We start from the raw sequence: 57,671 nt of genomic DNA, 5'->3' as shown, positions 1-57,671 counted from the left end.
CAACCGCGCCGACGCTCTTGCCGTCAGCAAGAGTGAAATGGCGGCGCTGACGACGCGCGAGGTGCAGATCCTCGACCTGCTTTGCAAGGGAACGCAAAACAAGATCATCGCCGACCGGCTTCACCTGTCCGAGAATACCGTGAAGGTGCACGTTCGCAACATCTACAAGAAGATGAATGTGCGCAACCGAACGGAGGCAGCGTCGCGCTTCTTTCACAAGGACGACGACGCGGCTATCTCCGGCTGGAGAAACTGAACATCTGGCGGGCCTGATGCCGCAAGGACGCCAGTTTCAAGCAGAGGTTATGCCTGAGGCTCAGGGCCTCAGGAAACAGCGGGACTTCTGACCAAATCCGCTCGGTGAGCAGATATAGGGAGACGAACCGGAATAGGAATGCCGCGGCGATATCGTCGGTGTGTCGTAAGTATCGGCAACAAGCGTGACGGCTGCGTTGCCTGTCTTGTCATAGCCGTAGGACGCCTTGGCTGGAGCAACCCGGCTCTTGATCGTTGCCGTATTAGCAGATGCGGTCTTGATCAGAACGGCATCTTCAACGACGGAGCACGAGGCCGTTGCGAAAGTGAACGTCGCAAGTGCGGCGGCAACAAGTGCAAAACGACAGCGGCGGGCCGCTTTGCTGTTATGGGAATAAGGCATTTCATTCATGATGTATGTCCCCTGAAATCGACTAGCTGTCGCATCTCGCCGGGTGGTTTTGCCCCGGTGGACCGAGCCTTACAAAACCAGAATAGTCCCGACTGGTTGAGCGAAGCTTGCGCTAATGCTCAATAAGAAAGGCATAATGGAGGCGTAGTTAAAAAGTATTAAATCGAGTGATTAATACGAGTAATTCGGGGTAATCAATTGTAATATTTCGATAAAATAAAGTTGACCTGTTTTATGACGCGCCTATCATAAAAGTTGAAATATACCGAATCCAAATATTAAAACCTCCAGAAGAAATAAAAACCGGAGGTGATATTCGAAATATCCTGCAATCTGGAGTTTGATCTAGTTCAAGTCGAATCAGCCGGGCTGGTTCCTCATTGGGAGGAGTGTGTAATGCGTAATTTCGTTCCCAACGACCATGACAACGGCGCTACAATCTATTCCGAGTGGCGGCCAGGCCAGCGCGTTCTGGTCAACGGCGGGGCTGGTTTCCTTGGCTCCCATCTTTGCGAACGTCTGTTGGCTTGCGGTCATGAGGTGATCTGTCTCGACGATCTTTCGACTGGACGGACCGTGAATGTTGAGCATTTGCAAGCCAACAAGCGGTTTTTGATGGTCGAGCATGATGTCCGCAAGCCCTATGACATCGACGTCTCGCTGATCTTCAACTTCGCGTCGCCGGCCTCGCCGCCGGACTACCAGCGTGATCCAGTCGGCACCCTGCTTACCAATGTGCTCGGCGCGGTCAACGTTCTCGAAGTCGCTCGCAGATGCGGTGCAACCGTGGTGCAATCCTCGACATCGGAAGTCTATGGCGACCCGCTCGTCAATCCGCAGCCGGAAAGCTATTTCGGCAACGTAAATACAATCGGGCCGCGAGCCTGCTACGATGAGGGCAAGCGCAGCGCCGAAACGCTTTTTTTCGATTATCACCGCTTTTATGGCGTCGATATCAAGGTTGGGCGCATCTTCAACACCTATGGGCCGCGCATGCGCCCCGATGACGGGCGGGTGGTTTCCAACTTCATCGTCCAGGCGCTGAAGGGTTCGGACATCACCATTTATGGCGACGGCAGCCAGACGCGCTCCTTCTGCTACGTCGATGATCTGATCGACGGGTTCCTGCGTTTTTCAGCCAAGCCGAAGGATTGCACCGGACCGATCAATCTCGGCAACCCGAGCGAAATTCCGGTGCGGCAGCTGGCCGATATCGTCATCCGCATGACGAATTCCCGCTCGCGCATCGTGCATCTGCCCGCTGCGATCGATGATCCGCAGCAGCGCCGTCCCGATATTTCGCGTGCCAAGGAAATGCTCAGATGGCAACCGCGCGTACCGCTCGAAACCGGTCTGGAGAAAACCATCGTCTATTTCGATGCGCTGCTCGCCGGCAAGAAGGTTGCGGAGGCCGTATGAGATGTCCCGTACAATCCTCGTCACGGGCGGGGCCGGATTCATAGGCAGCCACATCTGCAAGGCGCTGGCGCATTCCGGCTTCAAGCCCATTGCTTACGATAATCTCTCGACGGGTCACGCGGATTCAGTTCGCTGGGGTCCCTTCATTGAAGGCGACATTCTCGATCGTAGTCTCTTGAAGGCCACGCTCAAGGAGTTCTCGCCAGGCTTCGTCATCCATTGCGCCGCAAATGCCTATGTCGGCGAATCCGTCGAGGATCCGCGCAAATATTACCGCAACAATGTCGGCGGCAGTCTGGCGCTTCTGGATGCCTGTCTCGACCAGAATATCGGCGGGCTGGTATTTTCCTCCAGCTGCGCCACCTATGGCGTGCCGCCGCAATTACCGATCCGCGAGGAAACGGCGCAGATGCCGGTCAATCCCTACGGTCGTACGAAGCTGATTTTCGAAATGGCGCTCGATGATTACGCTGCCGCCTATGGCATGCGTTTCGTCGCTCTGCGCTACTTCAATGCGGCGGGTGCCGACCCGGATGGCGAACTTTACGAACGCCACGAGCCGGAAACCCATCTGATCCCCCGGGCACTGATGGCTGCCGCCTCACGGCTGCCGCAACTTGACGTCTTCGGCCAGGATTACGACACCAGCGACGGCACCTGTATCCGCGACTACATCCATGTCAGCGATCTGGCTGATGCCCATGTGGCCGCCGTCAACTATCTTGCCGATGGCGGCGAGACCCTGCGTGTCAATCTCGGCTCCGGCCACGGCACATCGGTCGGGGATATCATCCGCGCGATCCATCGCGTCACGGGACAGGAAGTGCCGGTGCATTTCGGCGCAAGGCGCGCCGGTGATCCGCCCGCCCTGTTCGCTGATATAGAAAGAGCGAGGGCGACCCTCGGCTTTGCGCCGAAGCGCTCCGATATAGACACCATCATCCGCACGGCTGGTCCCGGCTTCGGGCTGGAGGTGCTGTCATGAAAGCTCGCTCTACCCCTTCCGTACCATCATCGCGTCCCGTCGCGGGCCAATTGCCAATGCTGCCCGTCTTCACCGGCTGGAACCGCATGGCCTATCGTCTCGGCATTGGCGGTTGGCTGGTGACGCTTGCCTATTTCTGGATCTGGTGGCTGGACCGGGATCGGGTCATCGACTGGCCGTATTTTACGATCGTTACGGTAACACTCGCGTGGATCACGCTTTTGCCGTCCTATTTCATCTTCATCTTCCTGAACGCCAGGGTCATCGACCGGCGCTCTCCTCTGCCGCAAGGCAGGGTGGCGATGGTTGTAACCAAGGCGCCGTCGGAGCCTTTTACCGTAGTACAAAAGACGCTGCAGGCCATGCTGGAGCAGAAGGGCCTGGAATTTGACGTGTGGCTTGCGGATGAGGACCCGGATGCGCAAACGTTGAAATGGTGCGGCGCGCACGGCGTTTTCGTTTCGACCCGGAAGGGTGTCGTCGATTATCACCGCAAGACATGGCCTCGCCGCACCCGTTGCAAGGAAGGCAATCTCGCTTATTTCTACGATCATTACGGGTATGAGCGTTATGATTTCGTCGCGCAATTCGACGCCGATCACGTTCCGGAACCGGACTATCTGAGTGAAATCATCCGTCCTTTCGCCGATCCGGCGGTTGGATATGTCTCCGCACCAAGCATCTGCGATGCCAATGCAAAGGAGAGCTGGGCTGCGCGTGGCAGGCTTTATGCCGAGGCAAGCCTGCACGGCGCCCTGCAGCTGGGTTACAACAACAGCTGGGCGCCGCTTTGTATCGGCTCGCATTATGCCGTGCGCACCAAAGCCCTGCGTGAGGTGGGCGGTCTGGGACCCGAGCTTGCCGAGGACCATTCCACCACGCTTTTGATGAACGCGGGCGGCTGGCGCGGCGTCCACGCTGTCAACGCAATCGCGCATGGCGACGGGCCGGTGACTTTTACCGATCTCGTGGTGCAGGAATTCCAGTGGTCACGCAGTCTGATGACCATCCTCTTGCAATATTCGCGGCATTACGTGCCGAAGCTTCCCTTGCGGTTGAAATTCCAGTTCCTGTTTTCACAGCTCTGGTATCCCCTGTTTTCAGGCTTCATGGCACTGATGTTCGTGCTTCCCGCTTTTGCACTGTTGAGCGGCCAGGTACTCGTCAATGCCTCCTATCCAGTGTTTCTGGCGCATTTCCTGCCGATTTCACTCATCATGATCGTGTTCGCCTTTTTCTGGCGGGCCACGGGGGCCTTTCGCCCGCATGATGCGAAACTCTTCGGGTGGGAAGCCATCGTGTTTCTGTTCCTGCGCTGGCCCTGGTCGTTGATGGGTGTGCTTGCGGCGATACGCGATACGATCCGTGGTGATTTCGTCGACTTTCGCATTACACCCAAGGGCACGCAGGCGAAACCGCCGCTGCCGCTGCGCGTAATCGCGCCTTACATGGTTCTGGCGGCACTAAGCCTTCTCGCAATGGTTCTGGCGCCGCGTGAAAACGCTGCGGAAGGTTTCTTCGTCTTCGCCGCGATCAATGTGGCGATCTACGCGGGCCTTTCGATTTTTCTTCTCGTCCGACACACCATGGAAAACGGCTTGCCACGGCTGCCGGCATTGCGCGGTGGGGCGACGGTTGCCGCCTGTTCGTTACTGCTTGTGGCAGGTAGTGCCGCGGAACTCAGCTCCCATGCGATTGGTGGGCTGGAGGCCCTGTCGCACGGGCAACCCTATGTCAGCTTCACCGAAACGCGGTTCACCGTGGCCGGTGCTGGCGTGGAGGGAGCGAGATCGGTGCGTCTGAAACTGCGCATCGTACTGCCGGGAATGCCCGGAATTCGAAACATGCAGGCGGAGCCCATGGTGCCGCCACCGGTCATGACAACCGGAGAAATCATGCTGGCCGACAATAGGGTCGGACAATAGAAGGAGGAGGCTGTGATGAGAACAACAATAAGCAAATGCGGGTTCTCCGCTTTCGTACTCTGCCTTGCGGTGATCGCGCCAAGTGCCGTCCACGCCGCGGGCGGCACGAAGACGCCGAAACCGCTCCGGACCAGCGAAGTCGTAGATATGTATTACGACAAGACCTGGAAATGGGAGACTGGTGGCGGACGCTTCATCGCCGATGGCCGCAAGTTCATCGCCCTGACTGAAGAGAAAGGCAAGAAGGCCGTCGGTGAAGGCCGCTGGACCGTCGATGCCAAAGGTACGCTGTGCATGCGCGCTACCTGGAAAACCGATGCCGGAAACGGCAAGGCCGACACGTGTTTCGACCACGGTCGCATCGGTCAGGTGCTTTACCAGCGCAAGCAGGGCGGGCCCTGGTACGTCTTCCGGCATAATCCGCCACGGCCCGGAGATGAATTCCTGAAACTTGTCCGCAAGGACGACGTCACCCCGCAAATCGCCGCCTACGGCAAGGCGATGACTGCGACGAGGTAGGAGGAAAGTGTCATGCAAATAACAAGAAGAAGACTGCTCTTTGCAAGCGGGGCTGCTGTTGCTGCTTCAGCCAGCATGTACCCCATATTCAAACTGGATGCCCAGGGGGTCGCGCCCATGGGCTCCACGGGCATGAAGACGCTTGCCGACAAACGTCCGACATTGCACGCGGATGGTATACGCTTCGGCGCCTACGATCCGCACGGCGATTTCACCGGCCAGACCGGGGTGGCGACGGAACATCTGTTCCTGCCCTGGGAGGACGTGGATCTCGACAGCCTCGCGCTCGCAGACGCTTACGCTCTGGAGCGCAAGCGTAACGTGCTGATCACGGTCGAACCCTGGTCATGGGACGTCAACTGGCGGCTCACCTCCGACGAGTTGCGCCGCAAGGTGATGGGAGGCGACTACGACAAGAACATGCAGGCGATCGCCGCACGCATGTCCGCAATGAAGAGCCCGCTGATCCTGCGTTGGGGACAGGAAATGGAAGACACATCCGGCCGCTTCTCGTGGTCGGGCTGGAACCCGCAGGACTATATCACGGCCTACAAACGCATGGTGGACATGACCCGCAAGGCGGTCCCTGGCGTCAAGGTGATGTGGTCGCCGAAAGGTCTTGACGGTCTGCGCGCTTACTATCCTGGTGACAATTACGCGGACCTGGTCGGTCTCTCGGTCTTCGGTCTAGAGGACTATGACAAGATCGAATATGGCGGGCCGCAGAAGTTCACCGATCTCCTGCGCAAGGGCTATGGGCTTGTCGAAACCTTCAATAAACCGGTCTGGGTTGCTGAACTGGGTTATGAAGGCGGCGATTCCTACGTCCGTCCATGGATGAACGACGTGACGCTGAAACAGGCGGATTTTCCCAAGCTGGAAGAGGTCGTCTATTTCAACGACAAGGACGTGCATCCATGGCCGCACAATCTCGGCAAGCCCGACTGGCGCGTTGTGCGCCCGGCGCGGCTTAACTGAGGCTGGAGCGGGTAGAGCGGACGCCCGGCCCGCTCGCCCGCCCGGACTCTAATGGCTGGAGGCGAGTACGGCCTCAGCCTCATAGATGGCGCAGACGATGTGGTAGAAAGTGCTGGCCGGTGCCGGTTCGTCCAGCATCGGCTTGTCGGCCGGCCATTTGTCGAACCAAAGCCCTTTGACCGGTGTGTCGAGGAAAGGCTGCAGCGCGCCGATGGCCCTCAGGCCCGAGGCAAGATAACGCTGTCTTTCTTCACCAATGGTCACGCTGGCAAGGCGCAAGGCTGCCTTCAGCCATTCCGTCTGCGGCCAGAGCCGTGCCAGCCCGTCATGTACCGAAAAATCATCGTACAAGCTCATGATCGCGACCTTGCGGCGTGGGCAGATGCCATGCGCTTCGCCGATCTCGAACATGCGCTTGGCCTTGGCGATTGCCTCGCCATTGTTGCGCAGGCTGCCCCAGCGCACCAGAAGCCAGGCCCATTCGAACTGGTGACCGGGCTCCATGATGCGGCCCTTCTCGCCTTCAAACGGCATCCAGTCATGGCCGAAGAATTCGCGTAGCCCGCCATTGGTGCCATCGATGAAGCGGGTGAGTGCAAGGCCGGCGATCTCGTCGGCCAGCGGGATCCATGGACCTTTGGGGTCCTGCACTTCCCAGGCAAGCATCGCCTCGAAAAGATGCATATGCGGATTGGAGCACAGCGGCGTGCGCGGCGGGTTCGCTTCCTCAAAGCCGGCGACGGGGTGTTTGTAGTCGCGATTGAGGACGGCGAGGATCTCGAGCGCCCGGGCACGCATCTCGTCCTTGCGGTCGGGAAGGGCTGCGGCCGTCTGTGCTGCGGCGAAAAGCGCGAAAGCCTGATTGTAGAGATCGAAGGACGGATCGATCAGCTTGCCGGTTTGGTCGGCGAGGTTGCCGTAAAGGCCGTTATCGAGGCGATAGACCTTTTCGAACCAGCTCAGCCCATGCAGCAACGCATCCTTCCACGGACCCTGCCAGCCGTTCTGGCCGGCGGCAGCGAAACAATAGGCCTGACGAGGCTGCACGCGGGCGCGGCGGTCATCAGAAAAAACCGGTTTCGCATCCTGGCCGAGGCGCTCGTAAAAACCGCCGTCCGGACGGGCGGAGCCAACCTCCCACCACAGCGGCAGTGCGTCCTCTTCAAGCCATTTCCGTAAGGTTCCGATCTCTTCGGCAAGCGCCTGCGAGATACTCGGAAATTGCACAGTCATGCGTCAACTCTCTGTTTTTACAGTTGAATGAAAAAAGTGATCAATAAAAATACGTCATTATAAACGCAAGTAGACCATGGGACATATTGCGCTGCAACCGTAAAAATATCGACTCACGCCGAGCGAACCCGCACCAGCGCGATTTGGTTCCGTCGTCTCGTCCGGCAAAGAAGGGATCCGAAACGATTCGGAGGCCACAAAGCATCAGAAATTACAATATAAATTTGATATTGCTTATTCGCCTGCCTCCAGTATTTCGTAACAATGGTCTGGTCATTAGTGATTCGGTCTCCTTTTAACCTGTTAGGGCTTGGGGAAATAAAGGGGCACGGGGCAGTGAAATTTTCTGCCTTTACTTCATTGCTATTCTCTATTGCAGTTCTTTCGGGCTGCAATACTCCCTCGGGCGTCAGGTCGTTCGGGGGCGCAAAGATGTTGTCTGCGTCCGAAGCACTGGTTTTCCCACCGCCCGGCGGTCCGGAAATCGTCACCGTGGTCAATCGCACCTACTCCAATGCCGTGGCACAGCAGGTCGTATTGCGCGCCGAAGCCGCTACGCCCGGACAGAACTACATCAAGGCCGAGTTCTTCGGTCCGCAGCAAGCCGGCGACACCGATCGCGATGCTTTGGCTTTCTCCGGCTTTAAGGCATCCTCCGTCGCGCGGGAAATCCGCTCGGAGTTTCCGGGTGAGAACATCGTCATGTCGGCGAACTATCTGCAGAACGGTTACGGCGCCTTTTCTTATGCGGCCGGCAAGGGCCGAGGCATCGATACCTGCCTTTATGGCTGGCAGGACATCCGCTCGCCCGAAAGCATGCGGCAGGATTTCCGCAACCTGGGGCGTATCAAGGTGCGACTGCGCCTCTGCCAGTCGGGGGCAAGCGTCGAGCAGCTTCTGACGGTCATGTATAATTACACGATCACCGGCACCTATGCCTCGCAAAGCTGGAACCCCTATGGCACGCCGCAGGCGGTGGATCAGAACCTTGGGCGGCCGGGCCATCCGGTCTATCCCATGAAGACCAATGAGGTGCCGATGCGGCCCGGCAGTGAAGTGACTGCGAGCATACCATTGCAACCCGTGCGCCGTGCTGCCGTACCCGTCACGCCTGTTCAGCCGACGGCGCAGCCGCTACCGCCGGTGGCGGCAGTCAGTATTCCGTCACCCGCATCCGTTGGCGCGCCCGCCCAGCCCGCAAGGCCTGCTGTAGTCGGCAGGCGCGCGGCCAGCGTGCAGGTGGAGAGCCAGCAGCCGACGCAGGTTCCGCAGGTGGCTATTCCGTCGCCCACATGTCTGTCCGGTTCGACAGCGCCTCCGGGATGCAGGTGATGGCTGGAGCAACAGCAGAAGAGGGCATTGTAAAAGATCCCGGTAAAAATTCCGGGCGGGGAAGAGAGCGGAAAGTTTCGGGATGAACAAGGCCATCACAATCATTGTCTGGTTTCTTGTGTCGCTTTGCGTTCTGGCCATCGTCACGATGCCGGTCAGCCTGCAGACGCACCTGGTCGCCACGGCGATCTCGCTTGTCCTTCTCGCAACAATAAAGAGTTTCAACGGGCAGGGAGCCTGGCGGCTCGTGGCGCTTGGTTTCGGCACGGCCATCGTGCTTCGCTATGTCTATTGGCGCACCACGAGCACGCTGCCGCCCGTCAACCAGCTCGAAAACTTCATTCCCGGCTTTCTGCTTTATCTCGCGGAAATGTACAGCGTCGTGATGCTGGGTCTCAGCCTCGTCATCGTGTCGATGCCGCTGCCTTCCCGAAAGACTCGGCCTGGCTCGCCCGATTACCGGCCGACGGTCGATGTTTTCGTGCCGAGTTACAACGAGGACGCGGAGCTTCTCGCCAATACGCTGGCGGCGGCCAAGAACATGGATTACCCGGCCGACAAGTTCACCGTCTGGCTGTTGGACGATGGCGGCTCGGTGCAGAAGCGCAATGCCAGCAATATCGTCGAGGCGCAGGCGGCACAGCGCCGCCATGAGGAGTTGAAGAAGCTTTGCGAGGACCTCGACGTGCGTTATCTGACGCGCGAGCGCAACGTCCACGCCAAGGCCGGAAATCTCAATAACGGCCTCGCCCATTCCACCGGCGAACTGGTGACGGTGTTTGACGCCGACCATGCGCCCGCGCGCGATTTCCTTCTGGAAACGGTGGGCTATTTCGAGGAAGATCCCCGGCTCTTCCTGGTGCAGACGCCGCACTTCTTCGTCAATCCCGATCCGATCGAGCGCAATCTGCGCACCTTCGAGACGATGCCGAGCGAAAACGAGATGTTTTACGGCATCATCCAGCGCGGTCTCGACAAGTGGAACGGTGCGTTCTTCTGTGGTTCCGCCGCCGTGCTGCGGCGCGAGGCACTGCTGGATACAGAAGGGTTCAGCGGCGTCAGCATCACCGAGGACTGCGAAACGGCGCTCGCGCTGCATTCGCGCGGCTGGAACAGCGTCTATGTCGACAAGCCCCTGATCGCCGGGCTGCAACCGGCCACCTTCGCAAGCTTCATCGGCCAGCGTAGCCGCTGGGCGCAGGGCATGATGCAGATCCTGATCTTTCGCCAGCCTCTGTTCCGCCGTGGTCTCTCCTTCACGCAGCGTCTTTGCTACATGTCGTCGACGCTGTTCTGGCTTTTCCCGTTCCCGCGCACGATCTTCCTGTTTGCGCCGTTGTTCTACCTGTTCTTCGATCTTCAGATTTTCGTGGCTTCCGGCGGCGAGTTTTTGGCTTATACGGCCGCGTATATGCTCGTGAACCTGATGATGCAGAACTATCTCTATGGCAGCTTCCGCTGGCCGTGGATTTCTGAACTCTACGAATATGTGCAGACGGTCCACCTTCTGCCAGCCGTCGTGTCGGTGATCTTCAATCCCGGCAAGCCGACCTTTAAGGTGACGGCGAAGGACGAATCCATCGCCGAGGCGCGGCTTTCGGAAATCAGCCGCCCGTTCTTCGTCATTTTCGCACTTTTGCTGGTTGCGATGGCCTTTGCCATTTGGCGCATCTATGCAGAGCCATACAAGGCGGACGTCACACTCGTCGTCGGCGGGTGGAACCTGCTCAACCTCATTTTCGCGGGATGTGCGCTTGGCGTCGTCTCCGAGCGCGGCGAAAAATCGGCGTCGCGGCGCATCACCGTCAAGCGGCGCTGCGAGGTCAAGCTTGAGGGTAGCGACGCATGGGTACCGGCCTCCATCGACAACGTGTCGGTGCATGGCCTGCTGATCAATCTTTTCGACAGCACCACCGCTATCGAAAAGAACACGACAGCGATCATTAGGGTGAAGCCTCATAGCGAGGGCGTGCCGGAAACCATGGCCATCAATGTGGTCCGCACGGTCCGGAGCGACGGTTTCATTTCCATAGGCTGCACATTCTCGCCGCAGCGCGCCATCGATCATCGCCTGATCGCCGACCTGATCTTCGCCAATTCCGAGCAATGGAGCGAGTTCCAGCGCGTGCGCCGCAAGAACCCCGGCCTCATCAGAGGCACGGCGATCTTTCTGGCGATATCTCTGTTCCAGACGCAGCGCGGCCTGTTCTATCTGGCCAAGGCGCTCCGGCCCGCCTCCAAAACCGTCAAACCTGCCGGAGTTGTAAAATGACCGGCGGTAAAACGATCAGGAGTTCACTGACAGCACTGATGTTGGGTGTCGTCGCAACCGGTGCGATGGCGCAGTCCTCACCTTTCGACATGTCGCCGGAGAAGCCTGCACAGACAGCCCCGGCACCTGTGCTGCCGCCGACACTTCCCCCAGCTGTACCGCGCCAGCCGCAGCCAGCCCAGCAATCGACCCAGCCTGCAGTGGGCCAGCCTCCTGTGGTAATGCAGCCCGCACCTGCGCCGCAACCGCCGCTGCGGCCGCTGACGCCACCCGTATCCATGCCGCCGCAGGGTCAGGCGAGACCCGCACCCGTTCAGGCATCGTCACCCGCGGCGGATAGCCGTCGCCGGTACATCTTGCCTTACGAAAAGCTCAGCCTTTCCGGCGAAATGGATCGGCGGCAGTGGAGCATTTATCTAACGCCCGAGCAGGTGAATGCCGCCGTTTCGCTGAATATCGGTTATCAGAACGCCATCGTGGTCGCGCCGGAAGACTCGAATTTCCAGGTCAGCCTCAACAATGTTCCGCTGGATACGGCGCGCATTGAGGCGCCCGACGGTGAGGGCAATGTTTCCTTGAAAATTCCACCCGGTGTCCTGCAGGTGGGCGCGAATGTCGTGACGCTTGGCGTGCAGCAGCGCCACAGAACCGATTGCACGATCCAGTCCACTTATGATCTGTGGACCGATGTTAATCCGGCGAACACCTATATCGGCTTTAACGCCGATGTCGCGGGCAACTTCACCAATATCGACGATATCCAGGCAACCGGTCCGGACGCCAAGGCGGCAACGTCGATCGAGATCGTTGCACCTGCGCTCGGCAATCCGGCATTTGCAGATTCGCTGCTGCGCCTTTCTCAGGCTCTGGCACTCCGAACCCAGATGCCGAACCAGACGATCCGTTTCGTGGCAGCACCCTCCGCCGAACGCAAGGCGGGAACGCTGGTAGTTCTTGTCGGCACCGCACGCGAGATTGCCGGCTTCACCGGCGCGGTGCCGCCCGAGGCGTCGGCGGGTGCTTTTGCCGGCTTCGATACAACTGAACCGGGTGGCCTCTCGCCGCTCTTCGTCAGCGGTCCCACCCCGCAGGCGGTACAGGCGGCGATTGAGACGCTGTTTTCCTCGATCTCGCGTACGCCCGGTGCCCAGAGAACGACCTTTTCCACCCGCAGCTGGCATGCGCCGGATGTACCGCTCGTCATGTCGGACCGTCGCATCGCGCTTTCCGAGCTTGGGCTTGAGAGCAGCGAATTTGGTGGACGGCGTTTCCGCAACGAATTCTACGTCGGCATGCCCGCCGACTTTTATGCATCGGCCTATGGCGAGGCGGCCATGCTGCTCGATGCCGCCTATTCCTCGCAGGTGCTGCCCGGTAGCCATATAGACATCTACGTCAATGACGAGATCGCCTCGACCGTGCCGATCTCCAACAATGGTGGCGGCATTTTCCGGCATCTGCCCATCAATGTGACGATGCGCCACTTCAAGCCTGGCCCGAACAAGATCACCATCGAGGCCGTGTTGATGACGGCGCAGGATCAGGTCTGCGCGCCGGGAGCGCCGGCCAGCACGACCCCGCGTTTTGCCCTGTTCGACACATCGGAAATCCATATTCCCGATTACGCGCAGATCGGTCGCAAGCCCGATCTCGCCGCGATGTCCGGTGCCGGGCAGCCCTACAGGTTTGCCGCAAATCCCGTCGCATTGTCGCTTGATCGTTTCGATACCGACACCATGTCGGCGGCGGCGACATTGGTCAGCCGGCTGGCAAGCGCCGCTGGATATCCGATCAATGTCGAGACCGTCGCATCGCCGCTGGTGATCGGGGACCGTGACGCCCTGTTCGTCGGGACGATTTCGCAATTCCCGCAATCGCTGATTAGCCAGTTCAATCTTGTCCCTTCCAGCCAGATATCCTGGAAAATGGGAACGGGCGTTCAGCCGCCTGCGCAGAACAGCGAAACCCTCTTTAATGACTGGCGAGAGCGGGTGGACGGCGGCATCTGGCAAGGCCAGGTTTCCTCCTTTGAGGAGTGGATGAAGCGGAATTTTGATCTGAGTTCCGATACGCTGCGTTTCCTGCCGGCGGCCGAGCAGCCCTATGCGCCGCCCGGCAATGTCTCCTTCATGCTGGTGCAGGGTCTAAGCCCTTCCGGCGAAGGGGTCTGGACGCTGGCTACCGCCCCGACGTCGGCGGAGCTTCGTGACGGCATGTCTTCGATGGTGCGTGAAAACCATTGGCGCGACGTCACCGGGCGGGTCGCAGCTTACGATGCCGGTGCAGAAAAGATCGAAACGGTCGAGGTGGGGCAGCCGTATTTCTACGTCACGCGGGCGTTTTCCCTCTCGAACTGGAGGTTGATCGCTGCTAATTGGCTGTCTTCCAATGTTCTTTCCTATTCGCTGGCATTCATCGGGTTCGTGTCGCTCCTGGGCTTTGCCACCTTCGCGATGCTGCGTATGATGGGGCGACACCGATGAGGCGTGGGATTTTTAGACTTGCCGGCATTTTCTGCGTGTCGCTGATGGCGTTGATCTCAAGCATCTCGATTGCCCGCGCCGCATCTGTCTCGCCTGAGGCCTGGTCGGCCTATAAAAGTGCGTTTCTCGATCCCGGCGGGCGCATCATCGATACCGGTAACGGCAATATCAGCCATAGCGAAGGCCAGGGTTACGGCATGTGGCTTGCCGTTCTTTCAGAGAACATTGCCGACTTCGAGCTGATATGGAGTTTTACCCGCACGGAACTCCTGGTGCGCGACGACGGTCTCTCAGCGTGGAAATGGGATCCGCGAACCAGACCGCATGTGACTGACATCAACAATGCCACGGATGGCGATATTCTGATTGCCTACGCGCTGGCGCTGGCTGCCGCGCAGTGGAACCGGCAGGACTATGCCGAGGCATCGGCGGCCATCGCATCGGCCGTCCTCAAGAAAACTGTCGTTCAGCGCGGCGGGCGAACGCTGCTTTTGCCCGCCGCCAGCGGCTTTGGCGAGGTTGACCGGGGCGACGGCCCGGTGGTCAATCCTTCCTATCTGATTTTCGAAGCATTTCCGGTCCTCAATCTCGTCGCACCATCGCCACTCTGGAAGGCGCTTGCCGACGACGGCGTGGCGCAGATCGGTACGTTTGCTTTCAGCGACAGGAAACTGCCCGCCGACTGGGTGTCGATGAAGACGAAACCGCAACCGGCATCGGCGTTTCCGCCCGAGTTTGGTTACAATGCAGTGCGGATTCCGCTTTATCTTGCAAGGGCGAAAATGGGCTCGCCGGAGCTGCTTGACCGCCTGAAAAACGGCATGACGCTGGAAAGCGGTGCTGCGGGAACCTTCGATCTCAAGAGCGGCGCGGTCAAGGACGTTCTGTCGGATCCCGGTTATCGCATCATTCCGGCGCTCGCGGCCTGCGCCGGCGGCGGCCCGGCTGTGCCTGCCGAACTGAAAGGCTTTCAGCCAACGCTTTATTATCCTTCTACATTGCATCTTCTGGCATTGTCGTTTCTGGCAAGGAATAACGGGGAGTGCCGATGAACAAACCGCTGTCTACCTCGGCTCTCATCCTGCTTCTGATTGCTCTCGCCGCCTTCCACTGGCGCGACACCATTCTCGGACGTGTATCGGACATTCATACTTCGGCGGTTGGCGACAACCGTGCGGCGCAGCGCGTTTCTCCAGCGGCAGCCAATCCGGCCCAGATCAACGCGTTCCTTAAAAATCGCGAGATGGCGCAGCTAACCCAACCCGTGACGCCAGCGGTAACGGTGCCGGCGACTGATCCGCAACCGCCGGTTACGCAGACACAGACGGGTGGACAGATATCGCAGCCCCAAATGGCGCAGGCGCCCGCACCCCGCCAGACCCAGCCGGCGTCATCAGACATGCCCGAGGTCGATCTCAGCGCGCTGCGCTATTTCGCGGCCAAGGGCGATACCCAGCGGCTTCAGGCCGAAATCGCGAGGCTGCGCACGCTTTATCCCAACTGGACACCGCCTGCCGATCCGCTCGCCATTCCCGTTAACGGCGATCCCCGGCTCGATGCCATGTGGCAGCTTTATAGCGACGGCCGTTACGCCGAGGTCAGAAAGGCGATCGCCGACCGCCAGCAGGCGGAACCCGGCTGGCAGCCTCCCGACAATCTGACCGGCATGCTTTCCCTCGCCGAGGCTCGCCAGCGGCTCGTCAACGCTTCCGATCTCAAGCAATATTCGACAGTGGTGGACGCGGCCGCCAGCAATCCCGGCCTGCTGACCTGTAGCGAGGTGGATGTCCTGTGGCGGGTTGCCGATGCGTTTGCCAATACCGACCGCATGGGACGGGCGCGCGACGCCTATCTCTACATTCTCAACAATTGCACGACGCCAAGCGACAGGCTCGCCACGGTGCAGAAGGCGTCCGCGCTTTTGCCGGCGGAGATGATCGGCGATTTGCTTGCCAAGGAAAAGCCCAACGCAGACGGTCAGCTGGAATTCGAACCGGTCAAGAACGATCTCGCCCGCCAGTTCGTGGCCAAGGCAGGGGAGAAGGAGGGAATTTCCGTTCCTTCCGCCTATCTGATGCGGCTTGAAAGGCTTGCCGAGACCGACAAGCTTGCAAGCGATGCCTTGTTGCTCGGCTGGTACAATATCCGCCAGAAGAACATGGCGGAGGCGGAAAAGTGGTTTCGCAAGGCGCGGGAAGAGGAAGACAGCGCGTCTGCATCACAGGGGTTGGCGCTGGCGCTGATCGACCGCAACGAGCCACGTGAAGCTGAGGACGTCATGTATAAGTGGCGCACCGCTTCGGACGACGGGCTTGCGACCTATCTTGCCGCGACAGCCAATCTTCTGGCGCTTGAGCCGCCTGTGGTCCTGCCGCCGGATGTGCTGCAGCGCATCGCCGCTGAAACAATAACTCGCAAGGATGCGGCGACCGCGCAGCAGTTCGGCTGGTATTCGCTTGCTTTCCGGCAGACGCCGCTCGCCTTGCAATGGTTCAGCACTGCGCTTGGCTGGAAAGCCGATGACGAACCGTCGGCCTATGGCATGGCAGTCAGCTATCACGATCTGCGCAATCTCGCCGGTCTGCGCAGCATACAGCAGCAATGGGCAAGCCGCTCGCAACGCATCGCTGATGTGGGAACGGCACGTATGGTGGACCAGTCCGCGCAGCAGATAGCGCCCGTCACCGCACCGCCTGTCGCCACAGCTTCCCAGACAACGGCACCCGCGCCCTATGCGCCGCAGCCTGAGACAGTGGTGGCTTATAGCCAGCCGTCTGTCCAGCAGCCGGCTCCGGAACCTTCGCGCAAGCAGGCGCGTCTGCCAGCGCAGACGCAGAGGACCGTAAGTGCCTCGTCACGTCCACGCTCCTGCGCGGTCTATCCCGATCCCCAGCGCCTGCCCGCACAGCAGGCGCTTGATCTCGGCTGGTGCCTGATGGAGACCAACCGGCCGGCGGAAGCCCTGAAGGCTTTCGAATCCGCCATTGCCGGCGGCCAGTCGACTGTTAAAAGCGATGCGGCCTATGGCCAGAGCCTTGCCTATCTGCGCATGGGGCTGACGGACCATGCCGCTGTCTCGGCGACGAAATCGCGCATGGACCGCCCGCGCGCGACTGAGTTGCAGGTTTCAATCCTGGCCGACAGGGCGGTTTCCGCCTTCCAGTCCAAACGTTATGCGGAAACGCTTCTCCTGCTTGATCAGCGTGCGCGGCTTGCCGATGAGCGCACCGATCTCATGGTATTGCGCGGTTATTCCTATCTTGCCATGAACCGCTACGCCGATGCTGCGCAGATTTTCGAAAGTCTGACGTCCATTGGCGATAAGGAGGGCATCAGGGGACTGGCAGCGGTCCGTGCCGCCCGGCCGAGCAGAGGGCCCCAGGGCGGCTGATGGCGTTGGGCGGCAATGGGCTGCCGTTGCTTACCCCGCGTCGGTGAGGTTGCGGATGATGCGCATGAAGATGCGTGCGCCGATATCGATCAGCCCATCCGGAAAGTCGTAGTCGGGATTGTGCAGGTTGGGATAGTCCTTGCCTGCACCCAAAAAGAACATGGCCGATGACGAGACGGCGCGGAACCTTCCGAAATCCTCGGAGGCTCGCATCGGCAAACCTTCCGACCCGTGGGAAATTTTCTCCGCAGTCAGCGCCCGCAGGATATGGTCGACGGCTTCCGGCGCATTTTCGCAATGCAGGAAAACATCGTCATAGGCGATATCGAGTGTCAGTTTCTGTTCTTCGGCCACCTTTTCTGCCAGCGCTTCCGCATCCGCGCAGAGTTTTTCCATTCGGTCGTCTGTCAGCGTCCGGAGCGTCGCCCAGATTTCCGCATCTGCCGGAGAAATGCCGAAGGCCGCTTCACCCATCACGGCATGGGTGATTGTCACCATCGAAAAATCGGGTTGCGGTGGAAAGCCGGAACCGAGATCGGTCAAAGCCGGCATCAACTCAGATATCGCCCGCATCGGCGAGACGCCATGCTCCGGTGAGGAGGCGTGCGCGGTCTTGCCGGAGAAGCGGATTTTGATGCCGCGTGATGCGCAGTTGACCGGCCCTTCCACCACGCTGACATGGCCGAATGGCAGGCCTGGAAGATTGTGAAGAGAAAAGGAATAATCCGGCTTCATCTCGCCAAAGCGCGGATCGGCGATGACGGCGCCCGCGCCCGCACCTGTCTCTTCCGCCGGTTGGTAGAGCAGTACGACGCTGCCGGTTTCCGGGCGCTTTCTGGAAAGTCCAAGTGCAAGCGCCGTCAGAATGGTGGAATGACCGTCATGGCCGCAAAGATGGCCCTTACCATCTGTGCCGGAGCGGTATTCGGCGTCGGTTTTTTCCTGAATGGGCAGAGCGTCGAGTTCCGAGCGGATGAGGACTACCGGACCGCTTTTGCCGCTGTCATAGACCGCTGCCACGCCATGACCACCCAGATCGGTGAACATCCGATCCGGTTTTGCCTGCTCGAGGAAATCGCGAATACGCCGCGCTGTTTCCTTCTCCTCGCCGGAAATTTCCGGATGGCGGTGCAGATCATGGCGCAGCTCGATGAGGTCAAGCATATCCTTGTTGGTCAGAAACATAAAAAACCCTTGCAAGTCGTCCGGCCGATTTTTTCTGCCGCAACTTACAGGTCATTACGTTCAATGCAAAACCTTTGGCGGACGCCAGCGCTTGCCCGTCGATTTTGGCCTGGCGCTCAGCGTGATGACATCGGCAGGCAGCGGAATCCTGGCCTTTCTCAGTTCCAGCCGGGCAAGGGCTGCGCGCGCCTTTTCGGCATATTCCAGATGCGTAGCGTCGTCAGAATGGTAATGCTGCAATCTGTCGAGGATTTCGGCGCCTTCCATCGTTCTTTCGGCCGCAATCAGCGCCACGGCGCATTTGTAGAGCGCCTCGCGGTGGAAGGGGGCGCGATTGGTCACCTGACGGAATGCTTCGGACGCCTCATGATATTGTCGTTGCGCCAACCGCGCTTCGCCTATGCGCATCCACAGCAGAACCGGGTCCTGACCGCTGCCGAGGAGACCGAGGAAAGCGATTTCCGCCTCACGGAATTCACCGCGGTCGAAGGTCAGATTGGCCAGCCCGAATTGTGCGCCAAGGTGATCGGGCGCGGCTGACAGCACCTGGGAAAAGGCGATGTTGGCGGCCGCCTTCTTGCCCGTCTTGTAAAGTTTGAGGCCCTCTTCGTAGACGAAGCGTATGCTGCGCGTGTGGAGCTTGCCGCCGAGATTGTCGCCCGAGCGGGTGCGGAACAGCGTGCAGCTGAGCTTGTGCTCCTCCGGGCCGAAGAAATATTTGTACGGCTCGTTGCCTCGCAGGAAATCATAAGTCTTGAAACCCTGTTCGATCGCCCTGCGGATGCAGTGTCCGTGCAGCACGAGGCCGGGTGAGGGGGTCTTCCAGTTCTCGTCACGACCGGTGATGTAGAACAATACCGACTTTTTCTGCCGGTCGATGATGTTGGCAAGCGCGCCGAGCGGCTGGTCGCCGAACCAGAGGACCGGCACTTCCAGATCGCCGCGTATATAGACATCCATCAGCATTTGCCGTGTTGCACCGATCAACAGTTCGGTGCGCTCCTTGCCCTTGTGGGGCGCCCAGCGGATGCGCCAGAAATCGAACAGGATGCCCATGTCCCGCTTGATTGTTTCTCTCGTTGCGAAGGTGATGCGGTATTCGTCACCGCCTTCCACCTTCCTCATGAAGCGCCGGAGCTTTTGCCGGGACTGGCTGCTCATATGGCTGTCGAGATAGGAGTCGAACGTGTCCGGCAGGGCCACGACCGGGCAGATGCAATTGTTGATGTTATAGGGGTTGGTCGGCATGTTGTCGCGAAACATGACGAGCGGCCCCTGAAGCGCGCGGATCATCGTGTCGCGCCGCTCCGGTGGGCCGGAAAGATAGTCGAGCTTGAGTTCGGTCCAGTTCTGCTGCCGAATATAGGAACAGAAACCGGCAACCGCGTTATTTTCATATTCCGGCAGGGTAATGAAGCCGGTGTAATCCGCCGCGGCATTGCCAGCCATGACGATGCTGTCGTGGAAGCGGCCGGTTCTCTTGTCCGGTTCGGTGACGATGCGCAGCGGAAAAAATGCCACATAGGGCGAGCCTTCGGGACGTTCCCTGAGCGCCAGGATGAACCAGCGCTTGCGGCGCGGCATGTAATCCCGCAGCCAGCCCCAGGACAGGAAGTGTCGGGAATGGGGATCGGCCATGAACACCGTTTCCCAGTTTTGCCGGATTGCCTCGAAGCCGGCGTCGGTGTCGATGATGTCGATACGCATTCGTCCCCCTCCCAATACGGATCACAGATTCGGGAGATTGCATTTTATGAGCAAATGGCCGGCTTCAAATATTCCCTTCGGGTGAAAGGCCTATATCAAATGGGATTAGCCCGTGACGCGGCAACCATTCGTGCACCGCGACAAAATAGCCCTTGTCAGCGGGTCGCAGCACTCTAACATGCGGGCTGAATGCGCGACCGGCTCAACGGTTCGCATGGCAAAGGAGTTCTTTCATGGCTGTTCCTTTTATGCTTTTGACTGGTGCGAGCCGCGGAATAGGGCATGCCACCGTCAAGCTGTTTCAGGAAAAAGGCTGGAGAATCCTGACCGTATCGCGACAACCCTTTTCGGAGGAATGCCGCTGGCCATCTGCGCGCGAAAGCCATATCCAGGCCGATCTGGAGGACCTGTCCCGCATCGACGATCTGGCCGACGAGGTGCGCTCGCGCCTGCCGGAAGGAAAGCTGGCCGCACTCGTCAACAATGCCGGAATCTCGCCGAAGGGCGAAGGCGGTAGCCGCCTTGGCGTTGCCGACACAACGGCGGAGATCTGGACGCGGGTGCTCAACGTCAATCTCGTCTCGACGGCGCTTCTTGCCCGTGCGCTTCTGCCGGAACTGGAGGCGGCAAAAGGCTGCATCGTCAACGTTACCTCCATTGTCGGCTCGCGGGTGCACCCTTTCGCGGGCGTCGCCTATGCCGCATCGAAGGCGGGACTTGCAGCTCTGACACGGGAGCTGGCGCATGAATTCGGCCCGCGCGGCGTGCGCGCCAATGCCATAGCGCCCGGCGAAATCAACACCGCCATACTTTCACCCGGAACCGCTGAACTCGTGGAAGCGCAGGTCCCGCTCGGGCGGCTAGGCACCACGGCGGAGGTGGCGCAGACCATCTACTTCCTCTGCTCGGAGCAGTCGAGCTACATCAACGGCGCAGAAATTCTCATCAATGGCGGCCAGCACGTCTGACGCTTCAGCCCATCCAACCGAAACGGAGCCTTTATCCCATGACCATTCTGCCGAATTCCGTCGAGGCACGCGATATCGCCTACCAGATGCATCCAAACGTCAATCTGCGTAAATTCGAAAAGACCGGTGGTCTGGTCATCGAAAGTGGTGAAGGCATCTATGTGACCGACAGCAGCGGCAAGCGTTATATCGAGGCGATGGCAGGGCTTTGGTCTGTGGCGCTTGGCTTCGGTGAACAGCGACTGGTGGACGCTGCGACGAAGCAGATGCAGAAGCTGCCCTATTACCACACCTTTTCCTACAAGACGCACGGCCCGTCGGTCGATCTTGCCGAGTTGCTGATCGAGCTTGCACCAGTGCCGATGTCGAAGGTCCATTTCACGTCTTCGGGATCGGAGGCGAACGATCTCGTTGCCAAGATGGTGTGGTATCGCTCCAATGCGCTGGGCAAAAAGGACAAGAAGAAGATCATTGGCCGCATCAAGGGTTATCATGGCGTGACGATTGCCTCGGCCTCGATCACCGGCCTGCCGCGCAACCATGAAAGCTTCGACCTGCCGCTGGACCGCATGCTGCATACGGCCTGCCCCTCCTATGTGCACTTCGGCAAGCAAGGTGAAAGCGAGGCGGATTTTACCGCGCGTATTCTGAAGGAACTCGAAGATCTGATCCTCAGCGAAGGCCCGGAAACCGTTGCCGCCTTCTGGGGCGAGCCGGTGATGGGTGCCGGCGGGGTTCTTCTGCCGCCTGAAGGTTATTGGGAAGGTGTGCAGGCGATCCTGAAGAAATACGACATTCTGCTTGTCGTGGACGAGGTCATCTGCGGGTTCGGCCGCACCGGCAAGATGTTCGCCTGCGAGACCTACGGCATCAAGCCGGATGTGCTTGTTGTTTCCAAGCAGATATCCTCATCCTACATGCCGCTGTCGGCGATCATCATGAATGACGGTTTCTACCAGCCGATCGCAGACGAATCCGACCGGATCGGCTCCTTCGGTCATGGTTATACCGCCTCCGGCCACCCGGTCGCGACGGCCGTCGGTCTCGAAAACCTGAAGATCATTCAGGAGCGCGATCTGGTCGGTAATGTCGCGAGGCTGGAAGGCAAGTTCCTCGATCATCTGAAAGCGCTTTCCGACCATCCGCTGGTACATTCCTCGCGCGGCGTCGGTCTTCTTGGCGCGCTGGAGATAAAGCCGTGGGAAGGTACGAAGCCGGGCGATGCGACGCTCGCCATTGCCGCCGGCATTGAGGATGAGGGCGTGATTACTCGTCCGATCGGCGAATCGATCTGCTTCTGCCCACCGCTAATCATCACGGCCGAGCAGCTTGATGAGCTGTTCGCTGGCGTTAAGCGGGGACTGGACAAGGTTGCGGCCGCACGTGCCTGATGACTTTGCGAATGTCCCGGCCGGTTCGTCCGGCCGGGCACCGCTGTGGGCTTGCCTTATCCCCGGTATGCCACAAGCACCGCGCCGCAGGCGATTAGCACCACACCCAGCCAGTTGGGCAGCGACAGCCGTTCCCCCAGAAACAGAACCGCGAAGACGGCGACGAACACGACACTGAGCTTGTCGATGGGGGCGACGCGGGCGGCATCGCCGATTTTCAGCGCCCGGAAGTAACATATCCAAGATGCGCCGGTCGCCAGCCCCGAAAGCACGAGAAAGGTCCAGGTACGCGCCGAAATGGTGGAGGGCTGCTGCCAGTTGCCGGTAACATAAACCATCAGGCCAGCGGCAGCGAGAATGACGATGGTGCGTATGAAGGTGGCGAAATCGGAATTGACGTTTTCGATGCCGATTTTCGCAAAAATCGCAGTCAATGCCGCAAAGGCCGCCGATAGCAGCGCCCAGAATTGCCAGGCCAGAAACAGGTTCTTCATAAGGGCCTACTCCGTTTTTCGCATTCGTTCTCGCTCGATCTGGCCTATAACATCCGCACGGCGATAAAAACCGTTTTCGACGGTTGGAAGGGCTTCAAACGATGAAAGGCCGGAGCATCGATCTGATGCGCCGGCCTTCATTCGAGAGCCTGCCCGGACGAACCGGGACAGGCTGGACCTTGGGAGGTCGTGTTATTCGGCGGGCTGAACCGCACCCGGAAGCGAATCCACATCGGCGATGCCGGTGAATTCTTCCTTGCCGCTGAGAACGCGGGCGAGCTGTTCCTGATCCAGTTCACCTTCCCAGCGGGCAACAACGATGGTGGCGACCGCATTGCCGACGAAGTTGGTGAGTGCGCGGCATTCCGACATGAAGCGGTCGATGCCGAGGATGAGCGCCATGCCGGCAACCGGAACCGACGGCACGACGGAGAGCGTTGCGGCCAACGTGATGAAGCCAGCGCCTGTGATGCCAGCAGCACCCTTGGAGGAGAGCATGGCCACGAGCAGCAGAAGGATCTGTTCGCCGAAGGAGAGGTGGATGCCGGTCGCCTGTGCGATGAAGAGGGCAGCCAGCGTCATGTAGATGTTTGTGCCGTCGAGGTTGAAGGAATAACCGGTGGGGATGACGAGACCGACGACGGAGCGCTTGCAGCCCGCCTTTTCCATCTTGCTCATCAGGCCCGGCAGGGCGGCTTCCGAAGACGAGGTGCCGAGAACCAGCAGCAGTTCTTCCTTGATGTAGCGGATAAGCGCGACGATCGAGAAGCCGTTATAGCGGCAGACAGCGCCGAGGACCACGAACACGAACAGTGCTGATGTGACGTAGAAGGTGCCGATCAGCATCGCGAGGTTGGTGACGGACGAGATGCCGTATTTGCCGATGGTGAATGCCATGGCGCCGAAGGCACCGATGGGGGCGGCCTTCATCAGTATCGCGACCAGCTTGAAGATCGGATACATCATGGCATGCATGAAATCGGTGACGGGCTTGCCCTTTTCGCCGACGATACCGAGCGCGATGCCGAACAGCACGGAGAAGAACAGCACCTGCAGGATATCACCGCTGGCAAATGCGCCGACGATGGTGGTCGGGATGATGTTCATCAGGAAGCCGGTGATGGTCTGCTCATGGGCCTTGTCGGCGTAGGTCGCGACGGCCTTGGCATCCAGCGTGGCCGGATCGATGTTCATGCCGGCGCCCGGCTGCACAGTGTTGGCGACGATGAGGCCGACAATGAGCGCGAGGGTGGAGAACACGAGGAAGTAGATCATGGCCTTGCCGGCCACGCGTCCAACCTTCTTCATATCGTTCATGCCGGCGATGCCGGTTGCGACAGTGAGGAAGATGACGGGAGCGATGATCATCTTGACGAGACGGATAAAGCCGTCGCCGAGCGGCTTCAGCTGTTCGCCAAAGGCCGGATAGAAATGGCCAAGTGCGATACCGGCGATAATGGCGACCAGAACCTGGAAATACAGGTGCTTGTAGAATGGCTGCTTGGCGTGGCCTGCCGCCACGGTTGTTGTATCGATCATGTTTTTTCCTCCTCGGCCTCACCCTGCCTTAATTGGCCTCCCGGGATCGCCGTGTCGTTGACGGCTTCGCGCCGATTGAGGAGTCATGTGCAATACGCATGCCAGACTTGCTTATTTGGTGTAACTGGCTGATTTACAAAGTACTTTTTATTGACGCCGTATCAGCTCGCCGGTGTATGTGCGGATATCCGGACAAAACCTCTTGCGGTCTGTGTGTAAATCCGCACAATTGCCGCATGACCCAAGAAGATCAGGCCTCTTATTCCCAGGCACGACGGCGCGCTCAATGGCTGGCGTTGGCGGGCTTGTGGCTGCTCGTCAGCCTGGGAGTTCTGTTGGTTGCCGATGACTTTGCGCGAAACCAGGCAATACGCACCGCCGCGTCCGAGGCCTCCACCGATGCCGAACTCAAGATCGCGCTTCTGAATGTTGCGCTGGAGCGGCCGCGCGCCATTCCGCTGGTTCTGTCCGGCGATCCCGACCTTGCGATTGCGCTGGATGGCGGTGGCGCGCCTGCCATTGACCGGCTGAACCGCAAGCTGGAGGGGCTGATCGAAGGTACGCAGTCCTCTGTCATCTACGTGACCGGACCGACCGGCTTGACAATTGCCTCGAGTAACTGGCGACAGGCCGACAGCTTCGTCGGCTCCAATTATGCCTTCCGCGAGTATTTTCAGGCGGCGATGAATACCGGCATGTCCGAACATTATGCGCTTGGCAATGTCAGCCGCCGGCCGGGCCTTTATATCTCGCGCCGCATCGATGCCGCAGACGGTCGGCCGCTCGGCGTCGTCATCGCCAAGGTGGAGTTCAACCGTCTGGAGGCGGATTGGAACATCGGCGGCAAACCGGTCTATGTGGTTGACAGGAACGGCGTCGTGCTGATGACGAGCGTGCCGGATTGGCGCTTCAAGACCGTAGCGCCGATTGACGAGGCGCGACGCAAAGCCATTTCCGAAAGCCTGCAATTCGGTAACGAGGCGCTTACGACGCTGCCGTTCCGGATGGCGCGACTCTCGAGCGACGGCGTTCCGCTCGTCCGTGTCGATGACCCGGCAAGTGAGCGCGGCGATTATCTGCGGTTGGAAACGCCGGTGCCGACGACCTCATGGACACTGCATTATCTGCAGCCGGTGGCACCGGCGCTGAACGCCGCCATTCGCGAGGGCAGGGTGGTGGCGCTGGCAACGCTGATGCCGCTTATGGCGCTTTCGGCTCTGTGGCTGTGGCGCAGGCACAAGGCGCTGAGGGAAAAGGAAGAGGAGCAGCGCGCCCGCACCGAGCTGGAAATGAAGGTGCAGGAGCGCACCCGTGACCTGACGAGGACCCGCGACCATCTTCAGGCGGAAATTGCCCTGCACGAAAAGACGACAGGTGAATTGCGCAACGTGCAGCACGAGCTGGTGCAGGCCAACCGTCTCTCCATTCTAGGGCAGGTGGCGGCGGGCGTTGCCCACGAAATCAACCAGCCGGTAGCGACGATTCGCGCCTTTGCCGACAATGCCCGCACCCTGCTGAAACGCGACCGCATGGCGGAGGCCAACGAAAATCTCGAAAACATCGCGGCATTGACCGATCGCATCGGCACGATTACCGGCGACCTGAAGATATTGGCGCGCAAGGGCCGCACCGCTGCCGAACCGGTCAGTCTCAAACTGGTCATCGAAGGCGCGGTGATGCTGTTGCGCAGTCGTTTTTCCGGACAGATGGATGCACTTGATATCGTGTTGCCGGATCAGGACCTGAAGGTGCTTGGCAGCCGCATCCGGCTCGAGCAAATTCTCATCAACCTTCTGCAAAACGCACTGGAAGCCACTGAAGCGATTGATGCGGCGCGTGTCGAGGTGCGGGTGCGCGAGGAAGGGGACATGGTCTTGCTTTCGGTCAGCGACAATGGGACCGGCATTCCCGAAGCGATCCGCGCCCAACTTTTTTCGCCCTTTAATACATCCAAGGAAAGCGGCCTAGGCCTTGGTCTCGTCATCTCCAACGATATCGCCTCCGACTATGGCGGGCGGATTGAGGTAACGAGCAGCGAGGCAGGCACGTCTTTTTCCGTATATCTGAAGCGAGCATGACATGATGGCAGGTGGAACCATATTTCTGGTGGATGACGACTCCCAGCTGCGCAAGGCGATGGTGCAGACGTTGGAACTCGACGGATTGCCCGTCACCTCCTTTTCCCGCGCCGAACAGGCACTTGCAGCGCTCAACGAGGATTTCGACGGCGTCGTCATCACCGATGTTCGCATGCCCGGCATGACCGGGCTTGAGTTCTTCGACCATGTCCGCAGGATTGATGCCGATCTGCCGGTTATCCTCATCACTGGCCACGGTGATGTGCCGATGGCGGTCGATGCCCTTCACAACGGCGCCTATGATTTCATCGCCAAACCATTCCCCGCCGAACGCATGGTTGAAAGCGCCCGCCGCGCGCTGGAAAAGCGCCGCCTCGTGCTGGAAAACCGCGCGCTTCGCCGGGCGAGTGCTCAAGCCGAGGACGATTTGCCGCTGATTGGCCAGACGCCCGCCATGGAACGCCTGCGCACCACGCTCCGGCACATTGCTGATACGGATGTAGACGTGCTGGTGGCAGGTGAGACGGGCAGCGGCAAGGAAGTGGTGGCAACGGCGCTGCATCGCTGGAGCAAGAAGCGATCCAGGGGCAATTTTGTGGCGCTGAATTGTGGTGCGCTGCCGGAAACGGTGATCGAAAGCGAGCTTTTCGGCCATGAGCCGGGTGCTTTCACCGGTGCGCAGAAAAAACGCGTTGGTCGCATCGAACATTCAAGCGGCGGCACGCTGTTTCTCGACGAGATCGAAAGCATGCCGCTTGCCGTACAGGTGAAGATGTTGCGCGTTCTGGAAATGCGCGAGGTCTCGCCACTCGGTTCAAATGAGGAGCGACCGGTCGATATTCGCGTGGTGGCGGCGGCGAAGGTGGATCTCGGCGACCCGGCCGAGCGTGGCACGTTTCGCGAGGACCTATATTACCGGCTGAATGTGGTGACGCTGTCGATACCGCCGCTGCGCGAACGCAAGGCGGATATTCCGCTGCTGTTTTCGCACTTCGTCACCAAGGCCGCCAACCGATTCAACATGCCGGTGCCGCAGATCAGCGCCGGCGTTTCCCGCCGCCTTAACGACTACGACTGGCCGGGCAATGTGCGCGAACTCGGGCATTTCGCTGAAAGGGTAGTATTGGGGCTGGAGATGGATGCGGCCACCACGACTGTTTCGCAATCGAGCATTCCGGCTTCCGGCACCCTGCCGGAGCGAATGGATGAAATAGAAGCGCAGATCATTCGCGAAACGCTTGTGCAATCTAATGGCGACGTGGCCGAAACCATTGCGACACTCGGCATTGCCCGCAAGACCTTTTACGACAAGCTGCAACGTCACGGCATCAACCGGGCGGATTATGTGAAAAGCGGCGCTGCTTGAGGTGCCGCAGGATCTGGGGCGACACTTAATGAAAAGCCGCGGACGTTTCCGTCCGCGGCCTGATTATTAACAGCGATAACTGCGCAGACGTTGTCCCAGATCAACCCGCTACGCAGAAATGACGCTGGCCGTCATTGCCGACATAAGTGCCGGAGCGGCCGTTGAAGCTGCGATAACGCTGCGAGCAATAATCGTACCAGGCGTTCGTCCACGGCTCGATGGTGCGGTAGGTACGGCGTTGCTGGTAGTAGCCGGAATTATTGTCATAGACCGGTTGGGCACGGTAAACCGGTGCCGGACGATAGACCGGAGCGGGTCGATAAACGGGCTGCGGCTGTGGCTGATAATAGCGGTAGTCCGGCTCTTCGTACACATAGCTCGGTTCATAGCGACGCGGCGGGTCGATATAGACGCGCTCGTCGTCTACCGGTGCCGGGCGGGAAAGGGCTGAGCCAACGGCGACACCGGCGGCAAGGCCAAGCACGCCACCCAGAATAGCGGCATCGCGACGGTCGCGGCGGCCCCAGTCATCGGCGGATGCGCTGTTGAAGGGCACGATGGTGGCGGCGGCGGCGGCGATAGCCAGAACGGTTTTAGCTGCAAAGGACGACATGATCTTCTTCCATCCGGATGGCAGGGCGCTGCCAGTTGCAAATTCGATGGTTAAAGAAATATAGCGCGCCTGCTGAACGGGCGCTGAATGAATTGTGGCGGCTGGCGACAGCTCGCAATTCCTGTTTGCGCAAGCCGCGCTTCGCGCTAGAACTCAAGTTCAAACAGGACAATTCCATGAGCCTTGCCCATATAACCGTCAATTCCGATTCATCCCACGAAGACCGTGCCCAGGCTATTCGAGATACGCTGCGCGACGCCATTGTCGACCGACGGCTTGCCCCGGGAACGAAGCTGTCGGAATCGGAAGTGGGAACGCTGTTCGATGTCAGCCGCACGGTGGTGCGGGCGGCTCTTCAGATGCTGGCTTACGAAGGACTGGTCAAGGCCGAGCGCAACCGCGGCGCTTTTGTCTCCAATCCCACACCGGACGAAGCGCGGCAGGTCTTTGCGTCGCGCCGGCTGATCGAGCCCGGCGTTCTGGACGCCGCAATCGAAAAGATCACGCCTGCGGCGGTGAAGCAGCTGAGAGAGCATCTGGTTCAGGAAAGCCGCCACCAGCATGAGCGCGGCCCGCACGCCAGGCGCGCGGAAATCAAGGCATCAGGCGATTTCCACCTGATGCTGGCCTCGCTTGCCGGCAATGCCATCCTCGAAAAATTCATGGACGAACTGGTCGCCCGCTCGTCGCTGGTTATCGCGCTCTACGGGCGCTCGGGCGTTTCAAGCTGCGGCCACAACGATCATGCCGACCTGCTCGATGCACTGGAGGCGAAGGATGCGGCAAAGGCCCGTGCCTTGATGCTGCAGCACCTCGATCACATCGAGGCCGATCTCGACCTTCGCATGAAGGAAGGATTGGCGCTGAAGGATGCACTGGCACTTTGAGCGGCCACCATCCCCGCCCTTAAGACGGGGATAAGCGCCATGTCGCACTTCAGGCTGCGTAACGGCTGAGTGCCAGATCGTGCGTGTCTATCTCGGGCTTGTTCCCGCTGATGAGATCGGCAAGCACACGGGCCGAGCCGCAGGACATGGTCCAGCCAAGCGTACCGTGGCCGGTGTTGAGATAAAGATTGCTGTAGCGGGTGGCGCCGATGACAGGCGTACCATCCGGCGTCATCGGGCGCAGGCCGCACCAGAATTTCGCCTTGCTCTGGTCACCTGCGCCGCCGAACAGGTCTTCCACCGAATGGGCCAGAGTTTCCTGTCTTGCTGCGGGCAGATCCTTGCTGAAACCGGCGATTTCCGCCATGCCACCGGCGCGGATCCGCGAGCCGAGCCGGGTGATCGCCACCTTGAACGTTTCGTCCATCACGGTCGAAACGGGCGCGCGTTCCTCCTTCACGATCGGAACCGTGATGGAGTAGCCCTTGACCGGGTAAACCGGCAGGGTAAGGCCGAGCTGGCGGACGAATTGCGGGGAATAGCTGCCCAGCGCGGCGACGAAAATATCGGCTTCCACCAGCCCCTTGGTGGTCTCCACGGCCTTGATACGGCCTGCCTCGACGATGGGGCGCATGATGCCGGTATCGTAGATGAAGGTGACACCCGCCTCTTCAGCCATGCGCGCAAGTTCGGTGGTGAACATGAAGCAGTCGCCGGTTTCATCACCGGGCAGGCGCAGGCCGCCGACGATCTTTTCCCTGGAAGGAGAAAGGCCAGGCTCGATGGCGGCGCAGCCTTCGCGGTCGAGAATTTCGAAAGGCACGCCACCTGCCGTCAGCACGTCCACATCCTTGCCGATGGCATCGAACTGCTTCTGGGTGCGGAAAACCTCCAGAGTGCCCTGCATGCGCTGGTCGTATTCTATCCCGGTTTCGTCGCGCAGCGCCATCAGGCAATCGCGGCTATATTCGGCAATGCGCACCATGCGGCTCTTGTTGATGGCATAACGCGCCGATGTGCAATTGCGCAGCATCTGGCTCATCCAGCGCCACGCCGCCGGATCGGCGGTCGGGCGGATGATGAGCGGGGCATGTTTCATGAACAGCCATTTCATGGCCTTCATCGGAATGCCGGGCGCGGCCCATGGCGAGGAATAGCCGGGGGAAACCTCGCCGGCATTGGCAAAGCTGGTTTCAAGTGCTGCGGCCGGCTGGCGGTCGATCACCGTCACCTTGTGTCCGGCTTTGGCCAGATACCAGGCGGAGGTCACGCCGACGACGCCGGCTCCGAGGATAGTGACGTTCATGATCGTCTCACTTATGGCTCACAGATGTTGAAGCGACGGCCGGGGTTTCGCCCGGCTGAATATAATTGCGGCGGTAACGGCGTCCGAGGCCGGTCAGGATTTCATAGGCGATCGTGCCCGCGTCCTCGGCAATGTCTTCCAGCGTCTGGTCAGGCCCGATCATCTGCACGAAGCTGCCTTGCGTCAATGTTCCCAAGGGCAGGGCGGATATGTCGAGAATGATGCTGTCCATTGAAACGCGACCAGCAATGGGCAGGCGAACGCCATTGTACCATGCCGCACCGCGATTGCTGAGCGATCGCGGCAGGCCATCGGCATAACCAGCAGCGATCGTCGCAAGCCGCGTCGGCCTGGCCGCTTCGAATGAGCCGCCATAACCGACCAGCGATCCGGCGGGAACGTCGCGGGTCTGAATAACGGCGACATCAAGCCGGACAACCGGTTTCATCGGGTTGGGACGGGTAACGGAGGGCGCGCCGCCATAAAGCGCGATGCCGGGGCGTAGCAGGGAGTTGTGATAGTCGTTGCCCAGAAAGATGCCGCCGGAATTGGAAAAACAGACGGATACATCAGGAAAAGCGACAGCGGCTTTTCGCATCACAGAGAGTTGGGCGGCATTGGAGAGGTGATCCGGCTCGTCGGCGCAGGCGAGGTGGCTCATCACGAAGGCGATGTCGATACCATCAAGCAGTTGCGGCCGGGAGGCGAGGACTTCAAGCTCCTCGGGAGAGAGGCCGAGACGGCACATGCCGGTGTCGATCTGCACTGCGGCGGGTAATGTCTTGCCAAGATTTTTGGCGTGGGCCGCCCATTGGGCGATCTGCTCGAGCGAATTCAGAACCGGTGTGACGGCCATGGCTGCGCAGGAGGTTTCGTTACCGGGCTGAAGCCCGTTGAGGACGAAAATCCGCGCTTCCGCTGAAAGACGCAGCCGGAGCGCCAGCGCTTCATCGATATGGGCGACGAAGAAATTCCGGCAGCCCGCGTCAAACAGCCCCTGCGAGACGATATCCGCGCCGAGGCCGTATGCGTCAGCCTTGACGACCGCTGCCGTCTGCGATGTGGGTGCCATTGCCGCAAGCGCGAGATAATTATCGCGCAATGCGCCAAGATCGATGGTCAGATGGCCGCTTGCACCACCCGCTGCATGCTGGCGGCTGATCTGCATGTCCATGGTCGTTCACCCTCATTTTTATCATATGAGAGTATTGCAACGATTGTCGAATTTCTTGGCTATTGTTCGAATAAGATGCGATAAAAATGCAAACTACGCAACTTTCATTGTCATATTGGAATTTTTTATGTCGTCACTCGACGCGACCGACCGCCACATCATCCGCCTGCTCCGGCTCAATGCCCGCATCAGCAATGCGAAACTTGCTGCGGAAGTCGGCCTTTCGGCCTCTGCCTGCCTTCGCCGGGTCGATATTCTGGAACGGGAGGGTATCATCCGGGGCTATACGGCGCTGACCAGCGGCCTTGCCGGCGGCGAGGTGATCTCGGTCATCGTGCAGATCACGCTCGACCGCCAGACGGAGGATTTTCTCAACAGGTTTGAGAACGCGGTGCGGCGTTATCCAGAAATTCGCGAATGTTACCTGATGACGGGCGGGTCGGATTATTTCCTGCGATGTGAGGCGGAAAGTGCGGGCGATTTCGAGCGCATCCATAAGGAGATTCTGTCGAAGCTGCCGGGTGTTTCGCGGATTCATTCGAGTTTTGCGATCAGGAATGTGCTGGCGACGCCGAAGGCGCGGTGAGTAGTTTTTTCGAGAAGACAATTACGCAGCGGAATATGCGGTTGCCCCTCTGTCCGGTAGGACAGAGGGGGGTAAGCCCCTCACTCTGCATGTCGATGTCACCCCCACCACCGATAAAAATGATGCACCGGTCCCCGACCGTCCCCGACGGCAAGCCCCCGACCAGCGTCAAGCGCCCCATTCAGATAGTCCTTCGCAAGACCAACCGCCTCACGCAATTCACAACTCTTGGCCAAATGAGCCGTAATCGCTGCCGCCAGCGTGCATCCTGTCCCATGGTCGTTTTTCGTGTCCACTCGCATAGCGGAAAGCGCCTGCACGGTGCCGTCTGCAAACAGATAATCCGTACTCTGTGGCCCGTCGCCATGGCCGCCCTTGATGAGCACGGCTTTCGCGCCCACCTTCAGGATCATCTCGGCCTGACGGGTGATCTCCGCCTCGGTGTCTGCAATCGGCAACCCGGTGAGAAGCGCTGCTTCAGGCAGGTTCGGCGTGACGATGGTGGCGAACGGCAGCAGGTCGCGCCGCAATGTCTCGATCGCATCCGCATGCAACAGACGGTCGCCGGAGGTCGCAACCATCACGGGGTCGAGCACCACCGGCTGGGGCTGCTGCCGAAGCCTTGCAGCTATGGCCGCGATGGTTTCGATCCGCGATACCATGCCGATCTTCACCGCATTGACGGCAAGATCGGAAAAAACCGCATCCATCTGCGCGACGATGGTGGCGACGGAAATATCCTCCACTGCCGTCACACCTTTGGTGTTCTGCGCGGTGATGGCGGTGATGACGCTGGCGGCATAGGCGCCGAGTGCCGAGAAAGTCTTGATGTCGGCCTGAATGCCCGCGCCGCCGCCGCTGTCTGAGCCGGCGATGGTCAATGCGATTGCTGTCATGAATGTCTCGCTTTCAGCGCTGCATCGACTGCCGCGCGGAAGTCCCTGGTTGTGCTGGCAATATCGTTTGCGCGGAAGATTGCAGAAATGACGGCGACACCATCCGCACCGGCGGCGATGACGTTCGGCACCCGGGCAAGATCGATACCGGCGATGGCGCCCACCGGCATGCCCGGCCGCAATTCGCGGAGCAGAGTGCGGAGCGTCGTAAAGCCGTCAAGGCCGACAGGCTTGTCTGGATTGACCTTGGAAACGGTTTCGAACACGCCACCAATGCAGGCGTAATCGGCGGGCATGGAGGCCGCCCGCTCGGCATCGGCGCGGTTCTTGACGGTAAGGCCGATGATCGCCTTATCTCCAAGGATGCGTCTGGCGGTTTTGGCATCCATATCATCGGCGCCGAGATGCACCCCGTCCGCGCCAGAGGCGAGCGCCACATCCACCCGGTCGTTGATGACCAGCGGCACGCCCGTGCCGGCAATGGCTTCGCGAATAGCGAGGGCGTTTTCGATCATCTCCCGCGTGGAGGCGTGTTTGTCGCGATATTGCAGAATGGTCGCGCCGTTGAGTGCGGCCGCCAGAGCAAGCTCGCCCAAGGGCGCAACATCGCCGAGGCTCGCATCGACCAAAGCGTTGAGACGGTAATCAACCTTGTTCATGCTCAATCCTCGCATGGTTTATTATGTCTTCGCCGGAAATTTCTGAAAGCACATCCAGAAATGCCGGCTCGAATGTGCCGGGGCCTTTGGCGTTTTTCGCTGCCAGTTCGGCTGCGACACCCGTGATGGCGAGGGCGGCGGCGGCGGCCGTCAGTGCGTCTTTTTCCACCGCCATGAAGGCGGCGATGACGCCACCCGATAGGCAACCCGTGCCTGTCACCTTCGCCATCCACGGGTGACCGTTGACGATTCTGACGCTCCTTGTGGCGTCGCGCAGGTTATCGACAGGTCCGGTCTCTATCCTGATGGCGTTCGGAACAGCACCGATCAGGCTCATCTCAGCGCTGTTGCCGCGCACGATGGTGGGTCCAAGCGAGATCAGGTCACGCGCGAACGCCAGTCGCGATGGCGAATAGTCGCAATGCACGGGGTCCAGAATCCACGGCTTGCCAGCCGCGCGGGCGATCTCGACGGCAAATCGAATGACTTTTCGCCGGTCGGCGTCGAGCGTGCCGAGATTGATCGTCACCGCATCGGCTTTCGTGACGAAAGCACCGATTTCTTCGAGTGAGGTTGTCATCGAGGGTATGCCGCCGACAACGGTAATGCCGTCCGCGGTGAATTTCTGTACCACGGTGTTCATCAGGCAATGCACGCGCGGGCGCGTCTGCCTTACCCTTTCGAGGATCTCTGCGGCCTTCGCCGCAGTCGGAAAACTGTTTGCCATGGTCATTGCAACTCCACGGCAATGTCTTCCACCGCCGGCGCCTGCTTGATCAGTTGCATGTCTTGCATGAAGGTGCCGAAGCGTGTGTAGCGGGCGCGATCGAGTGCGGCTGGACGTTTGGCGAAACGCGGCAGCGTATCGAAAAACGCCTGTTTGTTCAGCGCGTCGTCAAGGTTCGGATAGGCCTTGATGAAAAGCTGCCAGGATTCTTGCGGGTGGTTGGTGATGAAAATCGCGGCCTGCTCAACGGCCGAGAGAAAACGCGGCAGGCGGCTGTCTTTCACGAGATCACGATGGGTGACGAAGATGAGCTCGTCATAGGCGGGCACGCCATGTTCCTCGGGGAAGAACGAGCGGCCTTCGTGGCCTTCAAGCTTCATCTGCGTCAGTTCGAAATTACGGAAACCGCCAAGCGTGGCATCGACCTTGCCGGCGATCAGGGATGGCGAGAGTGAGAAATTGACGTTGACCAGTTCAACATCGTCCTTTGTCAGTCCCTCCTTCTCCAGCATGCGCTTCAGCATCGCATCCTCGAAACCGGAAACCGAGAAGCCGACCTTCTTGCCTTTCAGGTCCTTCAGGCTCTTGATCGGCCCGTCGGCCAGAACGGTGACGGTGTTCAGCGGGGTTTCGACCAGCGTGCCGAAACGGACGAGCGGCAGCCCTGCATCGTGGTCGAGATAGAGGTTCGGCTGGTAGTGTACACCGATATCGGCCTGTTTTGCCGAGACAAGACGCGGCACGGCGGATGGGTCCGCAGGCGGAACCAGCTCAACGTCCAGCCCGGCATCTGCGAACAGGCCGCGTTCCTTGGCAATCACCATCGGTGCATGGTCCGGGTTCACGAACCATTCCAGCAACACGGTAAGCTTGTCGGCCGCCTGCGATTGCACAGGCGAAAGCACGCTTGCTGCCGCGACGACGAGGGAAAGAAGAGTTCGTTTCATGGTGCCGAAAGTCTCCGCAAATGTTTGAAAGGAATGAGATGGTCTGTTTCTTTGGCCCAGGGGGCGAGGTTGGCCGTTGCCCGGTCGACGACAAGCCGCAGCAGCACCGCCATGACGGCGAGAATGGTCATGGCGGCGAACATTGTGTCGGTCTGCATGCGGGCATTGGACTGGATCATGACAAAACCGAGCCCGGCGGAGGCGCCCACCCATTCGCCAATGACCGCGCCGAGCGGGGCGAGCGGAGCTGCGACCCTCAGCCCGGAAATGAGTGAGGGAAGCGCCAGCGGCACACGCAGCCGGGTGAGGATTTGCCAGTGGCTCGCCTCCGTCAGCGAGGCGGCATCGAGGATTGTCCGATCCGTGCGATTGAGGCCGTCGGTGAAGGCTGAAGCGACGGGGAAAAAGATGATGATCGCCGTCATGACAACTTTCGAGGCCATGCCGAAACCGAACCAGAGTACGAGAATGGGGGCCAGCACGAAGACCGGAAATGCCTGCAACACGAGAACCATGGGCCAGACGAGGCGGCCAAAACGCGGGACGGCGGCAATCGTAAAGGCAACGAGAATGCCGGCGGCAATGCCAGCCGCAAGCCCGACAGCCATTTCACCTGATGTCACCATGGCCTGTCCGAACAGGAAGGCTGGCTGGCGCAGGAGTGCTGCGGCAACATCGGCGGGCGAGGGCAGGATGTAGCGGGGCGGTGCAAACAGCCAGATGCCCAGCTGCCAGACAATCAGAATAAGGACGACGCCCTTCAGCGCATGGGAGGCACGCATCGGCCGGGGCTCAGACGCAGCCGTACCGTATACGAAGGGAAGGATGTTTCATCATCATCGTTCGGTCTCCAGCTGTGGCGATCACGGAGATCCGGGCAAAGCGGAGAAGAGAAAGGGCAGTACCGCAAACGCGCTACAGTTTCCGTTCCTACGCCGGCATGACCCGGATCAGGTTCAAGGGTCCGGCTCATCGCCATCTCAGCACCGTCTGGTGCTCCCCTCGGAAGAGACTGTTTTGCTAGGAGGGTTTTGAAGTAATGTCAACGTTGAAAGTTAACGAGAATATTGGCGCATTTGCCGCGAACATATTAGTTGTTGATTATATTAAGTTTATCAAAAATTAGTTATTTATTGAAACCGCTTTTCAATTCCGCTGTATTAGCTTCAGCTCCCAGATTGGTTGGGGGCGAACTTGAAAAACTTCTGGCGAGAGAAATCTGGAAATTTTGGCATTCTGACCGCGCTGCTCATGGTGCCTCTGTGCGGGGCTGCCGGTGTGGCGCTCGATATTACGCGCGGCATGTCGGTCAAAGCCGATCTGCAGCAGGCGGCGGATTCCGCGGCTCTGGCGGCAGTCGCCGATATGTCCGCAAGTGTTCAGGCGGCAAAGAAGATGTCGGGGGACGGTGTCATTCCCGTCGGCAATGAAGAAGCCCGGGCATTCTTCGATGGCAATCAGCGCGGCGACGCGGACTACACCATTACCTCTGTCGATGTTTCGGTGATCAAGCACGGCAATGTGGTCGAGTCGTCCGTCAGCTTCAAGGCGTCGGTCAGCACGACCCTCTCAGGGCTTCTGGGGAAGGATTTCGTTTCGGTTGGCGGCACGGCCACGGCCAAATACGAAACGGAAACCTTCAGCGATTTCTATCTTCTGCTTGATAATACGCCCTCCATGGGAGTGGGCGCGACACCCACGGATGTTGCCACCCTGGTTGCGAACACTGGCGATAAATGCGCTTTTGCCTGTCACATCGTGAAGGACGGCGTGGCAGACCCGAACAGCTATTACTTCAAGGCCAAGAAACTCGGGGTTACAACGCGTATCGACGTGGTTGCCAAGGCAACCGCCAGCCTGATGGACACGGCAAAGTCCACGCGCAAAAGCAGCAATCAATATCGCATGGCCGTCTATACCTTTGGGGAACGGGCGGAAGATACCAAGCTGCTTGAGGTCGTTTCGCTAACCTCGGATCTCGACGCAGCAAAGAAAAAAGCTGGTGAAATCAACCTGATGTCAATCCCCTATCAGGGATACAACAACGACCAGCAAACAGATTTCGACCGGGCACTGATCCAGATTGGAGATAAGGTCGGCAGTTCGGGCACGGGCGCAAGCTCGGCAAATCCGGATAAGGTTATTTTCTTTGTTTCAGACGGGGTGGGCGACAGTTACAAGCCGTCCTCCTGTACGAAAAAACTGACAGGAGGCCGCTGTCAGGAGCCGATCGACATCAAAGACTGTACGAAACTGAAGGAAAAGGGTTTTCGTATCGCGGTGCTTTATACCACCTATCTGCCGCTGCCGACGAATGACTGGTATAATAGCTGGATCAAGCCCTTTCAGGCGGAAATCGGCTCACGCATGCAGAGCTGCGCTTCCCCGGGTCTGTACTTCGAAGTCAGCCCGTCCCAGGGCATCAGCGACGCGATGACGGTACTGTTCAAGAAAGCCATTACATCACCACGCCTGACGGGCTGATGGCCGTTTAGCGAGGCCTGTTAGAGCATCGGTTGAACGCCGCAATATTTGCGGCGTTTTTTGGAAATGGCCGGAAGGTGATGCTTCAAGCGATATTGCGAAGCTGTTCAAATAACGCAGTAAAGGGCGTTTCAGCGCGGTAAAACACAGCCGGCTGGCCTATCGGAGCCTCCACGGTGATCTCGTGCCCGCCAAAATACCGCGCGCCACTCCAAAGATGCATCCATTCCCCATCGCCCGGAAGGTAAAGCGTGCGCTGCGTCTCCCCCGCCTTCCAAACTGGTGCGACCAGCATGTCGGCCCCATAGAGATAGCTGTCCTGAATGGCATAGGTCTGCCGGTCGTTCTCGTGATGCAGGAAAAGCGGGCGCTGTACCGGCAGGCCGGTTTTGGCCGCTTCAGTGGAAAGCGATTTCAGATAGGGGGCGAGTGCGACATAGATCGCCGTCATGCGGGCAAAATGGCCAAGAACCGTCTCGTCCTGATCGATCTGGAGATTGTCGCGCGGGCGATTGCCCTCATGGGTGCGCATGACAGGAGTAAAGGCTGCCATCTCCGTCCAGCGCATGATGAGTTCCGGGGTTCTGACATTGCCGAACAGGCTGGTATAACCGCCAATATCGGAATGGTGATAGGCATTGCCGAGAAGACCGGAGGACAGCGCACCGCATATGACGGTGACGAGACCGTCATGGCGGGAGAAATCGACAGACTGGTCGCCGCCCCACAGCAGCGGGCAGTGGGCTTGCACACCGGTAAAGCCCGCCCGCATGAAGAACAGCGCTTCGCCGGTTTTGCCGCGGCTTTCAACGGCCTTGGCGTTGACCTCTGCCCAGAGCGTCGGCCAGGCATTGTGCATCAGCTTGGCGTCGATGCCGTTCGATAGCGTGATGTCGATCGGCAGATATTCGCCGAAATCGGCCATCCAGCCGGAAAGGCCGAAATCAAGCATGTTCTTGCCGATGATCTCTTCGGAAAACCACTCGGCTGCGGCCGGATTGGTGAAATCGACCACGCCACAATCGAACTCGCCGAAATCCACGAGCGCCGTCTTGCCGTCCGCGCCGGTGGCGAAATAACCGGCCGCCTCCGCCTCCGGAAAAAGCGGGCCGTCGACGCAGAGATAGGGGTTCACGTATCCCAGAAAACGAATGCCCTGATCGGCAAGCTCGGCGATCTTCTGACGCAAATGCGGATAACGCGCCTCATTGGCCTGCCAGTCCCAGAAGAGCCGGGCGCCGAAGGATGTCTGGCGAAGCCCCACCCAGTCCTCGCACCACAGGCCGGAGACCTTGGTTCCGGCAGCGCGGATTTTTTCCAGCCGGGCGAAGGAGTTGCCGCCATCCTTTAACCCGATGATCGCGCCGCCATAGACCCACTCCGGCAGTTCCGGCTGGCGTCCGAACCGCAGCGAGAGGGCGGAAACGATATCGGTGAAACGATCGCCGGTGAAAAACTCGATCCTCTCGGGGATCGCCCATATCTCGACTTCGTGGAAATCTTCGTCGCGGAAATCGAAGACCGAATAGGCGCTGGTTTCCACATGCAGCGCATATTTGCGCGACGACAGATAGGTCGGCTGCGGGTAATTGGTGTTGTAATAATCGCCACCCGCCTTGCCGCTGACGTCAGCCTTGAAGGTGATTTCAGCGGTCTTGTCGCGGCCGACACCGGGTTCGGAGGTCCAGAGCGGAAAGCGGCGGCCGCGCATGTCGAAATAGGACATCTGTTCGCCACCGCCCCAGACATGTTCGTCTTCATCTGCGATGATCCGCAGCCACAGCCGATTGATGGTTTCATCCAGCGCCGTGACCCTGATGGCATTTCCATCCAGCGCCAGATGAAGGCGTGCGGCCTGCCCGGGTGCGGAAGACAGCGTAACGCTGTCGCCACTGACTTCGGCGTGGCGCAGCGCAGTTCGTTCGATGACATAGTCCTCGATATCGAAATTGCCGCGATACATATCCATCCGCTCCTTGCCCAAACCGGCGAAGAAAGCCGGGTTCTCAGGCGAATGAGAAAGAATGGTGTGGCTGCCAATCGCAAGCGTGAAGCCGTCTTTGGTCTTTTCGAATTGCATGACTATACCTGTTTAACCCTTAAGACCGCCGGCGGTGAGACCGGAGACGACGCGTTCCTGAAAGATGACGATCAGGATCGCAACCGGGACGATGCCGACCACCAGCGCCGCCGAGATGACGGGCCAGGGGAAAGCGAACTCACCCTGGTAAAGCTGGATGCCGACCGGCAGCGTGCGCAGTGCCGGATTGGAATTGAAGGAAAGCGCCAGCAGGAATTCGTCCCAGGCGTTCACGAAAGCGAGAATACCGGCGGTGAAGACGCCTGGCGCGCATAGCGGCACGACAACCTTGAACAGCGCGCCGATGCGGGTGCAGCCATCAATCATGGCGGCGTTTTCCAGATCGCGCGGGATGCTTTCGAAGAAGGACACCAGCATCAGCGTGCAGACCGGCAGGGAGAGCACGGTGTAAGGCAGTATAAGAGCGGTCCAGCTATTGAGCAGGTTGAGCGCACGCATGATCTCGAACAGAGGCACCAGCAGCGTTACCAGCGGGAATGTGGAAACGGCGATGATGAGCGAGAGGATCAGCGCCCGGTACTTGAGATCGAGCCGCGCCAGCGCATAGGCTGCCAGCACCGAAATCAGAATTGTGAGTGCCGTGGAAAGCAGCGCGACCATGAAGCTGTTGAACAGGAAGAGGTGCAACGGCTGGTCGGAAAAGGCCTGCATGTAATTGGCAAGCGTCGGCGCATGCGGAAACCATGTGATCGGTTTCACCGTCAGTTCCGCTTCGGTTTTCAGCGAGGTGAACAGGATCCATATTGCCGGAAACAGGCCGTTGACCAGCAATATGGAGGCCGCAATGAAGCGCAGCGGCTTGCCGGAGAAGAAGGAGGACAGACCGGAGGAGGTCGCAACGGTGCTCATGGGATCAGTCCTTCGTCCTGATAATGCGGAGATAAACGGCGGTGACGCACATGGAGAGCGCAAACATCATGACCGCCAGTGCCGAACCGTAACCGAGATCGAGGAAGGAAACGGTGTTCTGGTGAATGTACATGGCGAGCGTCGTGGTTGATGTGCCGGGGCCGCCGCCGGTCATCATGTATGGAATATCAAAGGTCTGCAGCGCCGTAATCGTACGGAAGATGAGAGCAACGACGATCGAGGGCTTTAGGAGCGGCAGCGTGATCTCGAAGAACTGCCTGAGCTTGCCGGCGCCATCCACATCGGCGGCTTCATAAAGCGAGCGCGGAATGGTTTGCAGCCCTGCAAGGATCATCAGTGCCATGAAGGAGGAGGTCTTCCAGATGATGGTCAGGCAGATGGCCGCAAAGGCCCAGTTCGGGGAGTTGAACCAGATGATGCCTTCAAAGCCCAGCCGGTTCAGCACATCGTTGACCACGCCGTATTCGTAGTGGAAAAACCACGCGAAGATGAGGCCGGCGAACGACAGAGGCAGCGCCCAGGGGATGAGCAGCGACAGGCGCATCGGCCATTGCATCGAAAACGGCAGGTTTGCGAGGAGCGCAAGGCCCAGGCCCATGAACAGCGCTCCCGGCACCGTTATCAGCGTTATCAGCACCGTATTCCAGGTCGTTTCCCAGAAAATCGGGTCATCGAGCATCGCCGTGTAGTTTTCAAAGCCGATGAATTCCGCCGGCAGGCCCGATGTCAGCGAAAGGCTGAAAAACGAGGTGTAGACGAGACGCGCCACCGGATAAACGATGATAAGCGAAAGAAGAATGGCTGCAGGCGCCAGCAAAAGCACGGCAAGCGACCGGTCACCGAGATCGAGCCACCGCGTCCAGCGCGGCTGCGGTTTCTCGTCCACCCTGACCATTGTTCTCTCCGGCATCGTCACGTCTGCCACTCCCGCAACTGAATTCACGTCATCGTCTCCCGATCAGACCGGTTAAGTCCCGGCCCGTTTATCGCGCCGTTCAGGCGATTTTCACTGGTTCGGCCAAACGGGCCGGCAACGGCATGTCCTGCATGCCGCCCCCGGCCACAGGGCTTAGCGCAATACGCGGCGCAGACGGCTTTCCATCTGCTTTGCGCCGTCTTCCGGCGACATCACGCCCGCAAGCACGCCATTGACGGTGGTGCGGATCGTTTCGCTGACCTCGTTGTAACGCGGTGTGACCGGACGGGCCTTTGCCGTTTCAACAACCGGAAGAGCATCCGCAAACCAAGGGATGGACTTGGTCACATCAGCATCCTTGTAGAGCGAGGCATAGGTGGGCAGCAGCGCGGCATTGATGGCCATGAACTTCGAAACATCCTGGCTGGACAGATATTCCACCAGTTTCTTGGCTTCGTCCTGCTGCTTGGAATAGGCGGAAACGCCGAATTCCCAGCCGCCGAGGCACGTCGTCTGCTCTCCGCCCTTGACGGCCGGCAACCGGGCGACGCCAACCTTGTCGTTCACTTGGGATTCCTTGCCCTGAAAATGGGTCCAGGCGTAGGACCAGTTGACGGCGAAGAGAACCTTGCCCGCCTGGAATTCCTTGCGCGTGTCGTCGGTCGCAACTTCGGAAATGTTCTTCTTGGAAATGCCTTCGTCGACGAAGCTTTTCCAGAGCTTCAGCGAATCCACGGCCGCCTGATTGTCGAAATTCAGCTTGCCGTTTTGAACCAGCGACTTGCCTTCGCTCCAGTAGGGCAGCAGGAACGTGCATACCGCACCTTCGATGGCCTTACCCTGGAAGGAGAGGCCCTGAAGTTCGGGGTTCTTTTCGCCCTCCATCACCTTTTTTGAGGCTTCCTTCAGCTCATCCCAGGTGGTCGGCGGCTGGATGCCGTATTTGTCCAGCAAGTCCTTGCGATAGTAGAGGAACATGGAATCGGCGAACGCCGGCAGCGCCACGATCTTGCCGTTCACGGTGTTTGCTTCTGCATAGGTCGGCAGGTAGGCGGACAAGTCCTTGCCGGAGAAATCGCTGGTCCAGCCAGCGGTTGCGAATTGTGCGGGACGGATGACATCGAGCATCAGCACGTCAAGGCTCGAATCCTTGGCAGACATGACGGTGTTGAGATATTGCGCCTGCATTTCGGAGGTGTTACCGCCGGTCTCGATCACGACTTTCACGCCCGGCGTCTTCGCCTCATATTGATCGAGCGCCTTGCGCCACACGTCGGGTTGATGCTGGCTGGAAACGAAGATTTTGAGTTCGGCGTCGGCAAAGGCCTGTCCCGAAAAGCTGAGCATCGTTGCGCAGAGCGCCGCTCCCGTAAGGGCTTTGAATTTCATGTTTTCCTCCCGTTATTGAAATCTTGAAGCCGGGCCGGTGGCGGCCCGATCCTGTCACTGAATGGAGCGTTCCGTCGTCACGTCGAACAGGTGCACCTTCGATGGGTCGAGGCCGATCTTCAGTTCCTCATTCGGAGCCGGTTTCATCTCTGGCGGCATTCTCGCTGTCAGCGCCGCATCACCGAGGGTGAAATGCACCAGCGTATCCGACCCCAAAGGCTCCACCACCTGCACCTTGACGGAGAGCTGTGTGTCAAATCCCCCGGCAGGACCGAAATGTTCAGGGCGAATGCCGACGATGACCTCCCGTCCATCGAGCGCCGTTTCACGGGACGGTCTGATTGCTGCCAGTGGAAGAGAGTTGCCGTCCGTAAATGTCAGCCTGTCGCCGGTCACTCTGGCGCGGGCGAAATTCATGGCAGGCGCACCGACGAAACCGCCGACGAACACGCTTTCCGGACGGTTATAGACCTCGTCCGGCGTGCCCACCTGCTCGATATCGCCGCCACGCAGAATGACGATGCGGTCAGCCAGCGTCATCGCCTCCACCTGATCATGCGTCACGTAGATGATGGTGGTGCCGAGCTGCTGGTGCAGGCGCTTGATTTCCGTGCGAACCTGTCCGCGCAGTTTTGCGTCGAGGTTGGAAAGCGGCTCGTCGAACAGGAACACCTGCGGGCGGCGCACGATGGCGCGACCCATGGCCACGCGCTGGCGCTGGCCGCCGGAAAGCTGGCCCGGACGACGGTCCAGCAGATGGCTGATGCCCAGCATATTCGCTGCCTCATCAATGCTGGCATTGGCCTGCGAGGCGCTTACACCACGTACCTTCAGGCTGAAACCCATGTTTTCACGCACCGTCTTGTGCGGGTAAAGCGCGTAGTCCTGAAACACCATGGCGATGTCACGCTCGCGCGGCGGCAGTTTGTTGACAACGCGGTCGCCGATCATCACCTCACCGCCGCTGATGCTTTCCAGCCCGGCGACCATGCGCAACGTCGTGGATTTTCCGCAGCCGGAGGGGCCGACGAAAACCACGAATTCACCATCGTTGATTTCAAGGTCGATACCCTTGACGATGCGCAGGGCACCGTAACTCTTGTCCAGCTTGCGCAGGCTGACTGAAGCCATCTTTTCCTCCTCACGTCCGGGGCGTCCAAAATCGGATGAACGCAAACCCGGCATCAACCTTCAAATCCACGCATCGCTTTTCGAAAAAATCATCCCGATCGTCCGGCGATATCGTGGGACGGCCAAACGCCTGTCTCCCTAGGCCCGTGATATTACCTTTCGTCAAAAGGAAATCAATAGTGTATCAATTTTATTTCTGACAGAAATCAAAAACCGGCAAAGCTTTGATTTGTAGAAATATTTCAACGAAAACCCCTGCGTGGCAGGTCGCGGCTTCCTTGCCTGCGGTCAATTTTCTCTGTCCATGTGGATCACGCGAATTTCGTGCGTTTTCAACGTATGCGTGAAACGTACCGTGCGACGGTGTGGTCGAACCATGTCCATGAGACTTCAGCCACGGCTCCGTCCTGACCCTGGCTCAGGCGAAGGACCCGCGGCACCGACGCGCCGGGTTTCTGGCCGAATTGTGCAGGCGCCCATTCTGGCACTTCCCCGAGGTCGATGCGGTCTTCTGCCTTCGATATCCAGAGATTGAGGCGGGTGCGATAGTAGAGATAGAGCGATTCCGACAGGTTCTCGATGGTAATCGTGTCGACATAGGAACCGTCTAGCCAGATCTCCTCGATTGCCGCCGGTTTCCCCGCGATACGCCTCAGGCGGCGGATGCGGTGGCCTTCCGGCGATGTGCCAAAGGCGGGCAGGGTGGATGGCTTGGCAAGGCGCGCAACATCCAGCACCTCCGCCGTTGGCAGGCCACCGCCCTCGATCATCTCCAGCCGGAAGAAGGCATAAACGCTCTGGGGATCGCTGACCGCGCGGATATAATTGCCGGAACCCTGCACACGCTCCAGCAGTCCACGCTCCTGCAACTCCGCAAGCGCCTTGCGAAGCGTGCCGACAGCAATGCCGAGATCGGCTGCCATATCCCTTTCGGGAGCAAGCTTTTCACCATCTGTCAGACGGCCCGCAGCGACTTCGCGCACCAGCATTTCGGCGATCTGCAAATACATAGGCAGGCTGCCGCCCGTGTGTTTCATGATGCCATCCCCTCCGCAAAACAAAAATTGATACATCATTGATTTACATATTTCTTGATGTTATGCAAGAAAAACGAGAGCGCCTTGAGGAGGAATTGCATGACCGTCGTACCCGTTACATCCGCTGATCTCGATGCTGCCGAGGTCTCCTGGTTTTCTGCCCTTTGTTCCGATGATTACGCCTATCTGGGCGTGCCGGATGGCAGCCTGCGCTCCAGCTTCGAACATTGCTCGGATATCGTCAAAAAGGCCGAGGAACTCGGTTTTCGCAACATTCTCTGCCCCTCTTCCTATCAGGTCGGCCAGGACACGTTGAGCTTCGTGGCGGGTTGCGCTCCGATCAGTGACCGCATCAATTTCCTTGCTGCAATCCGTTGCGGCGAAATGCAGCCGATCATGCTGGCGCGTACGGTGGCGACGCTCGATCACATGTTGAAGGGCCGCCTGACGCTCAACGTCATCAGCTCCGATTTTCCCGGCGAGGTGGCTGACAGCGCGTTTCGCTACAAACGCAGCCATGAAGTCGTGCAGATTTTGCGCCAGGCCTGGACCCGTGACACGATTGACCATGACGGCGAGATCTACCAGTTCAAGGGTGTCTCCACCGAGCCTGCACGTCCGTACCAGCAGAATGGCGGTCCGCTGCTCTATTTCGGCGGTTATTCGCCGGATGCGCTGGAGCTGTGCGGCGCGCAATGCGACGTGTATCTGATGTGGCCCGAAACGAAAGACCAGCTCGCAGACCGCATGCGCGCTGCCCATGAGCGTGCCGCAGCCCATGGCCGCACGCTGGATTACGGCCTGCGAGTCCACATGGTCGTGCGCGATACCGAACAGGAAGCGCGCGAATATGCCGAGCATCTGGTTTCGAAGCTCGATGACGAGTATGGCCAGCTGATCCGCAACCGCGCCCACGACAGCGGCTCACTCGGTGTATCGCATCAGGCGCGGGCCCGAGAACTGGCCGACAAGTTCGGTTATGTCGAACCAAACCTGTGGACCGGCATCGGCCGGGCGCGCTCCGGCTGTGGTGCAGCGCTCGTCGGCTCCACCGACAAGGTCCTTTCGGCGCTGGAGGAATACCAGAAAATGGGTATTCGCGCCTTCATCCTCTCGGGTTATCCGCATCTCGACGAGGCTGAACACTTCGGAACCAAGGTCCTGCCGCAAATGAAAACCTGCTCCCTGCCGCATGCATACGGCCGGGTGCCTTCTGAAACACCTGCCACGCCGCTGGGCAACGGGGAACGCCACTGATGGAACGTATCGCTCTTTCTGAAAACCTGGAACTTAGCCGCATCGTTTACGGCATGTGGCGCATCGGCGACGATGCTGATACTTCGCCTTCCCATGTACAGGCAAAGATCGAAGCCTGCCTGGAGCAGGGCATCACCACCATGGATCAGGCTGATATATACGGTGGATACACGGCGGAAGCCATTCTGGGTGCCGGCCTCAAGGCAGCTCCATCCCTTCGCGACAAGATCGAGATCGTGACGAAATGCGGCATCGTGGCGCCAGCCGGGCGTCACTCATCCGCCCGCGTCAAGCATTACGATACCACGGCTGGCCATATCAACGCTTCAGTCGAGGCCTCCTTGCGTGACATGGGCACAGATCGTGTCGATCTGTTGCTGATCCACCGGCCCGATCCGCTGATCGATCCCGAAGAAACCGGCAAGGCGCTCGATGCACTGGTAGCGTCCGGCAAGGTCAAGGCCGTGGGCGTTTCCAATTTCCGCCCGTGGGATTTCGCCCTGCTGCAATCGGCTATGAGCAATAGGCTGGTTACGAACCAGATCGAAATGAGCTTGCTTGCGACCGATAACTTCACCAATGGCGATCTGGCCTTCCTGCAGGAAAAGCGCGTTTCACCGATGGCGTGGTCGCCGCTTGGCGGCGGTTCGCTGTTTTCCGGTGCGCATGGTGGAACCATGGCTGCCCTGCAGCGCATCGGCAACGAGCAGGGCGTCGATGCCACTGCCGTTGCCATCGCCTGGCTGCTGCGGCATCCGGCAAAGATCGTGCCCGTGCTCGGCACCAACAATATTCAGCGCATAAAAACGGCGGCCGATGCCCTGCGCGTCACCATCGACCGCCAGACCTGGTTTGAGCTTTACACACTTGCAATTGGAAGCGAGGTGCCGTGATGACAGTCGCAGAAGCGATCAAAATGCCCAATGAGCATGTATTTGTTCCCGGCGGCGAAAACAGCCGCAGCTTTCGCAATGCGCTCGGCGCTTTCACCACCGGCGTGACGGTGGTGACGGCAACGACGCCCGAAGGGCCGATCGGAATGACGGTCAACAGCTTCGCGTCGGTATCGCTCGATCCGCCGCTGGTGCTGTGGTCGCCTGCCAAAAATTCATCGCGCTATCCGGCCTTCAGCGGCGCAACGCATTTCGCCATCCATGTGCTGAGCGCAGATCAGGACGTGCTGAGCGCCCGCTTCACCCGCAACGGCCGCGCATTTGACGATCTTGACTGGGAAATCAACGACGAGGGCGTTCCGGTCATTCCGGGCACGCTCGCCCGTTTCGAATGCCGGCAGGCGGCAGCCCACGATGCGGGCGATCACACCATCATCGTCGGCGAAGTGCTGCGTGCCGCCCACCGCGATGGCGATCCCCTGTGCTTTTCAGGCGGAGCCTTCGGGCGGTTTTCAAAGCAGTAGGCAGAACGGGATTTTCCCGTTCGATCTCGGCAGAGATTTACTCCAGCCATCTGTTGCTTATTTAACGGAGCACGCCTGTCGTGCTCCGTTTTTGTTTCGTCTGTCAGTAAAAACCACGCTTTGCGCTGTTCATACTGGAAATCATCTTTCAAACTGGCGTAGTTGATCTGATTCACAAAATGATTCGCTCGATCAAAGGAAGACCGCACGTCGCGCGGGTTAGGGAGACTGAATGTCCGCTTGTTTCTGCCATGTTTCGGAAGGGGAAACCTGTCCGACAGCGGAAATGCGTGCCTTGACGCCAAGCAGGCTTTTCGTCTGCGGTACGGCGGGTCTTTTTTTCTTTATATTTTCGCTTGCCGCTACATCGGAGGCTATCGCCGAAACGTTGCTCTGGACGGGGTCCGATGGGGGTGACTGGTTTGCCGACGCGGACTGGGGTCCGTCGCGCCGCGTGCCTGGTGCCAGCGATGATGTGATGATCGATACCTACGGCCCGGTCATTACGATAGGGACGAGCGCCAAAGCCCGTGAATTGTTGATAGGCACCGCGCCAGGGGCCGGCACGCTGGTAGTGCAGGGCGGCTTGCAGACAGATTCAGTTTTTCTCGGCGCTGTCAGTGGCGCGTCCGGCACCGCAAGTTTCATCGGTGCGAAATGGCAGAATGACGGTGATGTCTCCATCGGTGGCAGCGGCGTGGGTAACCTTTCCCTTTTGCACGGCACGACGGCATCGTCGAAGAACGTCCTTATTGGCGGAAGCGGGACTGGAAATGGCTCCCTCAAACTCGATAACTCTTCCACTCTCACGACTTCCGACACCGTTTTTGTGAGCGGGTCGTCTTCAGGAGCTGGCGGCGGTGGAAATCTGGAGGTGCTCGGCGCCAGCGAGCTTTACAGCGCGAGAGGCGTTCTGGCCGAAGACCTCGGCACGACGGGAACCGCGCTGGTTTCCGGTGAAGACAGCCACTGGACCATGTCCGGGGATATGGTCGTTGGCGAAGCAGGCGTTGGTAAGCTCACCGTAACCGGTGGCGGCACGGTCATCAGTCAGACAACGACGGTGATTGCCAATCTGGCTTCTGCGGACGGAAGTTCTGTCACGGTCAGCCGCCTCAACTCTTCACTGCGAAGCGGCGGCGCACTTGTCGTCGGCAATTCGGGCGCTGCGAAGCTTCTGGTCGAGGCTGCGGGGACCGTCACCAGTGGCGAAGCCATTATCGGTCGCCACTCGGTGAGTGAGGCGACCGTGACCGGCGACGGCTCCAACTGGAGGACCGGCAATCTGCAGATCGGCGGCGACACCGCCGATCCGGGCGGTGCCGCTGGCAACGGCAAGCTCAACGTCCTGGCAGGTGGCTCCGTGGATAGCACGGCGGCGCAGCTCGGCGTTGTGGCGGGCGCGACCGGCGCTGCCGTTGTGGACGGGCAGCGGTCGGTCTGGACAGTCAACCGTGGTGATCTCGAGGTGGGGGTGAATGGCACGGGTTCGCTGGCGGTCACGGGCGGCGGCCTTGTCGATGCAGCGAATATTATCATCGGAGCAAATGCCGGTGGTACCGGTTCCGCCCGGGTATCCGGTGCCGGCAGCAAATTGCAAAGCCGCGCCGATCTCAATGTCGGCCTTGACGGCAACGGTTCCATGACCGTCGAGGCCGGTGGCACGGTGGAAAGCCGCGACGGCTATGTTGCGGCCCATGGCGGTTCCACTTCCACCGTAACGGTGGCGGGCGACGGATCGAGCTGGGCGATGACCGGAACGTTTTTTGTCGGATACGGAGGCGGGGCTACAGGAAATGTGTCGGTCAGCGCTGGCGGCGGTATCAAAGCTGCCAAGGTGATGCTCGGTGATCTTGCCGGTTCCTCCGGCACGATGACGATCACAGGAGCGGGTTCGAACGTCACCGCTTATATCGACAACGGCGTTGTGAACTCCGGCTCCGTTGATGTGGGTTTTGAAGGTTCCGGAAGCTTGACCGTTACGAATGGCGGATCGCTTGATGCCTATGATCTCTATGCGGGCAGTGCGGCGGGATCGAATGGAAACGTTCTGGTCAGCGGTGTGGGATCGCGCGTTGCGGTTGGCAATCTCATGGTCGTCGGCTATGCCGGAAACGGTTCCGTGGAGATAACCGGCGGAGCCTCGCTGGCTGCGCCCACTATTCTCATTGCCGCATCGGCGGGTTCCACAGGGGTGCTCAACATCGGAGCTGCCGCGGGCCAAACCGCCCGCTCAGCCGGTGCGTTGGAAGCGCGCACGATTGCTTTCGGTGCAGGCAACGGCAGCATCGTCTTCAACCATTCCGAGACCGGCTATATACTCTCCGCCGATATTTCAGGTGCGGGCAAAGTCGTTGCCGAAGCTGGCGTCACAACGCTTGGCGGCAATAACAGCTATTCCGGCGGCACCACGATTTCCTCCGGCACGCTGAAAGGCAACTCAAAAAGTTTCGGCTCGGGCGGCATCGCCAACGATGCGCAACTCGTTGTCGATGGTGCCGGCACGCTTTCCAATGCCATCAGCGGTACTGGCACCTTTGAAAAGACCGGCGATGGTAATCTGGTCTTGGCCGGAAATAGTACCTATACGGGCACCACTGCGGTTTCCTCTGGAAAGCTCAGCGTCAATGGCTCGCTTGCAAGCGCTGTTTCGGTCGGTACCGGTGCCACACTCGGGGGCTCCGGCACCATCGGCGGCCTGACTGTCGGCTCGGGTGGCACGCTCGCGCCCGGCAATTCGATCGGCACGCTGGCTTCCACGGGCAGCGCAACATTTGCTAGTGGCTCTCGCTATGAGGTTGAAATCGACGCCGCCGGCAATTCCGACAGGCTTGCCGTGACCGGAACCATCACTATCGACAATGATGTCAGTCTTGTCGTTACGTCGCTGGCGAACCAAACTGCCTATAGCCTCAGCACCCGCTACACGATCCTGACGGCAACGGGTGGAATTACCGGTACGTTTTCAAGTGTCGGCGAAAATTTCGCCTATCTGACCGCAAGGTTAGCCCGGAGTGCCGACGACGGCAGCACTTATCTTTCCTTCGCCCGGGCATCACCGGATGCCGGCTTTCTGGCCGCTGAAACATCGACGGCCAATGCGCGCGGGGCCGCCAACGCCATAGAGGCGCTTGGGGAAAGCTCGCCGCTCTACGAGGCGGCAGTGTTTCTGCAGCAGGGCGAAACCCAATCCGCCTTCGCGCAGCTTGCCGGGGAAATTCATCCCTCGCTTGCCATGGCTTTGATCAACCGCAGCCAACTCACCCGCGATGTCATTTTCAACCGGCTGCGCAGTGCTTTCGAAGGTGTCGATGCGCGCCCGATCCTGCCGGTCGCCTATGCTGAAGGCGGATCAAACCCGTTTGACATTGACGAGGGTTCACTCACGTTCTGGTCCAGTGGTTTCGGCTCTCGCGGCCGCATCGATGGCGATGGAAACGGCGCATCGGCCGAGATGAAGGGCGGCGGCGTCCTCTTTGGTGTTGACGGAGATCTGGCTGATGGCTGGCGTGCCGGGGTGGCGGCCGGTTACGGCCGCGATGTGATCAGCCAGGGTTCTCCTGCTGCATCTGCTGACGTAGACAGCTACTATGTGGCGGGTTATGCGGGCAAAACAATTGGCCCTGCATCCCTGCGTCTTGGTGCAACCCACGCCTTTCAGGATGTCGAAACCCGCCGGGCGGTTTCTTTTTCAACATTGAAGGAGGACCTAACCGCTGGTTACGACGCTTCCACCACGCAGGTCTTTGCCGAAGCCGCCTGGCGGTTCGATTTTGATCTCACCCATATCGAGCCTTACGCCAATATCGCTTACGTGAATACGCGGACGGATGCTTTCCGGGAGATGGGCGGTATCGCCGCCGTCTCTTCGGGTGCCGTCAGCCACGACGAGTTTTATTCGACGCTCGGGGCGCGCATCAGCCGTGACATTGCGTTGGAGGGGATGCTTGGACGCGCGATACTCGATATCGGGTGGCGTCATGCCTATGGCGATCCGATGATGGAGAGCGCACTGTTCTACGATGGTGGCAGTGCGTTTTCTGTGACAAGTGCTGCCATGGCGCGCGACGTGGCATTGATCAATCTGGGACTTAGCTACAATCTCAACCCATCCGCCACCTTGACATTCCGTTACGGCGCGGTTTTTGGCGCGGGTCTGCTGGATCAATCTGCTTCAGCCCAACTTGGAGTTCGTTTCTGATGAAGCGCAGTCAAAACACGCTTTGGAAAACGGCTCTCACGGTGTTCCTGTCCGCCGGTTTGGTGGCAGGCGATGCTCCCGCGCAAGATGCAGAAAAAAAGGCGGACGCGCCGTTGCGTGAGGTTCACGGGAGTTGGCAGCTTGCTTGCGTCGCGCCTGCGAAAAAAGATGATAATGACGCCAGTACGCCGGTTGCGGAGACGGCAAAACCTCTTTGCGCCATCGCTCAGGTCCAGCTTGAGGAGAAGACACGCAAATTGGTCGTCTCCGTCGAGTTCCGCCTGGATGATGTCGGGACGCCGGGTAAGCTTTCCGGCACCATGGTCATGCCTTTCGGCCTTGCCGTCACAAAGCTGTTTTCGGTAAAATCCGGAAATGTGCGGTTGCAGGAAGTTCAGGTCAGCACGTGTCTGCCCGTGGGCTGCATCGTTTCCTTCACGCCGTTCGTCGAACTTGTAACCGCGCTGAAGGCCGGACAAACCCTGACAATAGAGGCCCCCGATCTGCAGGGCCGAACGGTTTCGTTCCAGTTGCAGGGACAGGGATTTTCCGAGGCACTGGAGCGCCTCGGAAGCTTGCATTAGAGCATTTCCGGTAGAAACCGCATCGCGGTTTGTGTCCGGAAATGCGTATCTACGATCTATGCCGCGACGGAATCGGGTTCGCTGGAACCTTCCGGCTTTTGCGGTTCCGCGTGTTTTTCGGCCGATTTCTTGCGCGAAAACAGCCCGGTGAGGTAGGTACCCAACCTGTCCATTTCCACGAAGATGACCGGGGTGATGAACAGCGTCAGCAATTGCGAGACGATGAGACCACCGACCACGGCAACACCAAGTGGCTGGCGCAGTTCCGAGCTGGCGCCTGAGCCGAGGGCGATGGGCAGGGCGCCCAGCAGCGCGCAGAAGGTCGTCATCATGATCGGCCGGAAACGGCGCACGCAGGCTTCGTGGATGGCGCTGGTGGGCGGTTCGGCCTTTTCGCGGATCAGTTCCACCGCCACGTCGATCATCATGATCGCGTTTTTCTTGACGATGCCGATCAGCATCAACAGCCCGATCAGCGCAATGATCGAGAAATCCATGCCCATCACCTTCAGCGCCACCAACGCGCCAAAAGCCGCCGCCGGCAGACCGGAAAGGATGGTCAGCGGGTGGATGAAGCTTTCGTAAAGCACACCCAGCACCACATAGATGGTCAACACCGCCGCAAGAATGAGGATGCCGGTATTGCCCTGGCTCTGCTGGAATATCGCCGCCGTGCCGCCATAGCTGGTGAACACGTCCTGCGGCAGGCCGATGGTGGTTTTGATCTGGTCAATACGGCTCGTCGCATCCGAAAGCGCCACGCCATCCGGCAGGTTGAAGGAGATGGTCGTAGAAACGAGCTGGCCCGTCTGGTTGATGGTCACCGGCGCCTGCGTGCGGGTGAGGGTGGCGAAGTTGGAAAGCGGAACCAGAACACCCGATTTTGCCGAGAGAATGTTGATGTCGCTCAGGAAATCGTCATTCCACTGTTTCGAGCTGTCGAATTCGACGATCACATCATAGCTATCACCGGTCGACTGGATTTGCGCCGCCGTATAACCGCCGAACGACATTTCCAGCGTCTTGCGCAATTGGTCGTTGGTAATGCCGAAGGCGGCTGCCTTTTCCGGGTCGACCGAAATAGTCGCCGCAATTGCGCCGTTCTGAGCGTCGGAATTGACGGCGGCGAATGTGCGGTCGCGGCGCATCGCCTCCATCAGCTTGTTCGACCATTCATTGGTCGCGTCGGCATTCAGGCCCTGAATGACGAGCTGGTATTGGCTGGCGGAGCTGCGCCCGCCCAAACGCAAGCTTTGCTGGGGATTGATATAGGTGCGGATGCCCGCCACCTTCGATGTCGCCTGGCCAAGTTCCGCCAATACCTGGCTTAGCGGTGCACGCTCTTCCTTCGGTTTCAGCTCCACGAACATCGAGCCGTTATTCAGCGGGTTGCGGGAGTTGCCGCCGACTGTAGAGGTCACATGCACCACGGCCGGGTTCTTGCGGATCTGATCGGCCACCTGCGCCTGAAGATCGCGCATCGCGGTATAGGAAATGTCCTCACGCGCCTGCGTCGACACGGAAAGGCGACCGATATCTTCCTGCGGGAAGAAGCTGGAAGGCAAAGTCTCGAACAGATAAAGCGATGCTGCAACCGATGCCAGGAATGCGCCCAGAACCACGCGGCGATGGGAAAGGCACCAGCCGACGGCCTTGCCATAGAGGCGAAGCGTGCGCTCGAAGCCGGCGTCGAACCAACGGATGATGGCCGGCGGTCTGGAGGAATGACCCGAAAGCCGTGAGGCGAGCATCGGCGTGACAGTCAGCGAAACCAGCGCCGACGCCATGATCGCCAGCGTGACCACCATGCCGAATTCGTTAAACAGCCTGCCGATCACTCCGCCCATCAGCAGAATGGGAATGAACACTGCGACCAGTGAGATGGACATGGACAGAATGGTGCCGCTGACTTCCGCGGCGCCCTGAAGGGCCGCCTCGCGCATCGTCAGGCCTTTTTCCTCGTGCAGTCGCAGGATGTTTTCCAGCATGACGATCGCATCGTCCACCACAAGTCCGACCGACAATGTCAGCCCAAGTAGCGAGATATTGTCGATACTGTACCCCAGAACATACATGGCGCCGAAGGCGGTAATCAGTGATAGCGGCACTGCAAGGCCCGGAATAATGGTCGCCGTCAGATGCCCGGTGAAGAGATAGATAACCGCAACCACCAGCCCGATGGTGAGGAGCAGCGTGAACTGTACGTCGGCAATCGCGTCCTTGATTGCAGTCGAGGCGTCGTTCATGACGTTGATATTGACCGATGGCGGCAATTGCTGACGCAGCGCCGGTAACTTGGCCCGGATGGCATCCACCACATCAACGGTGTTGGCGTCCGGCTGGCGCTGCACGGCAAGAACGATCGCCTGTTCGCCATCGAACCAACTGCCGGCATTGGGGTTGTCGATACTGTCGGTGACATTGGCGATATCGCCGAGATGGATGGAAGCACCGTTGCTTGTCGCCACCACCAGCGAGCGGAAGGCCGCTGCATCGGTGCGCTGGGTGTCTGCCTCTATCGTCAGGCGCTGGTTGTCATTCTGCAACGCGCCCACGGGCACCTGATTGTTCGCCTGCGCGATGGCGGTTGTGACGGTATCGACGCCAAGCCCTCTTGCCTGAAGCTGCGAGGGATCGAGGCCAATGCGCACGGCATAGGTCTGCGCGCCGTAGATACTCACCTGCGCGACGCCGGAGATGGTTGAAAGCAGCGGCGAGATGATGTTCTCGGCGATTTCGTCCACCTTGCTGGTCGGCATCTCCTTGCTGTTGATGGCAAGCAGCAGTACCGGCGCATCGGCCGGGTTGGTCTTGCGGTAACTCGGCGTTGTCGTCATGTTGCTTGGCAACTGCCGCTGTGCGCGCGAAATCGCCGCCTGAACATCTGCTGCCGCTGCGTCGATGTCACGGTTGAGATCGAATTGCAGCACGATGGAGCTGTTGCCCAGAGTGTTGGTGGCGCTGATTTCGCTGACACCCGGAATGGTCTCGAACTGCTTCACCAGCGGCGTGGTGACTGAGGTGGCCATGGTTTGCGGCGAGGCGCCCGACAGCGACGACGAAACGCTGATCGTCGGAAAATCGACTTTCGGCAGCGCAGCGACGGGCAACAGGCGGAAACCGGCAAGCCCGGCGAGCACGAGGCCGATGGCGAGAAGGGTGGTTGCGACGGGTCGGTTGATGCAGAAATTCGGGATCATGGGTTACCCACCTGTTCCTGCTGCGAAATATTGGCGGCCAGATTGGCGGCCGCGCCGCCCTTGTCCGAGAATTGCTCGACCACCTGTTGACCGTCGGCAAGTCCCGACTGGCCTTCGATGATCACATGCTCGCCGCCGGTGAGGCCGCTGGCAATGGCTGTCATATCGCCGTTGGAGCGGGCAACTTCCACGGTCGTCATATGAACACGGTGGTTGTCATCGACGGTGTAGACGAAATTACCCTTCGGCCCCGGCCGCACGGCAACCGTCGGCACGACGATCATCTCCGCGTCGGAGACGAAATGAGCCGTGACGTTGACGGACTGGCCGGGCCACAACAGCCCGCGATCGTTCTTGAATTCCGCTTTGGCAAGTACGGTACCGGACGTTTGGTCTACGACGTTGTCGTAAAAACGCAGCATGCCGCTCATGGGCTCGCCGCCGGTTGCCGCCGGGTCTACATCGACCGCCGTGTCCTTCTGAACGCCTTCGCGCAATTGCGGCAGGTAGCGCTGCGACAGGCGAAAACTGACAGAGATGGGATCGTATTTCGTGATCGTCACAATATTGATGCCAGCGCTGAGATAGGCACCGGGGCTGACGGTAACATCGCCCAGTCGCCCATCGAAGGGCGCACGGATCTCCATATGTTCGAGCGTTACCTGGTCGGAAGCAAGCGTCGCCTTGTCGGCATCGATCTTTGCGGCGGCGCTGTCCCGGGCTGCCCTTGCCTGATCCAGCACCTGCTGGGACTCTGCGCTCTGCTTGACCAGATTGGCGGCGCGCTGGAAGGCGGCTTCCGTCTGTTCCAGCGTTGCCTGATCGGCAGCGATATTGGCCTTGTCCTTGTCGACGGCTGCGCGGGCTATACGGTCATCCATCTTGAGGATCAGATCACCCGCCTTGATATGCTGGCCGTCCTTCGCGGAGATTTCCGTAACGAGACCGGCCTGAAGCGGCGCTATATTGGTGATGTCGGCGGCAACCGCCCATCCCGTCGCAGTAGCATCCATTGGCAACGTCGCCTTGTTGACGGCGATGGTGCTGACGGTAGGCGGCCCGCCATTGCGCCGCCCGCCACCTTGCCTCTGGCCTGTCTGCTGGCCGGCTTGACCGTTCTGCGACGTCTGGCCCTTCTTGCCGGCAGATCCATCGGCCGTTGCCGTTTCTGCATGTGGGGAAACGCTGGCGAATTGTTTGAGGTAGGGAATTTGATCAAGGGGCAGGCGATCTTTAAAATACCACGCGCCGGCGGCTGCGATGGCGAGAACGCTGAGGGCGGTCCAGAAACGTTTCATCTGACGGTTCCGCAAAGTGAGAGCAATACATGTTTCCCGAACATGTTCGGCAAGCCCTG

At 59.5% G+C, this 57,671-nt stretch carries 45 protein-coding genes and 1 riboswitch (1 of these 46 running past the window's edge); of the genes, 23 read left to right on the top strand and 22 right to left on the bottom strand.

Annotated elements, in window-relative coordinates:
- Window positions 1-256, top strand: partial view of a helix-turn-helix domain-containing protein gene (locus ACQZ45_RS24625; protein ID WP_003510893.1) — the 3' end only. The gene continues 515 nt to the left of window position 1, outside the view; only the last 256 of its 771 coding nucleotides appear in the window; the start codon falls outside the window, past its left edge; it ends in the stop codon at window positions 254-256.
- A 60-nt stretch (window positions 257-316) separates the two neighbouring features.
- Here ACQZ45_RS24625 and ACQZ45_RS24620 read toward each other — a convergent pair whose 3' ends face one another.
- Window positions 317-667 carry a hypothetical protein gene (locus ACQZ45_RS24620; RefSeq protein ID WP_013761572.1) on the bottom strand — a complete coding sequence of 117 codons (351 nt, stop codon included), beginning with the start codon at window positions 665-667 and terminating at the stop codon, window positions 317-319.
- A gap of 396 nt (window positions 668-1,063) precedes the next feature.
- Between ACQZ45_RS24620 and ACQZ45_RS24615 the strand changes: the two genes are divergently transcribed.
- Genes ACQZ45_RS24615 through ACQZ45_RS24595 form a run of 5 tightly spaced genes read left to right on the top strand, consistent with a single transcriptional unit; the run spans window position 1,064 to window position 6,493 of the window.
- Entirely contained in the window at window positions 1,064-2,086 is a 1,023-nt protein-coding gene (locus tag ACQZ45_RS24615) for a UDP-glucuronic acid decarboxylase family protein (protein ID WP_019564672.1), read from the top strand.
- A gap of 1 nt (window position 2,087) precedes the next feature.
- Window positions 2,088-3,071, top strand: a complete 984-nt coding sequence (galE, locus tag ACQZ45_RS24610) for a UDP-glucose 4-epimerase GalE (RefSeq protein ID WP_065661611.1) — start codon at window positions 2,088-2,090, stop codon at window positions 3,069-3,071.
- A complete protein-coding gene (locus ACQZ45_RS24605; protein WP_112201059.1) occupies window positions 3,068-4,996 on the top strand; it encodes a glycosyltransferase family 2 protein in 1,929 nt (642 codons plus the stop codon). Before galE ends, ACQZ45_RS24605 begins: the two co-directional genes overlap by 4 nt.
- A gap of 15 nt (window positions 4,997-5,011) precedes the next feature.
- On the top strand, window positions 5,012-5,515 hold the full coding sequence (locus ACQZ45_RS24600) for a DUF995 domain-containing protein (protein WP_003510879.1): 504 nt from the start codon (window positions 5,012-5,014) through the stop codon (window positions 5,513-5,515).
- Window positions 5,516-5,527: 12 nt separating this feature from the next.
- Window positions 5,528-6,493, top strand: coding sequence for a glycoside hydrolase family 26 protein (locus ACQZ45_RS24595; protein WP_003510877.1), 966 nt, complete (start codon window positions 5,528-5,530; stop codon window positions 6,491-6,493).
- 48 nt (window positions 6,494-6,541) lie between these two features.
- Here the strand turns inward: ACQZ45_RS24595 and ACQZ45_RS24590 are convergent, their stop codons facing one another.
- A complete protein-coding gene (locus ACQZ45_RS24590) occupies window positions 6,542-7,726 on the bottom strand; it encodes an AGE family epimerase/isomerase (RefSeq protein ID WP_413373070.1) in 1,185 nt (394 codons plus the stop codon).
- A 432-nt stretch (window positions 7,727-8,158) separates the two neighbouring features.
- Here ACQZ45_RS24590 and bcsN point away from each other — a divergent pair, with 432 nt between their 5' ends.
- The 5 genes from bcsN (at window position 8,159) to ACQZ45_RS24565 (ending at window position 17,204) form a co-directional block, all read left to right on the top strand.
- Complete coding sequence (bcsN, locus tag ACQZ45_RS24585) at window positions 8,159-9,058, top strand: cellulose biosynthesis protein BcsN (protein ID WP_112391224.1); 900 nt, start codon at window positions 8,159-8,161, stop codon at window positions 9,056-9,058.
- A gap of 82 nt (window positions 9,059-9,140) precedes the next feature.
- Window positions 9,141-11,330, top strand: coding sequence for a UDP-forming cellulose synthase catalytic subunit (bcsA, locus tag ACQZ45_RS24580; RefSeq protein ID WP_038494060.1), 2,190 nt, complete (start codon window positions 9,141-9,143; stop codon window positions 11,328-11,330).
- On the top strand, window positions 11,327-13,813 hold the full coding sequence (locus tag ACQZ45_RS24575; RefSeq protein ID WP_113291562.1) for a cellulose biosynthesis cyclic di-GMP-binding regulatory protein BcsB: 2,487 nt from the start codon (window positions 11,327-11,329) through the stop codon (window positions 13,811-13,813). Before bcsA ends, ACQZ45_RS24575 begins: the two co-directional genes overlap by 4 nt.
- Complete coding sequence (locus ACQZ45_RS24570) at window positions 13,810-14,865, top strand: glycosyl hydrolase family 8 (protein ID WP_013761566.1); 1,056 nt, start codon at window positions 13,810-13,812, stop codon at window positions 14,863-14,865. The genes ACQZ45_RS24575 and ACQZ45_RS24570 overlap by 4 nt, the downstream gene beginning before the upstream one ends.
- Window positions 14,862-17,204: a cellulose synthase gene (locus ACQZ45_RS24565; RefSeq protein ID WP_162691758.1), complete on the top strand. Its 2,343-nt coding sequence runs from the start codon at window positions 14,862-14,864 to the stop codon at window positions 17,202-17,204. The genes ACQZ45_RS24570 and ACQZ45_RS24565 overlap by 4 nt, the downstream gene beginning before the upstream one ends.
- 30 nt (window positions 17,205-17,234) lie before the next feature.
- On the opposite strand, the gene ACQZ45_RS24560 is transcribed toward ACQZ45_RS24565, so the two are convergent.
- Window positions 17,235-18,389, bottom strand: a complete 1,155-nt coding sequence (locus tag ACQZ45_RS24560) for an amidohydrolase (RefSeq protein ID WP_112391221.1) — start codon at window positions 18,387-18,389, stop codon at window positions 17,235-17,237.
- A 60-nt stretch (window positions 18,390-18,449) separates the two neighbouring features.
- Window positions 18,450-20,096 carry a GNAT family N-acetyltransferase gene (locus ACQZ45_RS24555; RefSeq protein ID WP_113291561.1) on the bottom strand — a complete coding sequence of 549 codons (1,647 nt, stop codon included), beginning with the start codon at window positions 20,094-20,096 and terminating at the stop codon, window positions 18,450-18,452.
- A gap of 233 nt (window positions 20,097-20,329) precedes the next feature.
- Between ACQZ45_RS24555 and ACQZ45_RS24550 the strand changes: the two genes are divergently transcribed.
- The gene (locus ACQZ45_RS24550) at window positions 20,330-21,064 is read left to right on the top strand and encodes an SDR family NAD(P)-dependent oxidoreductase (protein ID WP_003510849.1); all 735 of its coding nucleotides are present in this window, start codon (window positions 20,330-20,332) and stop codon (window positions 21,062-21,064) included.
- Between the two features lie 38 nt (window positions 21,065-21,102).
- Window positions 21,103-22,455, top strand: coding sequence for an aspartate aminotransferase family protein (locus ACQZ45_RS24545; protein WP_003510848.1), 1,353 nt, complete (start codon window positions 21,103-21,105; stop codon window positions 22,453-22,455).
- A 56-nt stretch (window positions 22,456-22,511) separates the two neighbouring features.
- Here ACQZ45_RS24545 and ACQZ45_RS24540 read toward each other — a convergent pair whose 3' ends face one another.
- Together ACQZ45_RS24540 and ACQZ45_RS24535 are read right to left on the bottom strand one after the other, a co-directional pair.
- The gene (locus tag ACQZ45_RS24540) at window positions 22,512-22,949 is read right to left on the bottom strand and encodes an EamA family transporter (protein WP_019564660.1); all 438 of its coding nucleotides are present in this window, start codon (window positions 22,947-22,949) and stop codon (window positions 22,512-22,514) included.
- A gap of 192 nt (window positions 22,950-23,141) precedes the next feature.
- Complete coding sequence (locus tag ACQZ45_RS24535; protein ID WP_013761559.1) at window positions 23,142-24,488, bottom strand: dicarboxylate/amino acid:cation symporter; 1,347 nt, start codon at window positions 24,486-24,488, stop codon at window positions 23,142-23,144.
- Window positions 24,489-24,724: 236 nt separating this feature from the next.
- Here ACQZ45_RS24535 and ACQZ45_RS24530 point away from each other — a divergent pair, with 236 nt between their 5' ends.
- Complete coding sequence (locus tag ACQZ45_RS24530; protein WP_035199441.1) at window positions 24,725-26,566, top strand: sensor histidine kinase; 1,842 nt, start codon at window positions 24,725-24,727, stop codon at window positions 26,564-26,566.
- Between the two features lies 1 nt (window position 26,567).
- Window positions 26,568-27,932, top strand: a complete 1,365-nt coding sequence (locus ACQZ45_RS24525; RefSeq protein ID WP_065687752.1) for a sigma-54-dependent transcriptional regulator — start codon at window positions 26,568-26,570, stop codon at window positions 27,930-27,932.
- A 100-nt stretch (window positions 27,933-28,032) separates the two neighbouring features.
- On the opposite strand, the gene ACQZ45_RS24520 is transcribed toward ACQZ45_RS24525, so the two are convergent.
- Window positions 28,033-28,545: a BA14K family protein gene (locus ACQZ45_RS24520; protein WP_065687751.1), complete on the bottom strand. Its 513-nt coding sequence runs from the start codon at window positions 28,543-28,545 to the stop codon at window positions 28,033-28,035.
- A gap of 176 nt (window positions 28,546-28,721) precedes the next feature.
- Here ACQZ45_RS24520 and ACQZ45_RS24515 point away from each other — a divergent pair, with 176 nt between their 5' ends.
- Entirely contained in the window at window positions 28,722-29,432 is a 711-nt protein-coding gene (locus ACQZ45_RS24515) for a GntR family transcriptional regulator (RefSeq protein ID WP_025595694.1), read from the top strand.
- Between the two features lie 49 nt (window positions 29,433-29,481).
- On the opposite strand, the gene ACQZ45_RS24510 is transcribed toward ACQZ45_RS24515, so the two are convergent.
- Both ACQZ45_RS24510 and alr read right to left on the bottom strand, forming a co-directional pair.
- On the bottom strand, window positions 29,482-30,738 hold the full coding sequence (locus ACQZ45_RS24510; RefSeq protein WP_065687750.1) for a D-amino acid dehydrogenase: 1,257 nt from the start codon (window positions 30,736-30,738) through the stop codon (window positions 29,482-29,484).
- A 7-nt stretch (window positions 30,739-30,745) separates the two neighbouring features.
- Window positions 30,746-31,912, bottom strand: a complete 1,167-nt coding sequence (gene alr, locus ACQZ45_RS24505; protein ID WP_065687749.1) for an alanine racemase — start codon at window positions 31,910-31,912, stop codon at window positions 30,746-30,748.
- Window positions 31,913-32,039: 127 nt separating this feature from the next.
- Between alr and ACQZ45_RS24500 the strand changes: the two genes are divergently transcribed.
- Window positions 32,040-32,498, top strand: coding sequence for an Lrp/AsnC family transcriptional regulator (locus ACQZ45_RS24500; protein ID WP_003500727.1), 459 nt, complete (start codon window positions 32,040-32,042; stop codon window positions 32,496-32,498).
- Between the two features lie 98 nt (window positions 32,499-32,596).
- Here the strand turns inward: ACQZ45_RS24500 and thiD are convergent, their stop codons facing one another.
- From thiD to ACQZ45_RS24475, 5 genes are read right to left on the bottom strand one after another with little or no spacing between them, the layout of a single operon-like run.
- Window positions 32,597-33,394 carry a bifunctional hydroxymethylpyrimidine kinase/phosphomethylpyrimidine kinase gene (gene thiD / locus ACQZ45_RS24495; protein ID WP_113291560.1) on the bottom strand — a complete coding sequence of 266 codons (798 nt, stop codon included), beginning with the start codon at window positions 33,392-33,394 and terminating at the stop codon, window positions 32,597-32,599.
- The gene (gene thiE / locus ACQZ45_RS24490) at window positions 33,391-34,053 is read right to left on the bottom strand and encodes a thiamine phosphate synthase (protein ID WP_113291559.1); all 663 of its coding nucleotides are present in this window, start codon (window positions 34,051-34,053) and stop codon (window positions 33,391-33,393) included. Before thiE ends, thiD begins: the two co-directional genes overlap by 4 nt.
- Window positions 34,040-34,780 (bottom strand): hydroxyethylthiazole kinase, encoded by a 741-nt coding sequence (locus tag ACQZ45_RS24485; RefSeq protein ID WP_019564651.1) that lies wholly within the window; start codon window positions 34,778-34,780, stop codon window positions 34,040-34,042. The genes thiE and ACQZ45_RS24485 overlap by 14 nt, the downstream gene beginning before the upstream one ends.
- 2 nt (window positions 34,781-34,782) lie before the next feature.
- Window positions 34,783-35,727, bottom strand: a complete 945-nt coding sequence (locus tag ACQZ45_RS24480; RefSeq protein ID WP_162696085.1) for an ABC transporter substrate-binding protein — start codon at window positions 35,725-35,727, stop codon at window positions 34,783-34,785.
- Window positions 35,724-36,509 (bottom strand): ABC transporter permease, encoded by a 786-nt coding sequence (locus tag ACQZ45_RS24475; RefSeq protein ID WP_112152950.1) that lies wholly within the window; start codon window positions 36,507-36,509, stop codon window positions 35,724-35,726. Before ACQZ45_RS24475 ends, ACQZ45_RS24480 begins: the two co-directional genes overlap by 4 nt.
- Window positions 36,510-36,637: 128 nt before the next feature.
- Window positions 36,638-36,740, bottom strand: a riboswitch (TPP riboswitch).
- 181 nt (window positions 36,741-36,921) lie between these two features.
- Here ACQZ45_RS24475 and ACQZ45_RS24470 point away from each other — a divergent pair.
- Window positions 36,922-38,211, top strand: coding sequence for a TadE/TadG family type IV pilus assembly protein (locus ACQZ45_RS24470; protein ID WP_174027165.1), 1,290 nt, complete (start codon window positions 36,922-36,924; stop codon window positions 38,209-38,211).
- A gap of 85 nt (window positions 38,212-38,296) precedes the next feature.
- Here ACQZ45_RS24470 and ACQZ45_RS24465 read toward each other — a convergent pair whose 3' ends face one another.
- From ACQZ45_RS24465 to ACQZ45_RS24440, 6 genes are all read right to left on the bottom strand, one after another.
- Window positions 38,297-40,291, bottom strand: a complete 1,995-nt coding sequence (locus tag ACQZ45_RS24465) for an alpha-glucosidase (protein WP_113291557.1) — start codon at window positions 40,289-40,291, stop codon at window positions 38,297-38,299.
- 12 nt (window positions 40,292-40,303) lie between these two features.
- The gene (locus ACQZ45_RS24460; protein WP_003500737.1) at window positions 40,304-41,161 is read right to left on the bottom strand and encodes a carbohydrate ABC transporter permease; all 858 of its coding nucleotides are present in this window, start codon (window positions 41,159-41,161) and stop codon (window positions 40,304-40,306) included.
- A gap of 4 nt (window positions 41,162-41,165) precedes the next feature.
- The gene (locus ACQZ45_RS24455) at window positions 41,166-42,077 is read right to left on the bottom strand and encodes a carbohydrate ABC transporter permease (RefSeq protein WP_003510821.1); all 912 of its coding nucleotides are present in this window, start codon (window positions 42,075-42,077) and stop codon (window positions 41,166-41,168) included.
- A 174-nt stretch (window positions 42,078-42,251) separates the two neighbouring features.
- The gene (locus ACQZ45_RS24450; RefSeq protein ID WP_013761547.1) at window positions 42,252-43,487 is read right to left on the bottom strand and encodes an ABC transporter substrate-binding protein; all 1,236 of its coding nucleotides are present in this window, start codon (window positions 43,485-43,487) and stop codon (window positions 42,252-42,254) included.
- Window positions 43,488-43,541: 54 nt separating this feature from the next.
- The gene (locus ACQZ45_RS24445) at window positions 43,542-44,618 is read right to left on the bottom strand and encodes an ABC transporter ATP-binding protein (RefSeq protein WP_003510819.1); all 1,077 of its coding nucleotides are present in this window, start codon (window positions 44,616-44,618) and stop codon (window positions 43,542-43,544) included.
- 332 nt (window positions 44,619-44,950) lie between these two features.
- The gene (locus ACQZ45_RS24440) at window positions 44,951-45,655 is read right to left on the bottom strand and encodes a GntR family transcriptional regulator (RefSeq protein ID WP_003510818.1); all 705 of its coding nucleotides are present in this window, start codon (window positions 45,653-45,655) and stop codon (window positions 44,951-44,953) included.
- A 99-nt stretch (window positions 45,656-45,754) separates the two neighbouring features.
- On the opposite strand from ACQZ45_RS24440, the gene ACQZ45_RS24435 reads away from it, so the two are divergent.
- The 5 genes from ACQZ45_RS24435 (at window position 45,755) to ACQZ45_RS24415 (ending at window position 53,114) form a co-directional block, all read left to right on the top strand.
- Window positions 45,755-46,912, top strand: coding sequence for an LLM class flavin-dependent oxidoreductase (locus tag ACQZ45_RS24435; protein ID WP_003510817.1), 1,158 nt, complete (start codon window positions 45,755-45,757; stop codon window positions 46,910-46,912).
- Complete coding sequence (locus ACQZ45_RS24430; RefSeq protein ID WP_035199429.1) at window positions 46,912-47,805, top strand: aldo/keto reductase; 894 nt, start codon at window positions 46,912-46,914, stop codon at window positions 47,803-47,805. The genes ACQZ45_RS24435 and ACQZ45_RS24430 overlap by 1 nt, the downstream gene beginning before the upstream one ends.
- A complete protein-coding gene (locus tag ACQZ45_RS24425) occupies window positions 47,805-48,329 on the top strand; it encodes a flavin reductase family protein (protein WP_013761544.1) in 525 nt (174 codons plus the stop codon). Before ACQZ45_RS24430 ends, ACQZ45_RS24425 begins: the two co-directional genes overlap by 1 nt.
- A gap of 232 nt (window positions 48,330-48,561) precedes the next feature.
- Window positions 48,562-52,530, top strand: coding sequence for an autotransporter domain-containing protein (locus ACQZ45_RS24420; protein ID WP_113291556.1), 3,969 nt, complete (start codon window positions 48,562-48,564; stop codon window positions 52,528-52,530).
- Entirely contained in the window at window positions 52,530-53,114 is a 585-nt protein-coding gene (locus ACQZ45_RS24415; protein ID WP_112391211.1) for an invasion associated locus B family protein, read from the top strand. Before ACQZ45_RS24420 ends, ACQZ45_RS24415 begins: the two co-directional genes overlap by 1 nt.
- Window positions 53,115-53,170: 56 nt before the next feature.
- On the opposite strand, the gene ACQZ45_RS24410 is transcribed toward ACQZ45_RS24415, so the two are convergent.
- Together ACQZ45_RS24410 and ACQZ45_RS24405 are read right to left on the bottom strand one after the other, a co-directional pair.
- The gene (locus tag ACQZ45_RS24410) at window positions 53,171-56,314 is read right to left on the bottom strand and encodes an efflux RND transporter permease subunit (RefSeq protein ID WP_112674627.1); all 3,144 of its coding nucleotides are present in this window, start codon (window positions 56,312-56,314) and stop codon (window positions 53,171-53,173) included.
- Window positions 56,311-57,612, bottom strand: coding sequence for an efflux RND transporter periplasmic adaptor subunit (locus ACQZ45_RS24405; protein WP_025595710.1), 1,302 nt, complete (start codon window positions 57,610-57,612; stop codon window positions 56,311-56,313). The genes ACQZ45_RS24410 and ACQZ45_RS24405 overlap by 4 nt, the downstream gene beginning before the upstream one ends.
- Window positions 57,613-57,671 lie beyond the last annotated feature (59 nt).

The sequence above is a fragment of the Agrobacterium sp. 16-2014-1-2a genome, assembly GCF_053522705.1.
Note: the sequence above shows the minus strand (reverse complement) of the source record. Positions and strands in the feature narration are given on the sequence as shown.

What these genes read in the sequence shown, in the direction of transcription:
- ACQZ45_RS24620 (WP_013761572.1), bottom strand. Translation starts at nt 667, where the DNA reads ATGAATGAAATGCCTTATTCCCATAACAGCAAAGCGGCCCGCCGCTGT.
- ACQZ45_RS24615 (WP_019564672.1), top strand. Translation starts at nt 1,064, where the DNA reads ATGCGTAATTTCGTTCCCAACGACCATGACAACGGCGCTACAATCTAT.
- galE (WP_065661611.1), top strand. Translation starts at nt 2,088, where the DNA reads ATGTCCCGTACAATCCTCGTCACGGGCGGGGCCGGATTCATAGGCAGC.
- ACQZ45_RS24605 (WP_112201059.1), top strand. Translation starts at nt 3,068, where the DNA reads ATGAAAGCTCGCTCTACCCCTTCCGTACCATCATCGCGTCCCGTCGCG.
- ACQZ45_RS24600 (WP_003510879.1), top strand. Translation starts at nt 5,012, where the DNA reads ATGAGAACAACAATAAGCAAATGCGGGTTCTCCGCTTTCGTACTCTGC.
- ACQZ45_RS24595 (WP_003510877.1), top strand. Translation starts at nt 5,528, where the DNA reads ATGCAAATAACAAGAAGAAGACTGCTCTTTGCAAGCGGGGCTGCTGTT.
- ACQZ45_RS24590 (WP_413373070.1), bottom strand. Translation starts at nt 7,726, where the DNA reads ATGACTGTGCAATTTCCGAGTATCTCGCAGGCGCTTGCCGAAGAGATC.
- bcsN (WP_112391224.1), top strand. Translation starts at nt 8,159, where the DNA reads ATGTTGTCTGCGTCCGAAGCACTGGTTTTCCCACCGCCCGGCGGTCCG.
- bcsA (WP_038494060.1), top strand. Translation starts at nt 9,141, where the DNA reads ATGAACAAGGCCATCACAATCATTGTCTGGTTTCTTGTGTCGCTTTGC.
- ACQZ45_RS24575 (WP_113291562.1), top strand. Translation starts at nt 11,327, where the DNA reads ATGACCGGCGGTAAAACGATCAGGAGTTCACTGACAGCACTGATGTTG.
- ACQZ45_RS24570 (WP_013761566.1), top strand. Translation starts at nt 13,810, where the DNA reads ATGAGGCGTGGGATTTTTAGACTTGCCGGCATTTTCTGCGTGTCGCTG.
- ACQZ45_RS24565 (WP_162691758.1), top strand. Translation starts at nt 14,862, where the DNA reads ATGAACAAACCGCTGTCTACCTCGGCTCTCATCCTGCTTCTGATTGCT.
- ACQZ45_RS24560 (WP_112391221.1), bottom strand. Translation starts at nt 18,389, where the DNA reads ATGTTTCTGACCAACAAGGATATGCTTGACCTCATCGAGCTGCGCCAT.
- ACQZ45_RS24555 (WP_113291561.1), bottom strand. Translation starts at nt 20,096, where the DNA reads ATGCGTATCGACATCATCGACACCGACGCCGGCTTCGAGGCAATCCGG.
- ACQZ45_RS24550 (WP_003510849.1), top strand. Translation starts at nt 20,330, where the DNA reads ATGGCTGTTCCTTTTATGCTTTTGACTGGTGCGAGCCGCGGAATAGGG.
- ACQZ45_RS24545 (WP_003510848.1), top strand. Translation starts at nt 21,103, where the DNA reads ATGACCATTCTGCCGAATTCCGTCGAGGCACGCGATATCGCCTACCAG.
- ACQZ45_RS24540 (WP_019564660.1), bottom strand. Translation starts at nt 22,949, where the DNA reads ATGAAGAACCTGTTTCTGGCCTGGCAATTCTGGGCGCTGCTATCGGCG.
- ACQZ45_RS24535 (WP_013761559.1), bottom strand. Translation starts at nt 24,488, where the DNA reads ATGATCGATACAACAACCGTGGCGGCAGGCCACGCCAAGCAGCCATTC.
- ACQZ45_RS24530 (WP_035199441.1), top strand. Translation starts at nt 24,725, where the DNA reads ATGACCCAAGAAGATCAGGCCTCTTATTCCCAGGCACGACGGCGCGCT.
- ACQZ45_RS24525 (WP_065687752.1), top strand. Translation starts at nt 26,568, where the DNA reads ATGATGGCAGGTGGAACCATATTTCTGGTGGATGACGACTCCCAGCTG.
- ACQZ45_RS24520 (WP_065687751.1), bottom strand. Translation starts at nt 28,545, where the DNA reads ATGTCGTCCTTTGCAGCTAAAACCGTTCTGGCTATCGCCGCCGCCGCC.
- ACQZ45_RS24515 (WP_025595694.1), top strand. Translation starts at nt 28,722, where the DNA reads ATGAGCCTTGCCCATATAACCGTCAATTCCGATTCATCCCACGAAGAC.
- ACQZ45_RS24510 (WP_065687750.1), bottom strand. Translation starts at nt 30,738, where the DNA reads ATGAACGTCACTATCCTCGGAGCCGGCGTCGTCGGCGTGACCTCCGCC.
- alr (WP_065687749.1), bottom strand. Translation starts at nt 31,912, where the DNA reads ATGGACATGCAGATCAGCCGCCAGCATGCAGCGGGTGGTGCAAGCGGC.
- ACQZ45_RS24500 (WP_003500727.1), top strand. Translation starts at nt 32,040, where the DNA reads ATGTCGTCACTCGACGCGACCGACCGCCACATCATCCGCCTGCTCCGG.
- thiD (WP_113291560.1), bottom strand. Translation starts at nt 33,394, where the DNA reads ATGACAGCAATCGCATTGACCATCGCCGGCTCAGACAGCGGCGGCGGC.
- thiE (WP_113291559.1), bottom strand. Translation starts at nt 34,053, where the DNA reads ATGAACAAGGTTGATTACCGTCTCAACGCTTTGGTCGATGCGAGCCTC.
- ACQZ45_RS24485 (WP_019564651.1), bottom strand. Translation starts at nt 34,780, where the DNA reads ATGGCAAACAGTTTTCCGACTGCGGCGAAGGCCGCAGAGATCCTCGAA.
- ACQZ45_RS24480 (WP_162696085.1), bottom strand. Translation starts at nt 35,727, where the DNA reads ATGAAACGAACTCTTCTTTCCCTCGTCGTCGCGGCAGCAAGCGTGCTT.
- ACQZ45_RS24475 (WP_112152950.1), bottom strand. Translation starts at nt 36,509, where the DNA reads ATGCGTGCCTCCCATGCGCTGAAGGGCGTCGTCCTTATTCTGATTGTC.
- ACQZ45_RS24465 (WP_113291557.1), bottom strand. Translation starts at nt 40,291, where the DNA reads ATGCAATTCGAAAAGACCAAAGACGGCTTCACGCTTGCGATTGGCAGC.
- ACQZ45_RS24460 (WP_003500737.1), bottom strand. Translation starts at nt 41,161, where the DNA reads ATGAGCACCGTTGCGACCTCCTCCGGTCTGTCCTCCTTCTTCTCCGGC.
- ACQZ45_RS24455 (WP_003510821.1), bottom strand. Translation starts at nt 42,077, where the DNA reads ATGGTCAGGGTGGACGAGAAACCGCAGCCGCGCTGGACGCGGTGGCTC.
- ACQZ45_RS24450 (WP_013761547.1), bottom strand. Translation starts at nt 43,487, where the DNA reads ATGAAATTCAAAGCCCTTACGGGAGCGGCGCTCTGCGCAACGATGCTC.
- ACQZ45_RS24445 (WP_003510819.1), bottom strand. Translation starts at nt 44,618, where the DNA reads ATGGCTTCAGTCAGCCTGCGCAAGCTGGACAAGAGTTACGGTGCCCTG.
- ACQZ45_RS24440 (WP_003510818.1), bottom strand. Translation starts at nt 45,655, where the DNA reads ATGAAACACACGGGCGGCAGCCTGCCTATGTATTTGCAGATCGCCGAA.
- ACQZ45_RS24435 (WP_003510817.1), top strand. Translation starts at nt 45,755, where the DNA reads ATGACCGTCGTACCCGTTACATCCGCTGATCTCGATGCTGCCGAGGTC.
- ACQZ45_RS24430 (WP_035199429.1), top strand. Translation starts at nt 46,912, where the DNA reads ATGGAACGTATCGCTCTTTCTGAAAACCTGGAACTTAGCCGCATCGTT.
- ACQZ45_RS24425 (WP_013761544.1), top strand. Translation starts at nt 47,805, where the DNA reads ATGACAGTCGCAGAAGCGATCAAAATGCCCAATGAGCATGTATTTGTT.
- ACQZ45_RS24420 (WP_113291556.1), top strand. Translation starts at nt 48,562, where the DNA reads ATGTCCGCTTGTTTCTGCCATGTTTCGGAAGGGGAAACCTGTCCGACA.
- ACQZ45_RS24415 (WP_112391211.1), top strand. Translation starts at nt 52,530, where the DNA reads ATGAAGCGCAGTCAAAACACGCTTTGGAAAACGGCTCTCACGGTGTTC.
- ACQZ45_RS24410 (WP_112674627.1), bottom strand. Translation starts at nt 56,314, where the DNA reads ATGATCCCGAATTTCTGCATCAACCGACCCGTCGCAACCACCCTTCTC.
- ACQZ45_RS24405 (WP_025595710.1), bottom strand. Translation starts at nt 57,612, where the DNA reads ATGAAACGTTTCTGGACCGCCCTCAGCGTTCTCGCCATCGCAGCCGCC.